Origin of the sequence: Vibrio sp. 1S139 (genome assembly GCF_041439475.1) — a bacterium.
Classification (GTDB): domain Bacteria; phylum Pseudomonadota; class Gammaproteobacteria; order Enterobacterales; family Vibrionaceae; genus Vibrio; species Vibrio crassostreae_C.
Genome location: NZ_JBGOOD010000044.1, coordinates 1 through 42164 on the forward strand (window position 1 = coordinate 1; position 42164 = coordinate 42164).

Sequence of the window (42164 nt, forward strand, 5' to 3'; positions counted from 1 at the left end):
AAAGGATCAGATCGCAGGACTCGAAAAAGGTTCAATTGATTTAGGCAACAACGCCTATCGAAGCTAGCGACCACTAAGTGACTTTTACTTTTTAAGTACTGTTTCTCTTGTTCAGTTAACCTTAAAGACTCAATAGCTTTAACTTGTAATGATAATAACGACAAAAATAAAAAAATTATTCAAGTTCTTCATATGAGCCTTGTCCCTTTAGATAAGGGATGCTTCACTTAAAATTAAATAGTAACGTTGTAATTATTTTCAATGTAAATGTTATATTTATTTTAATGATGACTAAAAACGTAACTTTACCAATTTTATCATCTTAATCGTTATCAAGAAAAATAGCACGTAAGAATTTTCCTACATGCTCCATCTTGTTGACCTAATTAGAATTATATTTAAATGCTGAAATTTACTGCTTAGCATTACATAACCTAAGTTTATATATAAGTAAATATTTATAACGTACCACTACTTCTCTAGCTATTTGAAAGGTCATTAAAATTATGAAAAGAACAATTGGAGCAGCAATGCTGATTATGGCGGGCTTCAGTTTGAACCCAGTTACTGCAGCGCTTGCCAACGATGTCAACATTGATGTATCCGCCTCAGAGTCCCAATGGTGGAGTACTTACCAAGTTGAAGTTAAAAACACATCTTCTCAGGCGATAGATATGAGAAGCTCTGTTCTTGAGTTTGTCCTACCCCATGCGACAACTGATATTCAGTTTTCTTCTCAAGGTTTATCTTACCCAAACCAAAATGTTGAACATGAGACAACAATGGATGGTGTTCTACATAAAGTCACATTCTCGTTCGATGATGGCGCTTGGGTAAAGGACGAGCTACTTTCTGATACTGCGTTTTTCCTTTCGTTAGGGATCAACGGTCAGTTGCCCGATCTCGATTCTTTTGAAAACTCCATTAAGTTTAATGGGGAGGGGGGGGGAGACACCTCCAGTCCCTGAAGTGCAGCTCTCTATTCTTTCTCCTTTTGAAGGTCAGCGTTTGGTCACAAACCAAATTACTGAAATTCTAGCCTCAGTTGAGGGTGAAGCGGCATCCAAACTTGAGTTTTGGGTAAATAATTTGAAGATTGCAGATCAACCTGTTGATCAAGATGTTACGAATTATTCACAAACATGGACACCTAATGAATTAGGGGATGCTGCGATTCATGTTTTGGTTTTTGATAGCAGCGATAAGCAGATCGAGCAGAAAACAGTGACGGTGAATATTGAGTCTGACCAAGACTTTTCAGCACCAGATGTGAGTTTTATTAGCCCGGAAGACGGGGCAACGTTTAAGAAAACAGAGACCGTTTCTATTTCTGTCGATGCTTTTGACGTAGATGATGATTTATCTACGGTAGTGATTAAATCTGATAATGCACCAGTGTGTGAATTTGATGCAACTAAAGTCGAGCAATTTAGTTGTGATTGGCAACCTGATAAAGCGGGAACCGTCGTGTTAGATGCTGTGGCGACGGATGAACAAAATCTTTCAACAACAGCAAGCGTTCAGATTACGATCACGGAATCGAGTAACAGTTGTGGTGACGTACCTCAGTATCAAGATGGCGTAAACTATCAAGTTGGTGACCTCGTTTCGAATGCCGGCGAAATGTTCTCATGTACTGTTTTTGGTTGGTGTGGTAACCCTGTTTGGACTCCTGGAACCGGTCACCCGAACTATCCTGATGCTTGGAAAGACGCATGGGAAACTGAAGGTCAGTGCGATCCAAATTTAGCCCCAGAGATTGAACTAATAAGCCCAGAAAATGGCGATCGTTTACAGCCTAATCAGTCGTTTGATGTGATTGTTGATGCATTCGATGAAGACGGCGAAGTTGTTAAGGTTGAAGCGCTGCTCAATGGTACTGTCATGGCTACGTCAACGGAACTGACTCCTGACGGCAACTACTTACTGGAAATTCCAGGTCAAGTTGAAGGTTCTTATGAGTTAGTGACAACGGCTTACGATGACAAAGGTGCGTCGACTGCAACCAAACCAATCACGCTCGCTATCACCGATCGTGATCTGGCGGTCGGTCTGACTTCTCCTATTGATGGTTCGAGCTTTACCCAAGGTCGTAGTATTAAACTTGTCGCAGAAGCTCAAAGCTTTGTCGGTGATATCAAGTCAGTGACCTTCTTAGTCAATGATGTAGAACTCACGACAATTACACAGGCACCATACGAATTCGAATGGTTAGGTGCGCAATTAGGAACACATACGATTGAAGCTGTAGCACTTAATACTGTTGGTGACACCCAAACGACACCAACATCGACGATTGAAGTTAAAGAACCAACACTCGATACTGGCTTGCGAGATAATCCAGATCGGTCGATTTCTTATCTTACATCTTGGGGATTGACTGATATTGAAGAGTTAAATAACTCTAACGGTGATGCGTACTTCTTATCGTTTGGTAATTGGGATGCCAACGGTAATATCAAAGTTAGTGATGATATGATCACGCCGAAATATGATCCGAGCTGGATGGCTCCTGGCTATCAATCCTGGACAGAGCTAAAACACAGCCATGATAACAAGACTATGATGGTAGCGTTTGGTGGTGCAAGTGATGAGCGAATTTGGAGCCTGATGGGGTCAGAGCAAAGTCGTGAAGCCATTGCTAACGGGCTTGTTGAAATGATGTCTCAGCCATACCCGGTTTATAAGAAAAACCTGAGCCCAGATGAGATGGTTGGTGAATGCTTAGCAACGGATTGGCAAGGGGATTGTGATTATACTAAGTACCAGTTAGCAGGCTACGTGAGCATTGATGGTGTTGACTTCGACTATGAGACGGCAGCGCGTTTAACTGAAAAACAAAACCGCGAACTTGAAGATATAATTAATAGAATTCGTGACAAGATTGGCCTAAGCAAGATCCTTTCATTAACCACTTACCATGTAGGCGCTGACCCTGTTGAGTGTGCGAATCCAAACGTATACGAAAACTGTTCATTCATTGAGTCAGATCGCTCTGCTCACCACGGAGAAGTTATATCACTGCTTCAGAATACTCGAGATACGATCGACTTCTACAATGTGATGGCATATGACGCAGGTGAAAACTTTAAGTATGACGTTGCGATGGCGAACTATTCGTATCACGTACAAGATCCAACGAAGATCGTTTTAGGTGCAACCATTAACAGTCAGTGGGGACCTAATGGCCGTTTTGTAGAAACTTACGAAAACAATATTGAGCGTGCTCGTTGGCAGAAAGCAAATGGATACGGTGGCTTTTTCATTTGGACTCTGGGTTCAAACAATCAAAGTTTGACACTTCAAGAGCAAGTGGACTACTTCAATGACATGATTGAACAAAACTAAGCATGGAAGAAAGAGTACAGTGTTCTAACCAAATGGGTTACTTGGCTTACTCTGCTGATTCCCGCTAATTACTCTTTGATAGAGAACGACTCATCATGAAAGAGGCTCAATTGAGCCTCTTTTTTATTATGCATATATGTTTCTATCCCTTATGTGGCAAGGTTCTGAGTATTATGTATGCCGGAAAAATCCTACAAGAAAAATTGTGAGTAAATGGTTAATTTGGCGTGACATTATGTCGCACAGGATTGCCAATACTGATTGGAAGCATGTTGGCTACGGTTAATGTCACTAATATTCAGTTTTTACTTTAGGGAAGTATTCATGCAAAAGTTGTTCAACAATCTCACCATTAAGCAGCTCATCTTGTTACTCACGATATGTTCGCTTGCTACAGTGTCTTTGTCTATCGGTTACTCCGCTAGCAAGTTAAGTGATGTTAGCAAATCATCATCAGTGGAAGTCAAGAATGCTGTTAATGTCGTTTTGAATGTTGTTAATGAGCAAACAATTCCGTTTTGGCAATTGAGACTCGATTTAACTCGCTCTATATATTCACATGATGAGAGAAAAGCTTATGGAGACAAGCTCGAACGGTGGTATCGCGATTATCAAAATCTGTTTGATCGTGTTGGTCGATCTGAATTTGATCAAGATTTCATTCAGAATATAGATGATTATTATAAAAACAATAAGAGAGCCAAAGAAGTTTTTGATGGATACGAAAATGGCCTAGTATCAAAACTCGAACGAGATGAATTCATAGCAAAAGGGCGTGAGATAAGTGTTTCAATTCGAAATGAACTGGCAAATAGATCTCAAACTTATGCTTCTCTTGTTATTACGGAAATCGAAGAAGCTGAAACTGAAATACACCAAGCCATTTATATGTTGGTTGGCATCTTGTTAATCGTAGTTTTCGCCTCTTTCATTGCAGGCTTCTTATTATCGAATTCAATTTCTCAGAAGATTTACCGCGTATGTAGAGCGCTAGAAGACTTATCTCATCAAAAGCTCACGACAAGACTGCCTGATATCGAAGGTAAAAATGAAGTAAATATACTCGCCAAGTACTACAACCGTTCGGCTGATAATCTTGGCGAAGTTATCAATGACCTGACCAATATCGCAGAGAGTGTCGCGGCATCTTCTGTGGAATTGAGTGCTGTGATGACTCAATCCTCAGGCAATGCGCAAGAAGAGAGCCATCGGGTTACTCAGATGGCGACAGCAATTAATCAGATGTCTATGACGGCGAAAGAGGTAAGTCAGAATGCTAGCCATGCCGAGCAGCAGGCGGGTAATGCGACTGATTCTGTAACTAACGGGCACGTGGCAGTGAAGGCTTTGGAAGACATTTCTAGTCAGATTTCTAAATCTGTGAATAGTACAGCTGGGGCGCTTGAAGAGCTGAAGTCATACTCGCTTGATATCAACTCTGTCATTGACGTGATTAGTAGCGTGTCAGAGCAAACGAATTTATTGGCGTTGAACGCTGCAATTGAGGCAGCTCGTGCTGGCGAGCAAGGTCGAGGCTTTGCAGTTGTCGCCGATGAAGTTAGAAACCTAGCAGGCAAAACTCAGCAATCGACTGAGAGTATTCGTACCTTGATCGAAAGACTTCAAGAAAAGTCAGAAGCAACCAATATTGAGATGTCGAGCAACATTGAGCTAGTCACACAATCTAGAGATGCTGTGGAGTCGGTAGCGAAAGCATTTTCTTCTATCATCGAATCGGTTAACTCAATCTCGGAAGTGAATATCCTTGTCGCAACAGCTTCAGAGGAACAGTCAGCCGTGAGTAGCGACATATCCAAGAACGTAGAAGTAGTGTCGGATGTGGTTAGCCAGAACGTTGCGGGCATTGCGCAAAGATCGGTCGCGACCGAGGAGCTTGCGAGGTTAGCGGAAGAGCAACAGCGTAAGCTCAAAGAGTTTACTGTTTAGCCTGTGGCGCGATTGATGTTATAACTCGTAAACCCAGAATTAAAACAAAAAAGAGCCTGACGATGCAGGCTCTTTTTTGTAAATCTTGCGCTAACGATTAGCGCTTCATCAAGCAAGCGTAAGCCGTTGTAAACGGTGCTTCTTGGTATTGCTTAAGGCCAGTTTCTTTGAACTTCATCATAAGAGGGTTGCGCTTAAGGCTCTCCTTGATGTCAGCAGGTGATACAACGGTTACGTCTAGGCCGTCGATCAACTGAATTGCTGCTTCTAGTTTGAAGCCGAAGCCACCGCCAGCAAATTTGCCTTTAGTCTGACGTTGGCGAATTACAACTTTTTCTACTTGGTAATCTTCCATTAACTTTGCAAAAGAGAATTGAAAGTCTTTCATATTCTGTGTGTCGTTTGCGTCGCTAATCGCAACCTTAGAAACTCGGCAATCAGGAATGTTAAATACGCCGTCTGACAGAGAAAGAAGACAGATGACTGCATCGTTACCTTTGATTTCAACACCACAAATTTTCATGTTCTTACCTACTTATTTTAGAGCCCTACATTATGGTGTTATTTCTAACACTTCTCCAGTATTTGCGCGTATCAGCAGCAAATAAGTCTAAATCAGAGAGTATTTTAGTCGCCGAAAGTTAACCTTTGATTGAAAAAACATCACACGAATTTACGGTATCGTTTGCTATGAGATGAAGCTCACAAAAGCTTAGCGGGATTTTATATGTGTGCTGTATATTGCGCGCGCATCCCTATTTGAAGTGTGGTTATTAATCCCAATGAATATCAATAATCTTTCGATTAAGAGTAAAATCGCGATCCCGCTGTTGGTGATTGTGATTGTTTTTTCTACCGTTACTGTGCTCAACGTTATCAGATCAAATGCTCAAGCTGCGATTAATAATGAGCTCAATAATGTGGTTCAGCCCGTGTTAGACAATTTGGAAGATGGGTATCGTGACATTTATCAAGTTATCGCTTCTGCTCAAGGTCTATTACTCTCGAAAGACCAAGCGGCGATTGAGTACCAAAAATTTGAATTTAAAGACAACGCTTACAAAGCGGTTCCTCGTTTTGAAAGTGTCGAAACCTTGTATCAAGCGGGCGTGTTGGATCCATCTTCACGTGGCGAGTTATCAAAGCTTGTTAACGCGATGAGCAAGTGGGTGGCACTGCACGAGCCAATGTTCGCTGATCCGGCAAACGCAGACCAATACAATATTGATTATTCGCCAGCGCTTGACGCAGAGTTTGCGATCATTCGTACTCAACTGCGCGATATCCGAACTCTGATCGAATTAAAGCAGAAAGAGCTTCGCCAGCAAGCTGATGACTCTATTGAATCGAGTAAGTTGATCATTGAAGTAGGTATGGCCGTTGCTGTTTTCGCTGCATTTTTCGCTATGTGGTTATCAAATCGCTTTATCGTTCAGCCAATCCAGAACGTAGAGAAAGCAATGAATGAGATTGCATCGGGTGACGGTAACTTATCTCAACGTATGAAGGTCGAAGGTAATGATGAGATCGCTCGTTTGAGTTCTGCTTTCAACCAGTTTGTTGGCAAGATCCATGTCGCCGTGGAGCAAGTTATTCTCACATCGAACGCAGTACGTGGCGAGATGGAAAACATCAAATCACTCACGCAAAGTGTTGCTGAGTTTTCATCGAACCAACAGCGAGAAAGTGAAGTGGTAGCTGCGGCAGTCCATGAAATGCAAGCAACCAGTGAAGTGGTGAGTGGTAATGCATTAGACGCTGCAACCGCGAGTAACGTTGCAAACCATGAAGTGGAATCGGCTGATACTACGCTTGGCTTAACTGTTACTTCGATTGAACGCCTTGCGCAAGATATCGAGAACGCGGGTGGTGTGGTTCAAGAACTGGACACAGACGTGAAGAACATAGCCTCAATCCTTGGCGTGATCAAAGGTATTGCAGAACAAACCAACCTACTTGCTTTGAATGCGGCTATTGAAGCGGCACGAGCGGGTGAACAAGGCCGTGGCTTTGCGGTTGTGGCTGATGAAGTTCGAACGCTTGCGAGTAAAACTCAAGACAGCACTGGCGAAATCCAATCAATGATTGAACGCTTAGAAGTGGGTGCTAAACACGCGGTTGGTGTGATGACTGAAAGCAAAGTGAGTGGCGAGAAAACCATTGTTCAAGCAGGAACTGCAGCATCTTCATTGAGTGAGATTCGTAACTCAATTGGCAAGATGAATGACATGAACACACAAATTGCTACGGCGGCTTCGCAACAGTCTCAAGTGTCTGAAGAAGTGAATAAGAATGTTCAACGCATCGCTGAAAGCACCATGCAAATGGTTGAGATGGCAAGCAGCGCAGAAAATGCATGTATGGCATTGGCTGAACAGTGTGAAGCGCTAGATAGCCTTGTGTCTCAGTTTGAAGTGTAATTTTCAAAATTAGACAGACGAATATGAGCTGATAATGGTTGCTCGTATTGAGTCCCATTAATCAGCGGTGAACGACAAAAAGCCCGCACTCTATGAGTGCGGGCTTTCTTTTTGACTAGGTGATCAGTCTTTTGACTAGGTGATCAGTTTTTAGACCTGATCAATCACTCAGTGTTAGCTGCTAAGACCGTCTTTGTATGTGTAACGGTAGTCCACTTTTACGTTCGCTTGGTAGTGGATGTCGCCGTTCATGTTAGTGATCTTTTTCACTTCCATATTTGCATCATCAATCTTGAACGAATCGTATTTGGTTGTCTGTTGGAACTGTGGCAGTTCTCTTGAAAGCTCAAAAGGTGTTTTTGCGCGTAACTCATCCATAAGGTTGGTGCCTGCATCGTATGCTTCGACTTCACTAGCATATGTGTCAGATTTTAGCGTTGTTTCTTGAATTGTTGTTTTAGTTGCTGCAAACGCAGTGGTGCTGAGTACAAGAGTTGATGCAAGTATGATTAACTTCTTCAAAGGGATACCTTACTTTGTTGTACCAGTGTTTTAGAGATTCTCACCCTAGCAATAGGGGATGAGGTTAATGTTAGGACAAAAATATGGTTCTGTAAGGGAATGACTATAGGTGCCGAAGATTAATGCACAGCGCATATCAAGCAAGGTGACACTGATATCTAACTTCAATACACTGTATGGGTAACCAAAGTTCAGCATAAGGTAAAGGCATGGCCAATTGGGAAGGGGTAAGTGAGTTTGTTGCAGTGGCAGAGCGTGAAAGCTTTACTGGTGCGGCGCAGAAGCTCGCTACGTCGGTGGCTCAAATCAGTCGTAGAGTAGCAAACCTCGAAGAACGACTCGCAGTGAAACTGCTCAATCGAACGACTCGAAAGGTGTCTCTTACAGAGGCTGGGCAACTCTATTACCAACAATGTAAGTTGTTGGTCGAAGGTTTAGAAATTGCTGAGCTTGCGGTCACGCAGATGCAATCAACACCCAAAGGCTTACTGAAAGTCACCGCGCCTGTGACTTATGGTGAGCGCCAACTCGCCCCAATACTGCATCAATTCTTAAAGCTTCACCCGCAAGTAGAGCTTGAGCTGATGCTGACCAATCAAAAGCTCGATCTTATCGATTCGGGTGTTGATGTTGCGATTCGTCTTGGCCGCTTGGAAGACTCAAGCCTTGTGGCAAAGAGGCTGTCTCAACGCCAACTTTATGTATGTGCAAGCCCTGAATATATTGAACGTTATGGCGAGCCGCATACATTATCAGAATTAAATAATCACCAATGTTTAGTCGGTGGATTTGAACATTGGCGTTTCAAAGAAAATAGACGCCCTCGCTCAGTTCGTGTTAACGGACGCATTAAGTGCAACAGTGGTTTAGCCTTGTTAGACGCAGCTAAGCAGAGCATTGGCTTGGTGCAGTTGCCTGAATACTATGTGAGTGAAGACCTTGATTCTGGTGAGTTGGTTGAGGTGCTGTCCGATTATCGAGATGACAAAGAAGGGATCTGGGCGCTTTATCCTCAGAACCGCAACTTATCTTCAAAGGTTCGCCTGCTGGTGGACTTCCTTTCTGAGCAATTGGATTAGTGTATGGCTTAAAACCTCCACCGATAAAAACGGGCTTCAGAATAGAGATTCTGAAGCCCGGCGTGTTTTAGGATTAATTATCGTTTGATTACGGCTTACTAGACCGAAAATGTATTAGACGGTGAAGCGATCCACCAAGTGATACAGCTCATTTGCACGACTGTTGAGGTTTTGGCTACCTGTACGGTTTTGATTCGCGAGTTCTGCCGATTGTGAGCTTTGGTCAGAAATCACCACGATGCGTTGAGATATTTCTTGTCCTACAATATTTTGCTGTTCAGTGGCTGTCGCAATAAGCGAGTTCATGTCCATGATGGTATCAATCGACGCTTGGATCTTCGCCAGTGCTTTGGCTGCGGCATTCGCTTCTTCCACGGTTTGCGCACTTCGGTTTTGACTTGAATCCATCGCTTTCACAGCAGCATCTGAGGCAGCTTTAAGTTGCTCAATCATCTTGTGAATGTCGCCAGTGCTTTCTTGAGTACGGCTTGCCAGTTTACGAACCTCATCGGCAACCACAGCAAACCCACGACCTTGTTCGCCTGCACGTGCAGCTTCAATCGCGGCATTCAACGCGAGTAGGTTAGTTTGCTCGGCAATGTCTTGGATGACCGCCAACGAAGAGGAGATATTCTGCACATCACCTTCTAAACGAGACACGACAGTGTTGGCTTCTGATACTTCGCTCGCTAGGCCTGCCACCGAATCTGCAGCGGCGTTTACTATCTGTTGCGCTTCTTTGGCATTGCCCTCTGCAAGTTTAGCGGAATCCGCCGCTTGGCTAGCGTTGCTCGAGATCTCTTGCGCCGTTGTGGTCATTTCAGTCATCGCCGTTGCAACTTGTTCAGTCTCTTCACGTTGCCCAGTAGCAATCTCGTCGACCTGCGCAGCGCGAGAAGACATGCTAGATGTCTCGGCTACGACTTGCTGATCGACATCGCTTACGCTGCGAATGATGGTTTGAAGGCTTGCCACGAAGGCGTTGAAGTTCTCGCTGAGCTTAGTGAACTCAGGCGCTTTAAATGTTTCCATTCGAGCGGTTAAATCGGCTTCGCCACTCGCGAATGCGCTGATTGAACGATCAAACTGCTCGAGTGGTCGCATGATTGTGCGGTTGACGGCAACGGCAAACGCAGCAACTACTAGGGCAATCAAACCACAGAATATAGCGATCGCCGTCAATGAGCTTTGTAACGCGACATTCGAGCTCTCTTTCATCTCTGCGATTACAGCATCGATGTCGTCAGTATAAAAACCTGTGCCTAGCATCAAGTCCCACTGGGGAACGAATATCGAGTAGCTCAGTTTCGGTAGAGCTTCTGATTGACCAAGTTTTGGAAAGTAGTAGGTGGTGAACTCACCAAGCTTTGAGTTCTTGATCAAGTCACGAATCAGGTAGTTGCCTTTTTTGTCTTGCAGGTCGTAGTAGTTTTTACCAATGCCATCGTTATTTTGCCCAACAACTACTCGAACGCCTTTAGAGTCGTAGCCAAAGATGTAGCCAGACTCGCCATATTCGAGAGTTCTTAATGTCGGTAAGGCTTCTTCTAATGTTGCACCTCTTTCCAAGAACGGGCTAATAGAAGATTGAGCCATTTGCAGATACGCTTTAAGTTCCTTTTCTTTCATCGCCATCATATTGCTACGCGTCGATTCTACTTGTTGTGCGGTTAGCTCGGTGCTCTTCATATACGTCACGCTCATCATCCCAATTGCCATCAGTAGCAGTGGAATAAAAGAGAGAATATAAAGGCGGTTTTTGATGGTTAGGGTCATGTCACGCTTCCTGTGTGATTGTCTCATGCAATTTTCAACACATTATTAATGTGGTTTCAAAATGTAAATGGGCTTGTTGTTTAATTGTTACCCTAGCGTGTTTTTGTTTTATAAATATGATGACGGTTAGATTTTTTTGGTGAGAAGCCTTGCAACTAGAGGCTTAAGGGCGAAAAAGTGAGTTTGTATCGATGCTTTTGAATTCGACTCTGCTTTGTTAGAATGCGACGCTTTGTAGCACCCTGCTATGTCTATTCGTTAAGTGAGAAAGATTCATGAACAAAAGCCATGTGACTATTGGTTTAACTAACCCAAAGAGCCCGACAAACGTTGGTGCTGTTATGCGCGCGGCTGGTTGTTACCAAGTCGACGAAGTTAAATACACAGGGCAACGCTACGAAAAAGCCGCTAAATTTCACACCGATACCAAGAGTGCTGCGCGAACCATCCCGTTGACCGGTGTTGAGTCGTTTTTAGACAATCTTGATCCTGAAACTAAGATCATTTGTGTGGAACTAGCAGAAGGTGCAACACCACTGCCGCGTTTTAAACACCCAGAAAACGCTATCTATATCTTTGGCCCTGAAGATGGTTCTATTTCTCAAGATGTTGCCGATAGAGCGGATCACGTGGTGTACGTACCAACAGTTGGTTGCATGAACTTGGCTGCGACGGTGAACGTGTTGCTTTATGATCGCCTTGCGAAATCCGATGAAATGGATGAGAGCAACGAGCTGATTAAGAAAAGCCGTGATAATCGTAATCATCTGCTAATCAAAGAAAAGTAAATCTCTGCTTCTAGTGTTATCTATCCCGTACGCAATCGGATATTATCTTGAGTTCATCACTAGATAATTGAAGGGTTAGATAACACCATGGAAGACAAGCAATTACTTGCCGCGTTGCAGCAACACCCTGTCCTCGATCTATATCAGTTATTTCAAGAAGTTGGTCAAAACAGCTCTCTGTACGTATTACTAGAGAGGTTATCTTCCCTTAAAGAACACCATCAGCTGAGTACTCGTCTTAGCCCTTTAAAGCCATATATCGAAGGGTTGCTAGCTCAATTTGATGACACAACGCCAGATAGCGAGATCCTCAAGGCAGTCGCTCTTCAGTCTGAGATTCAGCAACGAGGCCACAGTATGAGTCGTTACATCATGACATCAGATAACCATCGCCATTTTTCCCCAAGTGCAGACCTAGTCATGTTTGGTGATTCGATCACCGAATGGGCCCCGTGGGCGGATATCTTTCGCGATGTTTCGATGGTCAACCGTGGCTTAGCGGGTGACACCACAACTGGCATGTTGCGCCGTATTGATACCACGTTGAATGTGAAGCCAAAGCTGGTGTGTTTTATGGCAGGGATAAACGATTTAGCTCAGGGTTATGATGTCGACCATATCTACCAGAACTACATTGATATGCTTAAGGTGTGGCAAGAAAATGAGATTCGCATATTGGTGCAATCAACGCTTTATGTTGGCTCTAAACTGCAAGGTTTAAATCCGTCGGTTGAACTGCTCAATAGCAAGCTAAGCGAGTACTGTACACAGCAAGGCATTGCGTTCTTAGATGTGAATTCAGTATTGTCGCCTAATAAGCTGTTGTCGAACAAGTACTCGTGTGATGATCTGCATTTGAATGCGAAGGCTTATCAAACTTGGGCTGAGATACTTCAACCTACGATAGCTGAGCTACTAAAATAGACTCACGCAAAACGCTAGCTAGACCGATAAACAGCTTAGCTAATACAAGAAAAGCCAACCCCTAGATTTGTTTCGCGAACCATAAGGACATCAATGTGAACCTAAGACAATTGGAAGTCTTTTACGCCATTATGCAGACCGGAACCGTATCTGGAGCCGCGCGCAGCTTGCATGTGTCGCAACCAAACGTGACCCGTATTTTGGCGCACACGGAGCAACAACTTGGGTTTGGCTTATTCGAACGAGTTAAAGGGCGGTTGGTGCCAACGGTTGAGGCAAAAACCTTACTGCCAGAAGCGGAAAAGGTGTATCAGCAATTGGGGCAATTTCGATCTCTGACCAACAAAGTGAAGCAAGGCCATCAGCATTTACGCATTGGTGCGCCGCCGATACTGGCGACTAAATTACTAACTCAGGTAATAGCCCAAATGTCTCGGGAACAAGAGCTCTCTTTTGAGTTGCTGACTGCAAACCGTGATGAGCTGTGTGCTGGGTTATTAAAGCATGAGCTTGATATTGCTATCGCGTTTGGCGATGAAGCACCGCCTGCGATATTAAGTGAAACGCTATTAACCGAATCACTAAAGGTTTTGGTTCCTTCCAATACGGTTGATCATTTCCCCGCGGAATTAACGTTAGATGATCTGATCAATTATCCGCTGCCAATCATCGGGCTCGATAGCCGCGATCCATTAGGCCTCCTGTTACATCAACGCCTTATTGCACGTGAGCAGCATTATCACCACCCGATATCTGTACGTGGGTATAGCGCCGCTGCGGAACTGGTCAAGCACCAAGCGGGGTTTGCGATTGTTGATCCGTGGACGGCAGAGCAATATCAAAATGACGATGCGGTCTGTGTGTTGCCGCTTCAACCAGACATCCAATTTTCGGTATCGATGCTTTGCGCAGAGCACACCCCTCAGTCGATTTCCGTTAAGCAATTTATCGCTTCATTGAAAATCCATACTCACCCTATAACTTAAGGTTATAGGCTCGCCATAAATAGGCATTCGGCAGCTTCGAAGTTCTTAATTAAAGTAAACCCATACAAGGGCTTATTAATTAGGAATACTCATGTCGATCGCTCAACCTTACCTTCTTTTTCTTGGGGATGTTACTGACCCACTCGCTGCAAAAACAGCTCGCGGTATTCATCAATGGCGACCAGAAATCTGCCTAGGTCAACTGCGTTTAACGGGTGATACCGTTTCACTGGGCTTAACGGATATGACCCTGCAAGAGGCGCAAGCGCAGGGCGCGAAGACGCTAGTGATTGGTACCGCAAATCCGGGTGGTGTTATTCCTGATTCTTGGCAGTCAACCATTATGGTCGCTGCAGAAATGGGATATGAGATTGCATCTGGCATGCACCAACGATTGAGTGAATTTTCACCGCTTGCTGACATGCAGCAACAAGGATTGACTAAGCTTCATGATGTACGCCATTTTGACGGTGTTCTTAATGTTGGTAACGGTAAGCTTCGTCAAGGTAAGCGCCTGCTTACTGTCGGAACTGATTGCTCAGTAGGCAAAATGTTCTCGGCATTAGCGATTGAAAAGTCGCTTAAACAAGCGGGAACATCCGCTCAGTTTAAAGCGACAGGGCAGACAGGTATTTTGATTGAAGGCAGCGGTATTTCGATTGATGCGGTGGTTGCGGATTTTATTTCTGGCGCAGTTGAAGCGATTAGCCCTGATTTTACCGACCACGATTGGGACATCATTGAAGGGCAAGGCTCTTTGTTCAACCCTTCGTTTGCAGGCGTGAGTTTGGGTCTTTTACATGGCGCACAAGCTGATGCCTTAGTGCTGTGTCATGAAGTTGGGCGACCACATATTCGTAACCTTCCTCATGCTAAATTACCAAGCATAGAACAGACGATTGAAGCCAACTTGCAAGCGGCGCGACTGACTAATCCAGACGCGAAGCTGGTGGGTATCTGCTTGAACACGTCGGCGATTAGCATTGAAGAGGCTGAGACATTGTGCCAAGAATGGACCACACTCTATCAAGTGCCAGTGACGGACCCAGTGCGCTTTGGTGTACAACACATTACTGATCATTTGCGACATTCACTTTAACGACTTCATCATTTCTACGTTTCCATTTGTTAAAGTGAACATCAACCGAGTGAAATTATGAAGATTACAGCTGAACCCATTATTATCGCGATGCAAACGCCTTTTCGCATCTCTCGTGGCAGTCGAACTGAGTGTCACGTTGTTCGTGTTTACATTGAACATGGTGGCAAACGAGCTCAGGGCGAATGCACGCCTTACCCACGATACGGCGAGTCATCGGAGTCTGTGTTAGCGCAAATCCAACAAGCGTCTAGCGCACTTGAAGCTATGTTTGAACGAGGCGTTACTGATCCGGCAGAGCTAAGAGATCATCTTCAGTCTTTATTGACCGGAGGGGCAGCGCGCAATGCGGTCGATTGTGCGCTTTGGGATTTTGAAGCTCAGCAGAACGACCAGACGTTTCCGAATAGCTTGTTTGAGTTGCCTGCTCAAATCGTGACTGCAATGACAGTCTCGATTGGCACGCCAGAAGCCATGGCGACTCAGGCTCGAGACTATGTCGCGAATGGTGCGAAACTTCTGAAAGTGAAGCTTGACGGCGAGCAGGTGGTAGAGCGTGTTCGCGCGGTACGAGAAGCTGCGGCAGATGTTCAAATTGTATTGGATGCGAATGAAGCGTGGACAGGATTGAATCTCGAAGAGTTGTTCAATCAACTGGTAGAATTTGATATTGCGATGATCGAGCAGCCGTTACCCCAACAGCACGATGCCTCATTGGCGCACATCAAGCACCCGATACCACTGTGTGCTGATGAAAGCTGTCATACCACTTCGCAACTTTCATCTTTGTTAGGCAAATATGAAATGGTCAACATCAAGCTCGATAAAACAGGTGGTTTGACCGAAGCATTGGTACTTGCTGAAGAAGCTCAAAGGCTAGGATTTACGCTGATGTCGGGTTGTATGCTCGGTACATCGCTGGCGATGCGTGCAGCTCTGCCTATCGCCGTTCAATCTGAAATCGTCGACCTCGATGGCCCAGTCTTACTTGGTCAAGATGTAGCACCATCACTGACTTATCGAGATGGGATGATTATTCTCTAAGTTCGTTGAGCCCGTTTAATCGATGGACATGACATGAATGAAATCGTATGAGTGAAAACTTGTGCGATTTTTGCTTCAAAGTCTGAGCGATTATCTAAATTACTTCACTTTTAAGCCTCAGCAGCGCATCCACAAATTCTGCAAACCCATAGCCACCAGGCTGCGACATGACCCTGCTTGGATGGTGCTCTAGCTTATCCCAATAATGTTGAATGTTTGCCACGCCAACGGTAAGTGGAAGTGATTCGAACATCTGCTGATCATTCATTGAATCGCCGACATAGCAGGCTTGATTGTGGATTTGCTCAAGCGATAAGCCTTTATTAGCCAGGAAACGGTGCACGGCGTTTTTCTTTGAGTGTTCGCCGTACCAAGCGTTGATATGAATCGAACTTGCCGTCGCGTGTGCGCCTAAAGCGTGTATTCTTTCGAGTACCGCTTGAACAGTTTCAGGGTCAACAGGCTTACGGTTTTGGCCGATATCAATCGCGACCTCACACAAGCGGTAAGATTGATCCAAAGTTAGCGATAGGTCGGGGTAACTCAACAAGATCGCTTCAACTTCTTGTTTTAGCTTAGCTTGGTTCTTACGCACTTGTTCTAGCGGTGTTTCAGATGAGAGTTGTAATGCATCATCTTGCTTCTCTAGTAAGAAGGCGCCGTTTTCTCCAAGCACGGCATCGACAGGCCAGAGCTGCGCAATATGGTCACACCAACCAGCACAGGCTCCCGTTACAGCGACCACTTTGATTCCATTGTCTCTCAGCTTTTGTAACACAATCAGGGTTTCTGGAGGGAGTGAACCTTGCCAAGTGAGCGTGTCATCGACGTCGGTTAATACCCATTCGATGTGCTTCCAGTTGTTGTCTAGTTGGTGTTCCATTAAAACTCACTTATTCCATGGATTGTTTTACACAGAGCGTATTAATTCAGCCCAATGTAGAATTAGAAGCTAACGTGATTAGAAAATACAGTGTTTAGCAAAATCGCCCGCTTCATTAGCCGTCCAGTCACCTTTAGGCTTTTCTTTCATATCCGCACACCAAGCTTCACTGCCAACCTCGGTACAAGCCATTAATTGAGTAGCAAGGAAAAGTATCAACGCGATTTTCTTCATAATAAACATTCCGTTGTGGTCTAAATTTCTGCTTATAACTGTATCAAATCCCACAAGTGATTGTTATAGCTGCTAAGAACTTAAGGGCGTTAATAATGATGTGGGGTTGAGCTGAATTCGAGGGACGGTAAAGAAGCGAAGGTTTGCTTGGCTTTAAGATCGAAAAAGCCAGCAACGTATGCTGGCTTTGAAATTCTTAATAAGTTTCTATTCGTTATTTCGCTTTAACTACTTATCGATTTATACCAATTTCATCTCTTGGATGATGTCCGAAGCAATCTCTGGCTTCGTGCTTGTTGGTTTCTCGTGTAGGTCGGCTTTCAATTGTCCCTTACGGTTACTTAGGCCCGCTTCAAGTTTCTTAAGTGCTGCAGCGATAGCTGGGTACATAACATCGTCTGTCGATTTTGCTGTTACTCGTACACCTTCGTAGTTGGTGAATACTTCAACCTGATGTTGACCGTGTTCTTTAGTAATGATGATGTCGCAACTGATCAGTGATGGGAAATGGTTAGATATCTTCTCGAATTTACCTTCGATGTCTTTGCGTGACTCGTCGTTAATTGATACATGATGTGTTTGAACATTTATTTTCATAAATCATACCTTTCCAATGACTGTGTCATTTAAACGTAGCAAACATCGCATAGATTAACCAACTGAGAATTAGCACATGTGTGATTGACTTCAGTGTTATCAAATATTCTCTTGTTACTCCCTTGAAAGTCCGATGAACTGATCGCATATTATGTTTCGTGTTTTAAAGACATGTTCAAAAAAACTCCATCCTTGATAATTTGCGCTAACCTACAGCGAATTCCCAGTGAATCTCTCTTTATCGGTTTTATAATTCCGAACTTGTCACTCCATTGATTTTCTTTCCAGCTCACTCACTTTTTCTTCTTTGATTAAAAACTCAGCTTAAGTTACTAATTTATAGACACTCAACTGCCCACTCCATATTGAAGTGAAACTCTCCTGCTGTGAGTTGAGACTCGGGTATGGTAATGCGTGCTCGAATATCGACTTCTTTATTGGATGCCAGTTGATCGACAGGAAATTCGACGCCCTGACGCCAATAATTAATGTCACCTTCATAGCGAACCGGCGTTTCGACTTTGAATCGCACAAGTTCTGAAATGCGAGACTCATCAATTGAGCCTAGATCAATATGTTGCAGTTTGAGCAACAATCGAGAATCTTTGCGATTGGACTCAAGCTTAAGCGTTATCGCTCGGCCATCGTATTCTCGGCCACTGAATTTAAGCCGTTTAAGCGTATTAAAACCATCAAAGCCATTAAGATTGATGCAGAAATGCTGGAGCTGTTAGGCAGTGAAGATGGCAACACGGCGATGATCAAAGTGAGCTGGGATGAGAAGGGAATGAAGGTCTATAAGGATGGCTACTTAGCGGATTATGAGTACGGGATTGCCCCTCATGAGATGCAAGAAAACTACGAATTAGCACCTGAGTAACTCGATTCGATTGCAGAAAAGCGCCTTACTTATTAGTGGGCGCTTTTCTTTTGCTCACCAAAGCATGACGAAACTCACACTTTTCTGACAATTAATGACTCGTTGTGCTAGTATGCGCCGCTTGTCTTTGTAATTGATAAAAAACGCATTACCAAAACAGACTTTTCTGTTTACCTGCTTGTAATGACCTCATTCAGTTTGGCCTGACTTGGCTGAACATCTGCATTTTGCTCGGACGCAAAGAGAGTAATACTCACTACTTCACTATGTACATTTGAGAGCACCATCTATCAAAGGCCTTTTTGAAACAACCTAAATTAGCGCGAACTTAGTTCAGCGTGAAGGGTTTCGTTTTTCCAAAAATCCCTCCGGCGGCTAAGTGAACCTTAGTTGCTGACAAATAAGGAGTCTATATGACGACTACGGTATCTACATCCGTACCTACATCTCAAGCTGCTAACGCAGCGCCCACAGAGAAAGAAGTAAACCACCCGTTTCTCTCTTTGGTTATCATGGTGATCGTTGCTGCAATTGCAACTTACTTCATCCCTGCTGGTGAATTCGAGCGAGTGGTCATGAATGGCCGCACGGTTATCGACCCAGACAGCTACACACAATTGACCAGCAACCCAACAACATTAGCCTCTTTTTTCGAATCATTTTTTAAAGGCTTCAAATCCGCTTCTGGCGTGATGGGCGTTGTGGTATTTGTGGGTGGTGCTTTTGGCATTATCAAACACATGGGTCTGTTAGACGCATCCGTTGTTGCACTAACTACTAAGCTAAAGAAGCAAGGCTTATACGTGATTGCGCCTGTGATCATGACGGCGATCTTCTTCAACGTTACCTTCACCGGTATGCGTGAACTTGATGTCATTTTCATCTCTTTGATGATCCCGATCTGTATCAAGCTTGGCTATGACGCGATTACGGCACTTGGCGTTGTTTTACTGGCAAGTTGTGCCGGTTTCGCGGCCGCTTTGGCTAACCCATTCTTTACGGGTATTGCACACACTATCGCTGAACTGCCTATGTATTCAGGCATGTGGTACCGCTTTATTGTTGGTATGTTCATGTTGTTAACGGGTGCATGGTATGTGCTTAACTACGCGCGCAAAGTTAAGCAAGATCCGACCAAAGGCTTGTTACACGGCACGGGTTACCACTATGAATCAAATGTTGAAGCGAAAACACTGACCACACGTGAAAAGCTTGCGGGCATCGCGTTCTTGGGCGTATTCGCATACATGATCTTCGGCACGTTGACGATGGGGTTCGGCTTCACCGAGATTGCGGGTGCATTCGTGGCGATGGCTATTATTCCGGGTTTGGTGGCGGGTTTATCTCCGAACAAGATCTGTGAGTATTGGACCAAAGGTGTTAGCGACGTATTGATCGCGGTACTGATCATCTTTTTTGCTCGTTCAGTGCTAACCATTATGGAAGACGCGAAGATTGTTGATTCTATTATCTTCTATCTTGCACAGATCATTTCTGGTAGCTCTAAACTTGTGGCAGCAGCAGGGATCTACTTCTCGCAGGCTGCGATCAACCTGTTCATTCCATCGGGCAGTGGCCAAGCGGTGATCACCATGCCAATCATTATTCCGTTGGCAGATATTGGTGAAGTGACTCGTCAAGTGGCGGCACTGGCTTCTCAATTGGGTGATGGTATTTCTAACTATATTTACCCAACCAATGGTGGCTTGTTGGCGGTATTGGCTATAGCAAAAGTACCTTACACCAAGTGGGTTCGTTTCTTCTTACCACTGTTCTTGTTCTGGTCGGTAGGCGCTTTGGTTTCTGTTGTGATTGCTCAAATGATTGAGTTAGGGCCTTTCTAAGGTTTCTGTTTAATCGAATACATGGACAGTTAAGGCTTAACTGAAGCTGTGTGAGTAAATAAGAAGGCAGCGAATTCGCTGCCTTTTTTCGTTTAAAGAAAAGCTATTCCAACGTTAAAGGTTACTCTTCAAATTGGTAAGAAGAGGGCACCACAATCACGCCTTGTTTTGATATATGGAAGCGTTTCGCATCGGCAAGGCCATCAAGACCGATCTGGGTTCCGTCAGGCACCTTAACGTTCTTGTCGATGATGCAGTTTTGTATGTGGCAATTTTTTCCAATCTCAACATCTTCAAACAGAATACTATCAATCACAATCGCGGCATTGCTGACTTTCACTTTCGGGAAGAAGATTGAGTTTTGCGCCGAGCCGCCTTCAATTACAACGCCATTCGCTATCATCGAGTTGATGAATATTCCTTGATTACCTTCAACTGAAGCAATGGTTCGTGCGGGTGGCAGCTGCGGTTCGTAAGTACGAATCGCCCAATCAGGTTGATATAAATCGATAGGCGAAGCTGGCTTTAACAGGTCCATGTTGGATTGGTAATAAGAGTCGATAGTACCAACATCTCTCCAGTACGCATCTTGGGTCACTCGGCCTTCTTCATCCCCAAACTTGTATGCGTAAACACTGTTGTTGCCCACCAATTTAGGAATGATATCTTTACCAAAATCGTGGCTTGAGTTCGGATCTTCGGCGTCCGCCAGTAGCGCTTGTGTTAGTACTTCTTTATCAAAGACGTAAATACCCATTGAAGCCATGCTTCGAGTTGGCCTACCAGGTACACATGCAGGGTAACGTGGCTTTTCGGTAAAGTTATTGATCTCTAGAGATTCATCTATCTCCATCACACCAAACTCTTTGGCTTCGTCAATCGAAACCTCCATGCACGCCACAGTTAGGTCGGCCTCGTTCTTTTTGTGCTGCTTGAGCATTGGTGCGTAATCCATGCGATAGATATGGTCACCGGATAACACCACCACATGCTTGGCTTCACTGCGTGAAAGTAGATACAAGTTTTGATAAATCGCATCGGCAGTACCGCTGTACCAGCTATCACCGGTTCGCATTTGTGGAGGAACATTGGTGATGTATTCGCCGAGCTCAGGGTTAAGCACCGACCAACCATCTCTTAAATGTTTTTGCAAAGAGTGAGATTTGTACTGAGTCAGCACCAAAATTTGGCGTAGCCCAGAGTGTAAGCAGTTCGCGAGTGTGAAATCGATGATTCGATATTTGCCACCAAAGGGTACCGCAGGTTTTGCACGGTTATCGGTGAGAGGGGAAAGCCGAGAGCCAACACCGCCGGCCAGAACGATTGTTAGAGTGTCTTGCATGATCAGAACCTCAATGTATTTATGATTATGAACATAGACTTGCAAGCACTAAGCCAAATGTAACTCATTGAATATTATACGAGGCGAGATTGATTCTTGTTGTTCTGCACCAAAATAATGCGTGCGAGATATTGGCTTGCTCTATTTTGATCCAAAAAAGATCCGAACAGAGTGAAGGGATTGGGTTAACAAAATGACGCACGGAAAAGCTGCATTACAAAACTGTCAATAAAATGAAGAAATAAAGTGATCGGGTCGATATAAATTTACATAAATAATCACAACTTTTCACAAATTGATTTCCATCAATAAAGTAGGGTTATTCTATGATACCTTGCACGCAAAATAAGAAATGATTACTCATTCACCAATAAAGATTAAGCCCCCCAAAAGGAAATTATAATGAAAAAAACAGTATGTGGTATTGCGGTTATTGCGGCTCTTATGTCAACCAATGTTCTTGCTCATAAAGAAGGTGATTTCATCATCCGTGCAGGTGCAACAATGGTATCTCCAAACGACAGCAGTGGTGATGTACTAAACTCACCAGGTTCTGAGCTATCTGTAGATTCAAATACTCAACTTGGCCTAACATTTGGCTATATGTTCACTGATAACGTTAGTTTAGAAATTCTTGCAGCAACACCATTTTCACATACGGTATCTACTGATTTACTTGGACTAGGTGATATTGCAGATGTTAAACACCTTCCGCCTACACTTATGGTTCAGTACTACTTTGGTGAAGCGAACAGTGAAATTCGCCCTTATGTAGGTGCAGGTATTAACTACACGTTCTTCTTTGATGAAAAATTTAACGGAACTGGTAAAGACGCTCAACTACGTGATTTGTCTCTTGATGACTCTTGGGGGCTTGCAGCAAATATTGGCGTGGATTACATGATCAATGAAGACTGGTTCCTAAATGCATCTATTTGGTATGCAGATATAGATACAACTGCAAAGTATAAAGATACAGCGGGTAACCAGTACTCAACAGACGTTGATATCGACCCATGGGTATTCATGATTGGTGGTGGTTACAACTTCTAATCTCCCTATACAGTTTACTAAAGGCGCTCAAGCATCAGCCAGATTGGGCGCTTTTTTTTGCTTACTTGTTAATAGGTTGTTCGCATTAACTTTCTGTTGCTATGGGTAAAAGTTATTTATTGTCGTCATTTATTGTTAATAAAAGGGAAAGATAAGTGTCATAACAGCCCTCTATGATCGCGATTCAAATTATGGAGGATATATGAATCGTAAATTTAATAAGCTGACATTATTACTGCCTATCGCGGTAAGTTCTGCTCTAGTAGGCTGTTCTCAACCAACATCACCAACGACTGCTACGCCATCTCAAACATCACTTGATGCTTTTAGCCTTCAATGCCAATCCATCGAGCAGCCAAGCGCTTCCAATGCTGAGGTAACCGGAATCAGCCTAGTTGGCCGTTCAATCGCCGACGCCCCGTTTGATACTTCTGCAGCCGAAATCGTCAGCTACGATTCATGTACCGACAAGCTTTATGTTGTGAGCGCTCAAGCTCAGAAAGTTGATGTTTTATCAATGAACTCAGCTAGCGAACCAACATCTTCGGGTTCGATTGATCTTCAATCAGCGGCTGCAGCTTCTGGTATTGATATTGGTGCAGCGAACAGTGTGTCGACTCATCAAGGATTAGTTGCTGTCGCGATTGAAAATGCTGACAAGCAACAAAACGGCATCATTGCCCTTTATCGTTCAGACACGTTAGAGCTGATTACTACTTATACGGCTGGTGCATTGCCAGACATGGTGAGCTTCTCGAAAGATGGTCGCTACATTGCCTCTGCAAATGAAGGTGAGCCGAATGCGGATTACAGCATTGATCCTGAAGGTTCAGTAACGCTGGTGGATTTAACCAATGGTCCTTTGCAAGCGACAGTCACTCAGATTGATTTCAAGGCATTCAATCAAGGTCAGCCTCGCCATGCAGAGCTAACCGACAAGGTTCGAATCTCTGCGCCGAATGCAACGGTTGCTCAAGATCTTGAACCGGAATACCTAACATTTGCGGATAACGGAAAACTCTACGTTGCCCTGCAAGAGAACAACGCGTTGGCAGCGATTGATGTGGCGAGTGCACATGTGGATGCGATTCTTGGACTAGGCGGAAAGCCTTGGGATAACGCTAAGCTAGATGCGTCAAACAAAGACAAAAATATCGGTAATCTGCAAAGCTACGCGATGTTAGAAGGCCTCTACATGCCAGATAGCATCACTAGCTACAGTGTTGATGGCAACACCTACATCGTGACTGCGAACGAAGGTGATGGTCGTGAATATGGCATCAAGACTACGCAAGAAATGTGTGATGAGAAAGGTTTTGAGTGGGACGGTGACGATTATCAAGGCACCGAAAACTACACCACAGAAAAAGACTTTTGTATCGCTTATGTCGATGAAGTACGCGGCAAGAAGTTAGATATTGACGCTAACCACCCATTAGATGGCGCATTGAAAGACAACAAGCAACTTGCACGTCTTAAAGTGATTAAGCCACAAGGGACACTCGCTGCTGACCAAAAGGTTCAAGCATTCGGCAGCCGCTCGTTCTCTATCTGGGATGAGTCAGGCGAGCTAGTGTTTGATAGCGGCGATGATTTTGCTCGAATCGTACTTGAGCAAGATCCTGCAAGCTTCAACAGCACCAATGATAACAACCAAAGCGGTGACGATCGTAGTGATGATAAAGGCGTAGAACCTGAAGCGATCGAAGTGGCGGAGATCAACGGCAAGCACTATGCCTTTATTGGACTTGAGCGCCAAGGTGGCATCATGGTTTACGACGTAACACAGCCTAAAAACGCAAGTTTCATCAGCTACTTGAACAATCGCGACTTTACTCAGCCAGTGTGCACTAAGGTTGATGAAGACGGTGATTGCGACAACGAGACTTACAACGCTAAAGCGGGTGATTTAGGTCCAGAATCAATCAAGTATTTCACTCGTTCTGGTAACCACTTTATTGCGGTTGGCAACGAAGTGAGTGGTAGCACGTCAGTTTACCGCGTTGAGTTTTAATCACGCTTCTTACTAGCAATTAGATTGAATCAAAACAAAAGCGCCACGACTTGTTAAGTCGTGGCGCTTTTTTAGTTCATCGCTTATTTATTAGCGATGGCAAAGGCCTATGGCTGTTGCTTAGTTGGTGCTAGAGCAATCTCACGGATACATACATTCTGTGGTTGTTGGTAAGCGAATGATACAGCGCGAGCGATATCGTCAGCTGCCAATACGCCACCCATGTCTTCTTTCCAAGAATCGTAACCGTCTTTGATCTCTTGAGATGTTGTGTGAGACAGAAGCTCAGTTTCTACAGCACCCGGTGCGATAGTGGTAACACGAACATTTGAAGCCGCCACTTCTTCACGAACGTTCTCAGAAATAGCGTGTACCGCGAATTTAGTACCACAGTAAGCTGCGTGGCTTGGGAATGTTTTCTTACCCGCGATAGAGCTGATGTTGATGATAGTACCCGTGTTGCGTTCCATCATCGGAGCAAGTACAGATTGCATGCCGTTTAGAAGACCAATTACGTTCACGTCGAACATTGTCTTCCACTCTTGTGCGTCTTGAGTATCAATTTGACCAAGAAGCATTGCACCAGCATTGTTGATAAGTGCATCTACAGGGCCAAACTTCTCTTCACCTTGTGCGATTGCTGCATCAAAAGACGCTTTGTCTGTTACGTCTACTTTTACTGACAGTGAGTTTGGTAGATTCAGCGCTTCAAGGCGATCAACACGACGAGCTAAAAGTAGCAGAGGGTGACCTTCATCGCTTAGACGACGAGCGATTGCTTCACCAATACCAGAGCTTGCACCTGTAATTACGATTAGTTTTTTCATTTTATTTCCTCTGTACTTTTATTGCGTCGGTTGGCTACGACGGGTTGTTTAAGTGCATTCGAATCAAGTGCTTGTTGCCTTGCTTCGTTGCGATGGAGGTATATTAAGGAAAATAGAATTGTTGATATATAGCGCTTTACTTGAAACACTGTTGCTGTGGTGTAACAATAAAAGTGTCTATCTCATAACCTCACTAGTAAGTTGGCGGCCATGCTCAATCAAATTAACCTGTCTGATATTCGTTCTTTCGTGCTGATCGCTCGTTTAGGTAATTTCACCAAAGCGGCGGAGGAGTTGGATGTGTCTCGTTCCCACGTATCACGCCAAGTGAGCAGCCTAGAAAAGCAGATGGGTGTGACACTGTTTATCCGCACCACTCGAACCTTAAGGTTGACTCACGCAGGGCAAGATCTGTACGCGAGATGTGAACAAGCCTTAGATAATATAGACCAAGCCTTGATTGCTGCTGTGGATGACGTCGAAGAAGTACGTGGCGACATAAAAGTAAACTGTGTTGGTGGTTATCTGGGCGAGGTGATCATCGCGGATCTGGTCAATGAGTTCATGCAACTCTACCCAGACATCAGCATCAGCCTTGATTTCAGTAGTAACCGAGTCGACTTGATTGAAGACGCGTTCGATATCGCATTTCGTATGGGAAGCCTTGAAGATGCGGGCTTTATCGCGAGAAAGCTTTTGGACATCGAGATGGGAACGCTCGCAAGCCCTGAATATTTTGCTCGCAAAGGAAAGCCAAACCATCCTAAAGATCTCATTCACCATGACTGCTTAACGGGGTCTGTGCGTAAGTGGAGCTTTCAAGCTTTGGATGACACCAAGAAAACAGTCGATGTTCATGTCACGGGTAGGCTGCAATGTAAGAATGGGCGAGTGTTAGTACAGGGCGCGAAATCGGGCAACGGAATTATTCGTGTTCCAACTATCTATTGCTTACAAGAACTCAACGACGGGCAACTGCTGCAAGTGTTTGATGAGTGGATAGTACCTAAAGTGGACTTTTCAGCGATCTACCATCGAGACCGCTATCAACCAAGTCGAATTCGAACCTTCATTGATTTTGTAAAAGGTCGCTTTGAGCAAATGCCAGTGAGCTAAGTGCTGCTTGTTGCCTTCCTTTTTCTGTCTGCTGTTTTTGGCAATAGTTGGACTGGCTCAAACTTACATCTCGTCGATTTCGTTTTGTAGGTTTTCCAGCTGGTCTAGAATCAACAAGAACTTCTCGCCGAACGGCGTCACTTGGTATTCAACTCTTGGTGGGAGTTCGTTGAACATCTGCTTATCCAAAATCCCAAACTCAACATTTCGCTTCAAGCATTCATTCAATACTTTGGTCGATAACCCTTCGACCGAGCGCACCATTTCACCGGGGCGATTAATGCCATTTGCCAGTAATTGGTAAACCGTTAGCGACCATTTACAGCCGTAGATGGTTTCGACCATACGAGCGGAACGCTCTGGTGCCGATTTTCTTGAAAAAAAGTTTTCCTGATTTTTCATAAAGATGTACCAATAAGTACCTACCTAACCGATTTGTACTTACTATTCATAGTGTTAGTTCAAAGCCTAAGATTACCACGTTCACATGACTTAGGAGATAACAAAATGAACTTCACTAAAAATGGTATTGCAGTCGTAATTGGTGGCACAAGCGGCATGGGCTTTGAAACAGCGAAGCAGTTAGTCGCTCAAAACATCCATGTGTTGGTGGTCGGCAATAACCCAACTAAGTTAGATAAAGCGGTGTCAGAGCTGCAATCGCTCGGTCATGCTTCAGGCTGGCAAGCTAACCTTTATGATGATGCAAGTGTGTCTCGTCTTATTACGCATTTAGAGTCGCTCGAAGAAGGTATTGGTTACCTTGTGAATGCGGCTGGTTACTTCAACCCTAAAGCGTTTATTGAACACCAAGAATCTGATTACGAGCAATACATGCAGCTCAATAAAGCAACCTTCTTCATCACTCAAGCTGTCAGCAAGTTGATGATCAAAAACGGTGGCGGAAACGTGGTAAATGTAGGCTCTATGTGGGCCAAACAAGCTATTAGAGCGACACCATCCTCTGCGTATTCAATGGCAAAAGCTGGCTTGCACGCTTTAACACAGCACATGGCGATGGAGCTTGCGGACTACAACATTCGCGTGAATGCGGTTTCTCCTGCTGTTGTTAAAACGCCGATTTACGAATCTTTCATCAAACCTGAAGAAGTGGATCAAGCGCTAGAAGGCTTCAACGCGTTCCATCCTATTGGTCGAGTAGGTTTGCCGAAAGACATCGCTAATAGCATCTCTTTCCTACTGTCAGACAGTGCAGATTGGGTAACGGGTGCAATCTGGGATGTTGATGGCGGAGTGATTGCTGGCCGCAATTAATTAGGATTCTTTTTAGGTGGCTATCGCGCAGGCAAAATAGCAGCGAGATAGCCTCCTTGATCAGTATTCGCGTAGAATAGAAACGAGAAAGACAACAATAATAATTAAAACGATAACAAGAGTAAGGTCGCCATTATGTTCAATATGGACTTTTCAAAGAGACTGGTTATAGAAACCGAGACATTAGATTGGGTCGCAAGCCCTGCTAAAGGGGTTTGGCGTAAGCCACTTGAAAGAGAAGAGAAAGAATCGGGCCACACGACCAGCGTGGTGAAGTACGATCCTGACTCTTCGTTTTCTGAGCACCCACATCCGCAAGGTGAAGAGATCTTCGTATTAGAGGGTGTGTTCTCTGATGAAACCGGAGATTTCCCAGCGGGCACTTATATCCGTAATCCGCCGGGCAGCGCGCATTCCCCATCCAGCAAAAATGGCTGTACGATCTTGGTTAAGCTCAACCAATTTGACGCGAGAGACTTAACTCAAGTTCGTATTAATACTTTGGAAACAGAATGGCTTCAGGGTATTGGCGGCTTACAAGTGATGCCACTGCATGAGTTCGAACACGAGCATGTCGCGTTAGTGAAGTGGCCGGTTGGCGAACGTTTTCAGCCGCATCGCCACTTTGGCGGTGAAGAGATATTTGTACTTTCTGGCACCTTTAAAGACGAACATGGTGAGTATCCAAAACACACATGGATGCGCAGCCCACACATGAGTGAGCATTTTCCTTATGTGGAAGAAGAGACGGTTATCCTAGTGAAAACAGGGCATCTGCCATTGGATTAAAGGAATGCTCAGTAAAAGATGAGAAAGCCGCATTGTTTTGAACAAGCGGCTTTTTTTAGTTTTTATATATGAGCTGACTAGTACGCAACACCAATACGTTGGCGTGGGAATTTGCCAGCTTCGAGTTCATCAATCATCGCAATAGCGTAATCGCTAACGGATATTTTGCTGTTGCCATCTTGGTCGGTGAGCAGTTGGTCGCCACCGGTACGGTAGGTTGATAGTTTCTCGCCCGGGAAGATTTCTGCTGCTGGGCTAATGAACGTCCAATTAACTTCGCTGTTCGATTGCTTGAACACTTCAAGCGCTTCGCCCTGTGCTAACGCTTCGTTTTTGTAATCCGCAGGGAAGTCAGGAACGGTCACTAACGGTACATTTGGTGCTACTTCTAATGAGCCTGCACCGCCAACCCAAAGTAGACGTTCGATACCAATGCTTGGTAGTGTATCAAGCAGCTTAGTTGCTGTGCTTTTTACGATGTCGTGATTACCTAGAGCGCGTCCGCCAATCGAAGTAATTACTGCATCAACGCCGGATAGTGCGTTTGCTAGATTTGCGGCTTCGTCTTGTAAATCAAATGAACGAACTTCAATGCCTTGGGTTTCTACGCGGATTGCATCTCTTACAACAGCAACAACTTCATGTCCGCGAGCTTGAGCTTCTTGAGCGATGTGACTACCAATCCAACCTGATGCGCCTAATACTGCAATTTTCATAATGTTTCTCCAATTATCTAATTTATTGAGTCTGTTTCTCGACAGCCATTGCAGTCTAATAGCTCACTAGGTTGCGATAAATATCATAAAATGATGTAGATTGTATCTATGTAGCTAGCTAATAGGTTTTATTCAGTGGATAAGGGAAAGTGTGATGGATAGGTTGACGGCAATGCGTAGCTTTGTTGAAGTTGCGAATTGTGCCAGCTTCACCCAAGCAGCTGAGCATTTGGACATGAGTCGGTTGCAGGTTTCACGTCATGTTCAAGAGATAGAAGGGTGGCTGAAGCAGAGGCTATTACATAGGACGACTCGAAAGGTGAGCTTAACCGCGGCAGGGGAAATCGCTCTGCAGCGCTGTGAGAAGATCCTCCATGAGACCGCTGAGCTAGAAGTTACTTCACTCAATCAAACCGATGATCTTTCAGGTGTGATTCGAATTGCTGCTCCGATTGGTTTAACTCAGCACATGTTGTTGGATGTGGTTGAGCAGTTCACAGAGCTTCACCCCAATATCACGGTAGAACTTTTTGCTTCTGACCGTTTTGCTCAGCTGGTGGATGACAGAATCGATATTGCGCTGCGTTATACCGACCAACCTGACGATAGCTTGATTGCTCGTAAGCTAATGGAAATTGATTCGGTGGTGTGTGCATCGCAAGCTTATTTAGACAAACATGGTCAACCTAAAACAGTCGACGAGCTTCGACAGCACAATTGTTTTCGCCATTTGAGTGTTTCTAAGTGGGATTTCGTTAAGGATAATCAGCATTTTTCGGTTGAGGTGTCTGGCACTATCAAAGCTAATGATGTTGGGGTATTAACCCGCGCTGCACAGCATGGTAAAGGGGTTGTTCGATTGCCCTGTGACTTAGCCAACCCACTGATTGCGAATGGCAAATTGATACGAATATTGGATGAGTTTGTTTCGCCAAGCAGCGTGCTTTGGGCGGTGTATCTGTCTCGCAGCTATCAGCTTCCGGTTGTTCGTCAGTTTATTGATTTTGCCGCAGAAGCTTGGTCTAGCGATATCAAATCTGGCGATGTTTGAAACTTCATAGGCAATGATACATAGCGATAGAATTTTAAAAGCTCATAAATACAAAAATCCGATATCAATGGTGATATCGGATTTGAACTCAATAATTCAGAGTTCCAGCACGCTCTCCTCTCACGAAGTCTTTACATGTAATGATGTACGGATAATCGGGTATTTATTACCTTTTCGTTTACGTCTGGTAAAGGCTGATACAAGCTTCTCGTAATATCGGATAATACTTGGTCGTAAACTTGCGACACGACGCTAGAGATATCACTGGTTAATTCGTACATGCTATCTGCCGGTTGGGTCGCTTCGTTACTTGATGCGATCTCTGAGAGTGCATGCATCGCTCGCGTACAAACCGGTGACCCACTACTAAGAGGGCAGATAATCGATAACTGGTTGAGTTTTCTGTGTGTCTGAGAGGCGTAGAATTTGAATCTCGCGTACTCCTCAGGCTTCTCCATATCAGGTATGCACATGCGTAACTTGGTCAGGATCTCCATGCAGTCTAAGATCTGTTGCCAATTCATGTGATACTCACGGCTCATGTCTTCTCGCTCAGACTGAATAAGCCAGATGATCATCACTTCATCCATTAAGAACATGCTGTGACGTATCGTTTTGCCATGAATCGATTGGTTACGCACCAAGCTACGGTTTTGCCAGTCGCTGTGCATGGCGATGAGCTTGAGGTGATAGATGCGATACATAGGGCGGCTATCAAACGACACATGGGACTGAAGCAGTTCAGATACTTCAAGTATGTTGTCGTAAATCTCGTTCACTTTGCGAATCGAGTCGCTAGACAACTTATAAGCTAGAGCATAGTGCGTTGCCGCGCGATGTTTGCGTGATAACAACAATAATTCTCTAAGCAGAACTAAGGTTTCAAACCTGTGTGATAGCGCTGTTTGTCTCTTCCTTGAGAAATGAAACAGGGCCGCAAGTACTAATAGGGATAAACCCACTGAAATAACTACAAACATATTCAACTCCTAATATTTGTATACCTACTTAGTGGTAGTGCAGACACCGTGCCAAAATAAATAAGTGTTATATTTCAGTTGCTTATGATTTCACTGTAATTATGGATGATCAATGATGGTGCATGACTTCACCATTCTAGTGAATGTTTTTCATATTTTGCAGGATTTTTTGAGAGGTTAGTCGTGGGCGATGAGATGGAACTTAGATTTCAGTGTAGGAAATGAAGAAGGCCTCACCCTTTATATACTTTTAACTAGAAAAAGCAGTAAGAGTGAGACCTTTCAATGTTCATTTCTGAGTTTCGTTAGCTTAAGAGCTAAGCGTTTAGCACTAAACGTTACGCAAGCTTAAGGTCGAACTCAGTGCGGTACATAACCATATCTTCAATGGTCAGTACTGGCATGTTGTGAAGTTTGCCGAAAGCAACGATCTCTGGCGCTTTTGCCATTGTGCCGTCTGGGTTGGTTACTTCACATAGTACGCCTGCCGATTGAAGACCAGCCATTTGCATAAGATCCACAGTACCTTCTGTGTGGCCGCGGCGAGCAAGTACGCCACCTTTACGAGCACGCAATGGGAATACGTGGCCAGGGCGAGCAAGGTCAGTAGGTTTAGCCGTTGGGTTTGCAGCTGTCTTGATCGTAGTTACACGGTCAGCGGCAGAAACACCTGTCGTTACGCCAACTTTCGCTTCGATAGTTACGGTAAACGCTGTTTGGTTTGCGCTGTTGTTATCAACAACCATAGGTGGAAGTTCAAGTTGGTTCGCTTGCTCGTCAGTTAGACACAGGCACACAATGCCGCTGCATTCGCGGATCATAAGCGCCATTTGAGCATTCGTCAGGTGTTCTACTGAGTAGATGATGTCGCCTTCGTTCTCACGATCTTCATCGTCAAGTAGAAGTACGCCACGACCTTCGCGCAGAGCTTGCAGTGCGTTTTCAACGCGAGTGATTGGTTCGCCAAATTCGGCAAGTAGTGAAGACTGATTCATGGTTAAACTCCTAAAATATCACCAGAATCAGGGCTGTATGAGGGATCTCAACCGAGCACAACAAAGCCAACTCATTACAAGTCGGTTCATCATGGTTTTATCCAAAACGAAATGCACCCGTCTGAGTTGGAGGCATCACCCAATAGATAGGTGCGCCTTTCCAACTTAAACGAGTGTGTTTCCATTCTCTCTCATCCGGACTATAACCGTCGACTCTGGCATCTCACCAGATCTGCTGACCTCGACGAATCGAGCGCTCGCGGGCTTATCTTTAGATTTTACTAAGGACATACCGCCGGTGGGGAATTTCGCCCCGCCCTGAGAATAAAAATTAATAATTTGTTTTGCTTTGAAAGCAGACCAGATGGTAATCCTTTCGATAGTGGATTTAAAGGACTGACAGCAAAGTTTTTCAGATTCTGGCCTTATAATCCGGTAAGTGTTCACTTTATCGGCAGACCTTGGCGTGCGGTGTTTAGTCGGGCGCAGGTTATGTTTAGTGGGTTTTGATGTCTATATGTGCACAAGTGGATGGTCTGTATTATTGGTGATGGCGTGACAGTTCATCAGCTCAATACTCAAGAGGCCCTTTAATCGATTATTGTTACACCATGACGGTTTACTGACCGTTTTGACATAAAATTGATATAGGCGATGCTAAGCTGCGATAGCATCCAACCACTTTATCTCAAAGATCTTAGCCATGACTTCTCTGTTCTCTAACAAATCCAAAGGCCTATTACTGCTCGTTTTAAGCTTGTATTCTCTAGTACCCTTTTTGATCTTTGGATCTGACTTCGACCTTGGAAGTGCGGTTCTGCCTTTTTACGGTGCCTTCATAACGTTTGTGACTTACTCTGCGGGCAATCAAGGATTCTTGGTAACACTAGCGATTTTGTCTTTAGTATTGTTCACGATGAAGTTTTCCAAAGCTAAGTTAGTCAGTCTTTGTCTGCAGCTCGGCTTGTTGTTGGTGCTTAGCTTTGCAGCGAAAACCTTCTTAAAGCATTCCACTGAGAGTCCTCGTCCTTATTCTGAGTATTTAGTGACACAAGAAGTCGTTGAAATGCCGGAAGTGTTTTACGAATTACCATTGGTTGAAAAGAATGCTGCGATTGAGTCTGTACAAGATAAGGTGAGCGAGTGGCGCACGCGTCATTGGCTTGGCGAAACGGACTACTCTTTCCCATCTGGACATATGATCTTTGTCGGTGTGTGTTTGGCGTTCTTTGGTGGTTTGTTCTTAGAGGCGAAACGCTTTTATCTAGTCGGCGGTTTACTGGTTTGGGCTGGTGGTGTCGCCTATAGCCGTGTTTGGCTTGGCATGCATCGACCTGAAGACTTGGCCGGATCTATTGCCTTTGCGGGTTTGATCTATTTATTGGTGCCGCTTATCTCAGAGCAAAAAATAGAACGCTATTTACCTGCATTTTTGAAACAGACTTCTTAGGGGGCCTTCCTCACTGCAAAAGAAGGGCTCAGATTAGCAGTACGTAATAAACGCTACTGATTGAGCCCTAGCTCTGCTTGTTTCTTTTTGGTTAAACCTAAGGACACAATTCGGTGTGACTCAGTGAGGTAGTATCTCAGCTCCTCATCCCTTTCTGGCGTGCTTTCAAACAGCTGAATCCATTTCATACCACGCGAAGCAAAGTAAGGAGCAGGTTTATAACCGGGTTCCTCTTTCAGAAAGTCGAAGTTCTGATCAGACGCCTTGAAGATAAACGCAGGCTCATCTTTCGGTCCCCAACCACCAATCGCAAACACCTTGCCACCCACTTTCCAAACGTGCGAGTTATTCCACTGCATCACATAACTGGTTGCAGGCAGTGACTCGCAGAATGCGTTGAATTCGTCGTAAGTCATAGAGCGTCCTTTTATCTACTGGGTGTTTGTGTTGGTTTTCTAAGATGTCTTTCTTCTTGTCTTTATCGCCAATAACTAGCCAGCTAAACCCTGCCAGATTGCCGTAAAGCCACTGAGAGAACATAGCAGTAATGAACCAATGCGTATCTTCTCTTTAGGGATGCTTTGTGTCGTCATTAACGCCACTTTGTAACCCAACCAAGCGGCAGGAAGTAGCGGGATTGTGATGATCAAATGGTGCATCGTGAAGAAGCCAATTGGGATCTGTACCAGTAATGAAATGATAGAACTAAACACAAAAAACGCAGATAGGTTACCACGAAGTTGATTGGCATCTTGGTGTTGAAGTAGCAGTGCCATTGGCGGCCCACCAATACCAGAGCTGGTACCGAAGAAGCCTGAGAAGAATCCCGCGATACCCATTTTGGCAGGCGTCGGTTCTAACCTAAACGGCAGTAAGCTAACAATCACGGCGAATACAACCAATAAGCCCAACCATAGTGATAACACGCTCGTTGAAACCATCACTAACAAAGCGCCACCTGCCAGTGACCCCGGAATGCGGCCCAGCAATGCGATTTTTAATCCGCCAATAGAGATATTTGCTCGATGTTTAAAAGCGTTGAATAACGAGATAAACAGACCGATTAAACAGATAGGTGCAGGTACATAATCAGGAGAGACCAAAAACAGCAGTGGAGCTGCAACAATGGCCAAACCAAAGCCGATTGCGGTTTGCACAAATGAGCCGACAAAAATAAGTGCCATTGCGATAAGGACAGTCTGATCCATGTATTCCATAAGCCTGCGGATTAGTTTTAAAGGAGCGGGTGGATACTATAAATGAAAACCAAGAGAATAGTCTTATTATTCAGTGAGCTTTATGCCAGTTTCGCTAGTTATAGTTTCTATTATCGCGACCAACAAAAAAGCGAGTGAGTATCTCAGGATGCTTCCTTTCAATACTCACTCGCTTTATTGGAACGACTTGTTGTTTACGCTAGTGGGGGAGTCAGCATAAAACGTTAAGCCATTGCCAATTTCACTCGCTCAATCGGCTTGTCATTGATTGGTAAATGGATAAGTGCTGCTGCAAATGCCAGTACCACCGTTGACCACCAGATTGGCTCGTAAGAACCGTAGTAATCGTATATACGACCACCCACCCAAGCGCCTAAGAAGCTACCCACTTGGTGAGTAAAGAACACCAAACCGTACAACGTTGATAGGTAACGGGCACCGAAGATCTGACGAACTAAGCCAGACGTTAGCGGAACTGTACCCAACCAACAGAATCCAATGGCCGCACCGAAGATAGCCGCGGTTGATTCAGTCACAGGCAGAGTCACAAACGCACCGATAACCACAGTACGCACTAAGTACAGTGCAGACATAACGTGGCGTTTGCTGAACTTGTCGCCCATTACACCCCAGAAGTAAGACCCAAAGATGTTGAAGATGCCAACGTAAGCCAGTGCCATCGCAGCGCTGCTCGCGGGTAGGTCTTTATCTGCTAAATAGCTCGGTAAGTGCGTTGCGATAAACATTACGTGGAAACCGCACACGAAGAAGCCCGCGTGAATCAACCAGTAACCTTTGTGAGCAAACGCTTCAGACAACGCTTCTTTGAGTGTTTGGTTCTCTTCAGCTTGCGCTTGTTTGTTTGAGGCTGCTTTAGGCGCTCGCATGAACAGCGCAAAAGAGATCATCAAACAACACAGTACGCCAAACACTTGCATCGCACTCTGCCAGTCAAATTCATTCAGCATGTATTGTGCGCCCGGAATTACCGCGAACATACCAAATGAACCTGCAGCCGTGGTTAAGCCAAACGCCTTAGCCGCGTGCTCTGCTGGTACAACTTTCGCTACTGCGCCAAGCACGATCACGTAACTTGTCGCACTCAAGCCAAGACCAACCAGTGCGCCTAACGAAACGTAAAGCATGCTCGATTCGGTAGAAATTGAGGTAAGAAGTAAACCCAAACCGTAAGCACATGCGCCAGCAATAATGATGCGTCTTGCTCCCCATTTGTCAGCGGCCATACCAACAAAAGGTTGGAACACACCGAACAATAAGTTTTGTAGAGCAATAGAGAAGCTGAAAAACTCTCGACCCGTGCCGAAATGCTCTGAAATTGGCATCATGAAAATGCCGAATGATTGTCTGATCCCTAGACTGATAATAAGTGTGCCTATCCCTAGCCATACCAGTAAAGGAAAACGGAAAATGCTCATTCTAATACTCTTAAATTAATGGTGGTGATGTGAGTGGTCTTGCGCTGACATGTGTTGGTCAGTCATCTCATGGTGATGTTCGTGCCCAGAATGATCATGCCCTGACTGCTGGTGGCAACCACTGCTTACGGCATGCTGAGCCAAGAGATCAATCAATGGCTGACTGTGATGCACAATAACCAAACTAATGACGAGGAATAACGTCATTCTGGCAAGTTGGGCAAAAAGAGATTGTGAAAACATACGGTGTTGACATGCGCTCAATGTTGTAAGAAGTCGCGCATCATAGTGATGAGTCGGGTATGTATCAAATGACCATTTGTGATGTAGTCTATGCGTTTTATGCATAGATTGTCGCTTGATTGGAATTGGTATAAAACGCGCTCAATAAATAAGAAAACTTGAAGCTCGTTAGTTAATAGAAACAAGTATCTAATTAAGAATGAAAGTCTAAATTAAGGCTTATAACTAGCTGTTTAATTTAAAGTTTCACAAAGCTGTAAAAACTAATATACAAACTAATCACTAAGCAACATTGCTCGTTCACTCGACTTATCTGTCAAACATCGTAAATTTGGGCATAAATCGTTTCAAGACTACTGAAACGCGATGTTAAAAGATTCAGGGAGAGTCATTCACATGGATAAAGATCATAATCTTCGCGAAAACTTACTGGCACTGATCTTAGGTAGCGCATTGGTTTCACTCGGCGTTATCTTTTTCAACCAAGTCGGTTTGCTCACCGGGGGCACGGCTGGTCTAGCGATCTTCATTACCAAAGTAACAGATTTGAGCTTTGGCCAAGTATTCTTCGCACTTAACTTACCTTTCTATATTTTGTCGGTTGCTCGTATGGGCTGGCGCTTCACAATCAATACGTTTATCGCGGTTTCGATTGTTTCGTTCGCCGTGGATCACTTGTATCACGTGATTCAAATTGCCGAAATTCATGCATTGTATGCAGCTTTACTTGGTGGTGGCTTGATTGGTACCGGTATGCTGGTGATTTTCCGTCACAAGATGAGCTTAGGTGGCTTCAACATTCTGGCGTTGTTCTTACAAGAACGTTTTGGAATTCGAGCAGGTAAGGTTCAGATGGCATTAGACTGCACGATTGTTGTGCTTTCTCTGTTCATTGTTGATGTGTCATTGGTTCTTCTGTCTGTGCTTGGTGCGATAGTCACCAACTTGATTCTAGCAATGAATCATAAACCGGGGCGCTATCAACCTGTGGTAAAAGCGGAAGCAGCATAGTTCGGTTCGACTAAACACTAGGTTCGCTTAAGCACTCGATTCGCATAAACAAAGCATGATTTGCAGATTATGAAAACAACAAAGCCAGCATTAATTGCTGGCTTTGTTCTATTGAAATAACGGATTCGATGTAACGATTAACACTTGCCGCAGCTGGCGTTCGGCTTAAGCTCGCAATCAATCACATTGCCTTGTTGATCAAGGGACAAGTTACAACACTCTTCAAACAGGTTCTTAAGATCAGCACGGCTTTTTTGTACGCGGGATTTAACCGTTGAATAGCTGACGTTCTGCGCTTCTGCGATCTCTTTTTGGCTTTGGCCTTTGATGTCGACCGCAAGCAGTAGCGATGAACTTTGTTCTGGCAATGCCTGAATAAAAGGTTCAATACACAATGAAAGTTTCTGCTTAAATTCAGAGTCGTGGTCTAAATCGGTAAACCACAGATCTTCAGCATCAATTTGGCTATCACGTTGTTGGCGTGCATGCTTACGGTAGAAGTCGATAATGGTGTTGTTGGCTAACTGGAACAGCCAAGCCTTAACACTGCTAGCATCTTGTACCTTATCTAAGTTCTGATAGGTCTTAATCAAGATATCTTGGAGCAAGTCGTCTACATCCGCAGAGTTGTTGACCTTTGAATGCAGGAATGACTTTAATGCTTGCTGATACTCGGCCCAGACTTGTTCGAGCTTCAAAGGTGCATTAGTTGCACTGTTCATTTACGCAACATTCGTCTTGTAAGAAATCAATCACACCTTCTAGGCACTCATACTCCGCCACGCAGAATAGAGTTCTTCCTTCTCGTCTTTGGCTGATTAGGCCCGCAGACGCCAAGCTTGATATGTGGTGAGACAAGGTAGAACCGGGAATGCCTAGCTCTTCTTGTAGGCCGCCAACTGCAATGCCTTGGTAGCCAGCTTTAACGACACTCTTATAAATGGTTAGGCGAATAGGGTGCCCCAACTCTTTAAGTGCTTTCGCAACGACTTCTAAGTTCATATTAACTCCTCAAGATTTAATTTCGATGTTAGTCGAAATGTATGTCGAATTCAAATTTAAAAACGGTGTCTATGTAAGCTATTGAAAAACTGTGTTTTCGAAAATAATTTCGATTTTTATCGAAATAATTCTTGTTCTGGAGCTGTTTATTTCTATAATTCGAGAATGTTCGAAATTAAGGGTTGGTTACTTTTCTCATAGAGCCCGACCTTCAATCCAGTTTGGAGTTAATTATGAGCAATGAAATGTTAACAATGCTGAAAGACGCACTTGATATGTTCGCTTTCTTAGCAGTAGAGCTAATTATCCTTTTCTTAGCGATCAGCTACATTGTTGGGATTCTTCAAGAGTTCCTTACACCAGAAAAGATTCAATCTATCCTGAGCTCACGTAATGGTAAGGGTTATGTAGTAGCAGCACTACTGGGTGCAATTACACCTTTCTGTTCATGTTCGACCATTCCTTTCTTAAAAGGATTGCTGCGTGCAAGAGCGGGTTTCGGTCCAATGATGGTGTTCCTATTTGGTAGCCCACTATTGAACCCAGTGATCATTGGTTTGTTTGTGATTACCTTCGGTTGGCAAGTTGCTGTGTTCTACTTCCTTGTAGCAATGACGGTGTCTGTAGTGGCTGGTTACGCACTTGAGAAGCTTGGCTTTGAGCGTTACGTAAAACCTGAAGCGTATGAATCAACAGGTTCAGCTTCAAGCTGTGGCACTAGCTGTGGTGATTCTGATCCTAAGAAAGCAGCACCGGTTAAAGCGGAATCTTCATGTGGTACAAGTGCATGTGGCGAACCTGCACCAGTAATGGCAAAAGAGACATCTTGCTGCGATTCTAAAAAAGAAGAGCTACAAGTAACGGTTTCATGCTGTTCAGCGGATGGAAGCGCAACAGCTGAAATCGTAGAGAAGAAAGAACCTAGTCGTTGGATGAGAATTTGGTTCTCAACTTGGAAAGACTTCAAACAAGTTTTCCCTTACCTAATGATGGGTATCGCGATTGGTTCATTCATCTACGGCTTCATTCCTACAGACCTAATTGCACAGTACGCTGGTGAAGGTATGTGGTATGCGATTCCAGTAGCTGCCGTGATTGGTATTCCACTGTACATTCGTGCTGAAGCGGTAATCCCATTAAGTGCAGCTCTAGTACAGAAAGGTATGGCGTTGGGTGCAGGCTTCCTATACAGCTTCATCTTTGGTTAATCAGGTCTGATTTCGAGATAACACCATTGATACAAAGAGATAGATAATAAAAAAGAGCTCACATAGTTGAGCTCTTTTTTGTTTAGCTTATCAGTCCGGAGGCTAGAAACCGCGAATATCCAGCTCATTATTGATCAATACAACGCACTGAGAAGCAAACAGCATGTTCGGGCCTAAGCTGATTTTTTCTGTCCCTAAGCGCTTTAAGCTGTTGTAGCTTTTCTTCGGCATAGGGATGTGATCAGTAAGAAGGAAACATGGGTTTTCAGCAATCTCTGCATCACGGATAAAGTCACCTTTCTTATCCATCATGTATAGCTGGTGGTCTTCAGCCAGTTCTTTGACTAGTTTTTCAAAGCTCATAGTGCGAACGACGATTCCCGGTTCAACCTGACGAGTCTGCTCTTTGGTCATACCTTGAGAAGCATCAACCGCTCTTACTACCGCTGATAACAATGCCGATTCATGAAAGCCACCAATGTTGGTGATCTCATTTGAATCGAAAGTGATCGTACGTGAAAAGTCTTTAGTACTTTCTAATACAAGGTGTACGGTGACATTCTCACGGTGAGATTGAGCAACGAAGATCGTGTTCATCAGAGTATGAGCCAGAATCTCAGTATGAGCATCTTGCCCAACACCTTCTAAGATAAGTTTGCTCTCTGTAGGGGCTGCGCGAGCGCGTAATACGAATGAACGCATGGAATGTACCTTGTCAGTATGTGATAAAGCGAAACGGCCTTATCAACATGAATTGATGAATAACCAAAATTGTGGCGGTATGTAACTCTTTTCTATTAATGAAGTCAAATAGAGTTGCGTATAGTGACAACCAGAAGAACTCTGCTTATTAAATAGATAATGACCACATTACAAGATGGTTAAGGTTGAAGCGACCCAATGTTAACGTAGATAGTATGTGCAAATTATTAGGTAGCTTGCAAAAGGAAGTAGTCAATGAAGTTACAGAAGATCAATAAAGAAGAATATAGAAAGAAGATGAACCTGTTATTGGTTTCATTGGTTGGTTCACTCGCCGTGTTCGCCATTGTATTCGGAACCATACTGATTGAACTATTTGGTTCAGGACAATCAATCGAGGGTGAATCGACAGGTAATTTCCACTTGAACGTATTAGGTGTGATCTTATCTGTTGCATTGAATGCAATTATCGCGAATCGTGTGAAAGGGCATGATTACTTCAAAGAAGCGCTTTATGTATGGAACCTTAAACAAATCCATAATCAAATTTATCGTAAGCTCAAGCGTATTCAACCCAAAGCTGAACAAGGCGACCGAGACGCGCTGACCATCCTTTACTTCTATTACACCACGCAAAAACAGGTATACGACCTAGACAACAACACATTGACGATAAAAACAGTTCAGCAATCGCTAGATAAGATCTTAGAATTGAGCGAGAGATGGAGTATTGAACTAGATATAGAGGCTTTTTCGAAAGATCTAATCGCAAAGTTTTAAGTAATATGCCCATTATTGTATGAGCTTTGAGCGATGAAAGAGCCTTTTGACGCAAAAGTAGCCACTTAAGAAGGTTTTTTGAATTTTTATCAAAAAAGGGGTTGCCATGTTTTCGATGATCTCTATAATGCCGCCTCACTGACACGGCAGACGCCACAAGGCTTCAGCAGTAATCAGTAAGACGGAAAGTTCGAAAGAAATTAATTTAAAAAGTGTTTGACACTTAAGATTAAATCGCTAGAATTCACGTCCGCTTTCAAGGGTTTCTTTGTAAAAAGAAAGTTTTGAGAAGCAAAGCTCTTTAACAATTTAAACCTATCAATCTGTGTGGGCACTCGTTGATGAATACCAAAAAATGAAACTTCGGTTTCAACTTGATTTCAATGAACTGAGTGACCAATCGATAATTTATTATCGGCACAGTCAATTCATTATCATTCTGTTGGAATGGTAATAGCTTTAGAATTACTTTTTGTAGTTTTGAAGTCAGTATTCGTTGAGTCACACCTATTAATTTAGGTAATCAAAACTTTAAATTGAAGAGTTTGATCATGGCTCAGATTGAACGCTGGCGGCAGGCCTAACA

At 44.1% G+C, this 42164-nt stretch carries 38 protein-coding genes, 3 pseudogenes and 1 riboswitch; of the genes and pseudogenes, 22 read left to right on the forward strand and 19 right to left on the reverse strand.

Annotation, left to right across the window (positions count from 1 at the left end):
* Positions 1-506 precede the first annotated feature (506 nt).
* Positions 507-3348, forward strand: a pseudogene (locus tag ACED46_RS14935) (Ig-like domain-containing protein).
* A gap of 324 nt (positions 3349-3672) precedes the next feature.
* A complete protein-coding gene (locus ACED46_RS14940) occupies positions 3673-5295 on the forward strand; it encodes a methyl-accepting chemotaxis protein (RefSeq protein WP_371721783.1) in 1623 nt (540 codons plus the stop codon).
* A 97-nt stretch (positions 5296-5392) separates the two neighbouring features.
* Here the strand turns inward: ACED46_RS14940 and ACED46_RS14945 are convergent, their stop codons facing one another.
* Positions 5393-5818, reverse strand: a complete 426-nt coding sequence (locus ACED46_RS14945) for a DUF3010 family protein (protein ID WP_017071370.1) — start codon at positions 5816-5818, stop codon at positions 5393-5395.
* A gap of 259 nt (positions 5819-6077) precedes the next feature.
* Between ACED46_RS14945 and ACED46_RS14950 the strand changes: the two genes are divergently transcribed.
* Positions 6078-7715 (forward strand): methyl-accepting chemotaxis protein, encoded by a 1638-nt coding sequence (locus ACED46_RS14950; protein ID WP_371721784.1) that lies wholly within the window; start codon positions 6078-6080, stop codon positions 7713-7715.
* Between the two features lie 174 nt (positions 7716-7889).
* Here ACED46_RS14950 and ACED46_RS14955 read toward each other — a convergent pair whose 3' ends face one another.
* On the reverse strand, positions 7890-8237 hold the full coding sequence (locus ACED46_RS14955; RefSeq protein WP_017064934.1) for a DUF3316 domain-containing protein: 348 nt from the start codon (positions 8235-8237) through the stop codon (positions 7890-7892).
* Between the two features lie 209 nt (positions 8238-8446).
* Here ACED46_RS14955 and ACED46_RS14960 point away from each other — a divergent pair, with 209 nt between their 5' ends.
* On the forward strand, positions 8447-9316 hold the full coding sequence (locus tag ACED46_RS14960) for a LysR family transcriptional regulator (RefSeq protein WP_017064933.1): 870 nt from the start codon (positions 8447-8449) through the stop codon (positions 9314-9316).
* Positions 9317-9430: 114 nt separating this feature from the next.
* Here ACED46_RS14960 and ACED46_RS14965 read toward each other — a convergent pair whose 3' ends face one another.
* Positions 9431-11092 (reverse strand): methyl-accepting chemotaxis protein, encoded by a 1662-nt coding sequence (locus ACED46_RS14965; RefSeq protein ID WP_371721785.1) that lies wholly within the window; start codon positions 11090-11092, stop codon positions 9431-9433.
* A 275-nt stretch (positions 11093-11367) separates the two neighbouring features.
* Here ACED46_RS14965 and ACED46_RS14970 point away from each other — a divergent pair, with 275 nt between their 5' ends.
* The 5 genes from ACED46_RS14970 to dgcA all read left to right on the forward strand — a co-directional run bounded on the left by ACED46_RS14970 (position 11368) and on the right by dgcA (position 15933).
* On the forward strand, positions 11368-11880 hold the full coding sequence (locus ACED46_RS14970; protein WP_371713949.1) for an RNA methyltransferase: 513 nt from the start codon (positions 11368-11370) through the stop codon (positions 11878-11880).
* A gap of 87 nt (positions 11881-11967) precedes the next feature.
* Positions 11968-12804, forward strand: a complete 837-nt coding sequence (locus ACED46_RS14975; protein ID WP_371721786.1) for an SGNH/GDSL hydrolase family protein — start codon at positions 11968-11970, stop codon at positions 12802-12804.
* 95 nt (positions 12805-12899) lie between these two features.
* On the forward strand, positions 12900-13790 hold the full coding sequence (locus ACED46_RS14980; protein ID WP_017066887.1) for a LysR family transcriptional regulator: 891 nt from the start codon (positions 12900-12902) through the stop codon (positions 13788-13790).
* 91 nt (positions 13791-13881) lie between these two features.
* Entirely contained in the window at positions 13882-14889 is a 1008-nt protein-coding gene (dgcN, locus tag ACED46_RS14985) for an N-acetyltransferase DgcN (protein ID WP_371721787.1), read from the forward strand.
* Positions 14890-14946: 57 nt separating this feature from the next.
* Entirely contained in the window at positions 14947-15933 is a 987-nt protein-coding gene (gene dgcA, locus ACED46_RS14990) for an N-acetyl-D-Glu racemase DgcA (RefSeq protein WP_017066889.1), read from the forward strand.
* A 94-nt stretch (positions 15934-16027) separates the two neighbouring features.
* On the opposite strand, the gene ACED46_RS14995 is transcribed toward dgcA, so the two are convergent.
* The 4 genes from ACED46_RS14995 to ACED46_RS15010 form a co-directional block, all read right to left on the reverse strand.
* Positions 16028-16816: an HAD-IIB family hydrolase gene (locus ACED46_RS14995; protein WP_102393449.1), complete on the reverse strand. Its 789-nt coding sequence runs from the start codon at positions 16814-16816 to the stop codon at positions 16028-16030.
* 78 nt (positions 16817-16894) lie between these two features.
* Positions 16895-17050 carry a DUF3012 domain-containing protein gene (locus tag ACED46_RS15000; RefSeq protein WP_017061679.1) on the reverse strand — a complete coding sequence of 52 codons (156 nt, stop codon included), beginning with the start codon at positions 17048-17050 and terminating at the stop codon, positions 16895-16897.
* A gap of 240 nt (positions 17051-17290) precedes the next feature.
* Positions 17291-17647 carry a ribosome hibernation-promoting factor, HPF/YfiA family gene (hpf, locus tag ACED46_RS15005; protein ID WP_017061680.1) on the reverse strand — a complete coding sequence of 119 codons (357 nt, stop codon included), beginning with the start codon at positions 17645-17647 and terminating at the stop codon, positions 17291-17293.
* A 337-nt stretch (positions 17648-17984) separates the two neighbouring features.
* On the reverse strand, positions 17985-18242 hold the full coding sequence (locus tag ACED46_RS15010; protein ID WP_229648214.1) for a hypothetical protein: 258 nt from the start codon (positions 18240-18242) through the stop codon (positions 17985-17987).
* Between the two features lie 57 nt (positions 18243-18299).
* Between ACED46_RS15010 and ACED46_RS15015 the strand changes: the two are divergent.
* A pseudogene (locus ACED46_RS15015) lies at positions 18300-18527 on the forward strand (hypothetical protein); the annotation flags it as partial.
* Positions 18528-18940: 413 nt separating this feature from the next.
* Positions 18941-20371, forward strand: coding sequence for a YfcC family protein (locus ACED46_RS15020; RefSeq protein ID WP_017066892.1), 1431 nt, complete (start codon positions 18941-18943; stop codon positions 20369-20371).
* A gap of 121 nt (positions 20372-20492) precedes the next feature.
* On the opposite strand, the gene glgC is transcribed toward ACED46_RS15020, so the two are convergent.
* The gene (gene glgC, locus ACED46_RS15025; protein ID WP_017064925.1) at positions 20493-21713 is read right to left on the reverse strand and encodes a glucose-1-phosphate adenylyltransferase; all 1221 of its coding nucleotides are present in this window, start codon (positions 21711-21713) and stop codon (positions 20493-20495) included.
* Positions 21714-22115: 402 nt separating this feature from the next.
* On the opposite strand from glgC, the gene ompW reads away from it, so the two are divergent.
* The gene (gene ompW / locus ACED46_RS15030) at positions 22116-22766 is read left to right on the forward strand and encodes an outer membrane protein OmpW (RefSeq protein ID WP_371721788.1); all 651 of its coding nucleotides are present in this window, start codon (positions 22116-22118) and stop codon (positions 22764-22766) included.
* Between the two features lie 202 nt (positions 22767-22968).
* Positions 22969-24780: a choice-of-anchor I family protein gene (locus ACED46_RS15035; protein ID WP_371721789.1), complete on the forward strand. Its 1812-nt coding sequence runs from the start codon at positions 22969-22971 to the stop codon at positions 24778-24780.
* Between the two features lie 107 nt (positions 24781-24887).
* Here ACED46_RS15035 and ACED46_RS15040 read toward each other — a convergent pair whose 3' ends face one another.
* Entirely contained in the window at positions 24888-25607 is a 720-nt protein-coding gene (locus ACED46_RS15040) for an SDR family oxidoreductase (protein ID WP_004733012.1), read from the reverse strand.
* Between the two features lie 210 nt (positions 25608-25817).
* Between ACED46_RS15040 and ACED46_RS15045 the strand changes: the two genes are divergently transcribed.
* Complete coding sequence (locus tag ACED46_RS15045) at positions 25818-26723, forward strand: LysR substrate-binding domain-containing protein (protein WP_371721790.1); 906 nt, start codon at positions 25818-25820, stop codon at positions 26721-26723.
* 63 nt (positions 26724-26786) lie between these two features.
* Here ACED46_RS15045 and ACED46_RS15050 read toward each other — a convergent pair whose 3' ends face one another.
* Positions 26787-27125: a helix-turn-helix domain-containing protein gene (locus ACED46_RS15050; RefSeq protein ID WP_004733017.1), complete on the reverse strand. Its 339-nt coding sequence runs from the start codon at positions 27123-27125 to the stop codon at positions 26787-26789.
* Positions 27126-27230: 105 nt separating this feature from the next.
* On the opposite strand from ACED46_RS15050, the gene ACED46_RS15055 reads away from it, so the two are divergent.
* On the forward strand, positions 27231-27998 hold the full coding sequence (locus tag ACED46_RS15055; RefSeq protein WP_065584096.1) for an SDR family NAD(P)-dependent oxidoreductase: 768 nt from the start codon (positions 27231-27233) through the stop codon (positions 27996-27998).
* A 135-nt stretch (positions 27999-28133) separates the two neighbouring features.
* The gene (locus ACED46_RS15060; protein WP_017064919.1) at positions 28134-28787 is read left to right on the forward strand and encodes a cupin domain-containing protein; all 654 of its coding nucleotides are present in this window, start codon (positions 28134-28136) and stop codon (positions 28785-28787) included.
* A gap of 77 nt (positions 28788-28864) precedes the next feature.
* Here ACED46_RS15060 and ACED46_RS15065 read toward each other — a convergent pair whose 3' ends face one another.
* Entirely contained in the window at positions 28865-29503 is a 639-nt protein-coding gene (locus ACED46_RS15065) for an NAD(P)-dependent oxidoreductase (RefSeq protein WP_102332195.1), read from the reverse strand.
* Between the two features lie 154 nt (positions 29504-29657).
* Between ACED46_RS15065 and ACED46_RS15070 the strand changes: the two genes are divergently transcribed.
* The gene (locus tag ACED46_RS15070) at positions 29658-30554 is read left to right on the forward strand and encodes a LysR family transcriptional regulator (protein WP_371721791.1); all 897 of its coding nucleotides are present in this window, start codon (positions 29658-29660) and stop codon (positions 30552-30554) included.
* Between the two features lie 131 nt (positions 30555-30685).
* Here the strand turns inward: ACED46_RS15070 and ACED46_RS15075 are convergent, their stop codons facing one another.
* A complete protein-coding gene (locus tag ACED46_RS15075; RefSeq protein WP_017064918.1) occupies positions 30686-31534 on the reverse strand; it encodes a hypothetical protein in 849 nt (282 codons plus the stop codon).
* A 338-nt stretch (positions 31535-31872) separates the two neighbouring features.
* Entirely contained in the window at positions 31873-32529 is a 657-nt protein-coding gene (gene ribB, locus ACED46_RS15080) for a 3,4-dihydroxy-2-butanone-4-phosphate synthase (protein ID WP_017054827.1), read from the reverse strand.
* Positions 32530-32708: 179 nt separating this feature from the next.
* A riboswitch (FMN riboswitch) is annotated at positions 32709-32859 on the reverse strand.
* A 373-nt stretch (positions 32860-33232) separates the two neighbouring features.
* Between ribB and ACED46_RS15085 the strand changes: the two genes are divergently transcribed.
* Positions 33233-33979, forward strand: a complete 747-nt coding sequence (locus ACED46_RS15085; protein ID WP_371721793.1) for a phosphatase PAP2 family protein — start codon at positions 33233-33235, stop codon at positions 33977-33979.
* Between the two features lie 53 nt (positions 33980-34032).
* Here ACED46_RS15085 and ACED46_RS15090 read toward each other — a convergent pair whose 3' ends face one another.
* From ACED46_RS15090 to ACED46_RS15100, 3 genes are all read right to left on the reverse strand, one after another.
* The gene (locus tag ACED46_RS15090) at positions 34033-34395 is read right to left on the reverse strand and encodes an MmcQ/YjbR family DNA-binding protein (protein WP_017631586.1); all 363 of its coding nucleotides are present in this window, start codon (positions 34393-34395) and stop codon (positions 34033-34035) included.
* Positions 34396-34470: 75 nt separating this feature from the next.
* Complete coding sequence (locus ACED46_RS15095; RefSeq protein WP_371721794.1) at positions 34471-35196, reverse strand: sulfite exporter TauE/SafE family protein; 726 nt, start codon at positions 35194-35196, stop codon at positions 34471-34473.
* A 224-nt stretch (positions 35197-35420) separates the two neighbouring features.
* Positions 35421-36632: an MFS transporter gene (locus ACED46_RS15100; protein ID WP_102429223.1), complete on the reverse strand. Its 1212-nt coding sequence runs from the start codon at positions 36630-36632 to the stop codon at positions 35421-35423.
* Between the two features lie 29 nt (positions 36633-36661).
* Between ACED46_RS15100 and ACED46_RS15105 the strand changes: the two genes are divergently transcribed.
* Together ACED46_RS15105 and ACED46_RS15110 are read left to right on the forward strand one after the other, a co-directional pair.
* Complete coding sequence (locus ACED46_RS15105; protein ID WP_017061698.1) at positions 36662-36811, forward strand: hypothetical protein; 150 nt, start codon at positions 36662-36664, stop codon at positions 36809-36811.
* 460 nt (positions 36812-37271) lie between these two features.
* On the forward strand, positions 37272-37886 hold the full coding sequence (locus tag ACED46_RS15110; RefSeq protein WP_017065874.1) for a YitT family protein: 615 nt from the start codon (positions 37272-37274) through the stop codon (positions 37884-37886).
* 137 nt (positions 37887-38023) lie between these two features.
* On the opposite strand, the gene sigZ is transcribed toward ACED46_RS15110, so the two are convergent.
* Both sigZ and ACED46_RS15120 read right to left on the reverse strand, forming a co-directional pair.
* Positions 38024-38608, reverse strand: a complete 585-nt coding sequence (gene sigZ, locus ACED46_RS15115) for an RNA polymerase sigma factor SigZ (protein WP_017061700.1) — start codon at positions 38606-38608, stop codon at positions 38024-38026.
* Positions 38592-38888: a helix-turn-helix transcriptional regulator gene (locus ACED46_RS15120; protein ID WP_004733042.1), complete on the reverse strand. Its 297-nt coding sequence runs from the start codon at positions 38886-38888 to the stop codon at positions 38592-38594. Before ACED46_RS15120 ends, sigZ begins: the two co-directional genes overlap by 17 nt.
* Before the next feature lie 233 nt (positions 38889-39121).
* On the opposite strand from ACED46_RS15120, the pseudogene ACED46_RS15125 reads away from it, so the two are divergent.
* Positions 39122-40066: pseudogene (locus tag ACED46_RS15125) on the forward strand (permease); the annotation flags it as partial.
* A 132-nt stretch (positions 40067-40198) separates the two neighbouring features.
* On the opposite strand, the gene trmY reads toward ACED46_RS15125, so the two are convergent.
* Positions 40199-40798, reverse strand: coding sequence for a tRNA (pseudouridine(54)-N(1))-methyltransferase TrmY (gene trmY / locus ACED46_RS15130; protein WP_017061702.1), 600 nt, complete (start codon positions 40796-40798; stop codon positions 40199-40201).
* A 255-nt stretch (positions 40799-41053) separates the two neighbouring features.
* Between trmY and ACED46_RS15135 the strand changes: the two genes are divergently transcribed.
* A complete protein-coding gene (locus tag ACED46_RS15135) occupies positions 41054-41578 on the forward strand; it encodes a DUF3087 family protein (RefSeq protein ID WP_371721795.1) in 525 nt (174 codons plus the stop codon).
* Positions 41579-42164 lie beyond the last annotated feature (586 nt).

Bases quoted from the DNA above. Each gene is read 5' to 3' on its own strand.
- ACED46_RS14950 (WP_371721784.1), top strand. From the start codon at position 6,078: ATGAATATCAATAATCTTTCGATTAAGAGTAAAATCGCGATCCCGCTG.
- ACED46_RS15070 (WP_371721791.1), top strand. From the start codon at position 29,658: ATGGATAGGTTGACGGCAATGCGTAGCTTTGTTGAAGTTGCGAATTGT.
- ACED46_RS15135 (WP_371721795.1), top strand. From the start codon at position 41,054: ATGAAGTTACAGAAGATCAATAAAGAAGAATATAGAAAGAAGATGAAC.
- ACED46_RS15045 (WP_371721790.1), top strand. From the start codon at position 25,818: ATGCTCAATCAAATTAACCTGTCTGATATTCGTTCTTTCGTGCTGATC.
- ompW (WP_371721788.1), top strand. From the start codon at position 22,116: ATGAAAAAAACAGTATGTGGTATTGCGGTTATTGCGGCTCTTATGTCA.
- ACED46_RS14975 (WP_371721786.1), top strand. From the start codon at position 11,968: ATGGAAGACAAGCAATTACTTGCCGCGTTGCAGCAACACCCTGTCCTC.
- ACED46_RS14995 (WP_102393449.1), bottom strand. From the start codon at position 16,816: ATGGAACACCAACTAGACAACAACTGGAAGCACATCGAATGGGTATTA.
- ACED46_RS14940 (WP_371721783.1), top strand. From the start codon at position 3,673: ATGCAAAAGTTGTTCAACAATCTCACCATTAAGCAGCTCATCTTGTTA.
- ACED46_RS15040 (WP_004733012.1), bottom strand. From the start codon at position 25,607: ATGAAAAAACTAATCGTAATTACAGGTGCAAGCTCTGGTATTGGTGAA.
- hpf (WP_017061680.1), bottom strand. From the start codon at position 17,647: ATGAAAATAAATGTTCAAACACATCATGTATCAATTAACGACGAGTCA.
- dgcA (WP_017066889.1), top strand. From the start codon at position 14,947: ATGAAGATTACAGCTGAACCCATTATTATCGCGATGCAAACGCCTTTT.
- ACED46_RS14970 (WP_371713949.1), top strand. From the start codon at position 11,368: ATGAACAAAAGCCATGTGACTATTGGTTTAACTAACCCAAAGAGCCCG.
- ACED46_RS15000 (WP_017061679.1), bottom strand. From the start codon at position 17,050: ATGAAGAAAATCGCGTTGATACTTTTCCTTGCTACTCAATTAATGGCT.
- ribB (WP_017054827.1), bottom strand. From the start codon at position 32,529: ATGAATCAGTCTTCACTACTTGCCGAATTTGGCGAACCAATCACTCGC.
- ACED46_RS15110 (WP_017065874.1), top strand. From the start codon at position 37,272: ATGGATAAAGATCATAATCTTCGCGAAAACTTACTGGCACTGATCTTA.
- ACED46_RS14945 (WP_017071370.1), bottom strand. From the start codon at position 5,818: ATGAAAATTTGTGGTGTTGAAATCAAAGGTAACGATGCAGTCATCTGT.
- ACED46_RS15055 (WP_065584096.1), top strand. From the start codon at position 27,231: ATGAACTTCACTAAAAATGGTATTGCAGTCGTAATTGGTGGCACAAGC.
- ACED46_RS15065 (WP_102332195.1), bottom strand. From the start codon at position 29,503: ATGAAAATTGCAGTATTAGGCGCATCAGGTTGGATTGGTAGTCACATC.
- glgC (WP_017064925.1), bottom strand. From the start codon at position 21,713: ATGCAAGACACTCTAACAATCGTTCTGGCCGGCGGTGTTGGCTCTCGG.
- ACED46_RS15020 (WP_017066892.1), top strand. From the start codon at position 18,941: ATGACGACTACGGTATCTACATCCGTACCTACATCTCAAGCTGCTAAC.
- ACED46_RS15035 (WP_371721789.1), top strand. From the start codon at position 22,969: ATGAATCGTAAATTTAATAAGCTGACATTATTACTGCCTATCGCGGTA.
- ACED46_RS15060 (WP_017064919.1), top strand. From the start codon at position 28,134: ATGTTCAATATGGACTTTTCAAAGAGACTGGTTATAGAAACCGAGACA.
- ACED46_RS15050 (WP_004733017.1), bottom strand. From the start codon at position 27,125: ATGAAAAATCAGGAAAACTTTTTTTCAAGAAAATCGGCACCAGAGCGT.
- ACED46_RS15090 (WP_017631586.1), bottom strand. From the start codon at position 34,395: ATGACTTACGACGAATTCAACGCATTCTGCGAGTCACTGCCTGCAACC.
- dgcN (WP_371721787.1), top strand. From the start codon at position 13,882: ATGTCGATCGCTCAACCTTACCTTCTTTTTCTTGGGGATGTTACTGAC.
- ACED46_RS14960 (WP_017064933.1), top strand. From the start codon at position 8,447: ATGGCCAATTGGGAAGGGGTAAGTGAGTTTGTTGCAGTGGCAGAGCGT.
- ACED46_RS15075 (WP_017064918.1), bottom strand. From the start codon at position 31,534: ATGTTTGTAGTTATTTCAGTGGGTTTATCCCTATTAGTACTTGCGGCC.
- ACED46_RS15120 (WP_004733042.1), bottom strand. From the start codon at position 38,888: ATGAACTTAGAAGTCGTTGCGAAAGCACTTAAAGAGTTGGGGCACCCT.
- ACED46_RS15100 (WP_102429223.1), bottom strand. From the start codon at position 36,632: ATGAGCATTTTCCGTTTTCCTTTACTGGTATGGCTAGGGATAGGCACA.
- ACED46_RS15085 (WP_371721793.1), top strand. From the start codon at position 33,233: ATGACTTCTCTGTTCTCTAACAAATCCAAAGGCCTATTACTGCTCGTT.
- sigZ (WP_017061700.1), bottom strand. From the start codon at position 38,608: ATGAACAGTGCAACTAATGCACCTTTGAAGCTCGAACAAGTCTGGGCC.
- trmY (WP_017061702.1), bottom strand. From the start codon at position 40,798: ATGCGTTCATTCGTATTACGCGCTCGCGCAGCCCCTACAGAGAGCAAA.
- ACED46_RS15095 (WP_371721794.1), bottom strand. From the start codon at position 35,196: ATGGAATACATGGATCAGACTGTCCTTATCGCAATGGCACTTATTTTT.
- ACED46_RS14965 (WP_371721785.1), bottom strand. From the start codon at position 11,092: ATGACCCTAACCATCAAAAACCGCCTTTATATTCTCTCTTTTATTCCA.